We start from the raw sequence: 55975 nt of genomic DNA on the forward strand, positions 1-55975 counted from the left end.
ATGGCGGTGGCTTCAAAATACACATGCCGTGCCATGGCAGGGATTGCCTCGGGGATGGCCACCACCACCATGGAGTAAAGCCAGGCCGTGCCCGTGCCCAGGGCAATCAGGGTATCCATATTGGCATTATGGTTTTTAAAGCTTTTCCAGGCACCGGTGTAAAAATGCTTGCCGGAGACATACATCACCGCCAGAGTGAGCAAGCCAACGCCTAACCAGGCTGCACGTTGCATCGCGGTGGTTACCGTCATATCGCCGCCAAGCAAGCCAAACAGCATCAAAGGGACACCTACCGACAAGGCTATCACCGTATCCCTGACCAGCTTTTTATAATAGGTCCTATCGGCGAGTTCTTTTTCACCGAGCAAGTCTTCATCGTCTTGCTCTTCTACAGCCCTGGCGTTATAGCCCACCGATTCCACGGCGGCAATTAAGGCCTGGGTTGATGCGGTGCCGGTGACCGAGGCGGTTCTGTCGGCAAAATTCATTTGCGCGCTAACCACTCCCGGCGTTTTTTTTAGTGCCGCCTCTATTTTGCCAACACAGCTGGCACAGCCGGCTCCTTCAATAAGAAGCTGTTGATTTGCGTTCGACTCACTCACTTTGTTCTCCTTGTTCGCACACCAAATTACGCGTTAAAACCAAGTTCCAAGGCTAAATTTCGTTTAACCGCTATTATTGATGAAAGTGTAGACCTGCGAGTAGGACCAAGGTCAAACTTAAATCACTTAATTCAAATTACAGAGCTAACCTGAACGCGTATATGTGCAGTAATTAGCAAACGACCAAGAAATTAGGGCCGCTGTTATAACTTGTAAGCAAAATATCCAGGTGCCGTATAGTTTGCTCTAAGCCCTTGTCATAAGGTTATAAAAACGGTGTCATTTAGGTTTAGAAAGACGCCTTCGCTGGCATATTGACCAGCCGTTTCCTTTTTGAAAACGGTGCTAACAGGCTGTTTTACCTATCAAATAAGCCGCAAATCTAGCTGACCGACCGCCTTGCAGAGCGTTTCTTTACTAAATAGCAATAAACAACTATAGCTATAGCCACGTTGAAACATTGCTGGCTGAATGAAGTCTGCCCGACAAACTCAAACCAAGTCTGCCTGACAAACTGAAGTGAAATCCGCCGACAAAAGAATCATCCTCAAGGAGATTTTATGTTGATTTCACTGCTGCTCAGGTGTGCCTGCACCTGCTCTCGCCTTTTGCTAACCAGTGCCATAAAAAGCGTAAGTAAAAAGATTAGTAACCACTTACTTAAGCTCAACGTAATGGCGAGTGTTACCTTATTACTGGCCTGTTTGTATATTCCTAACTCCTACGCCGTGAGCAGCTGTGGCGGCGATGGCGAGCGCGCCTGCTGTGCCGGTACCTTTGAGGTCTGGCTTGGCCAGGCCTGTGATTACGGCAATGTTGAAGTCGCGGGTTGCTCCGGGGACTGCACCTGCGGCGGTCTGAATCCATTTGGCATTCAGGCATCGGGCACCTGTAAAGCCACCACCTCCTGTGGCGGCGAAGGACAAAGAGCCTGCTGCAATGGCCTGACGGAAACCACCACCTCGGGTGAGCTACGCGCCTGTAACTCTGGATTAGTTCCTGTCGCTGGCTGCGCCGGCAATTGTTATTGTGGTGGCAGCATAGCCACGGGGCAAGTTGCTCAACATACCTGTGCGCCGGTGACCGAATGCGGCGGTGAAGGACAAAGAGCCTGCTGTGTAGGCGAGCCAAATACCAGCGGGGCATGTCAATCGGATCTAGTAGAAATTCCTGGCTGTACCGGTGATTGCAGTTGCGGCACGGTTGACCCCGCCGACTGGCTTGGCGGCATTCCCTCGCAATCCAGTGGTACTTGTGCACGTATTGGCAGTGTCGCCATCGAAGAACCGCAAGCGGGCTGGAGCGCCAGCGAGGAGCCGCGAACCTGTGCCCTGCGCGGCTACGCCGACCTGCATAACCACCTGTTTGCCCATTTAGCCCATGGTGGCAGGACCTTTGCCGGTGAGTCGGCCCCGGTTGATGACTTTGGTCAATTTACCCTGAATGCAAGTAACAGCATTAATTCAGCCATGTCGCAACAGGAAGATCTCGACATCCACGGCACTCACACCATACTTGAGGGCTTGATTAACGGCGACACCGTCGGTGCCGGCACCAAGGACGGCTCGGTCGGTACGGGCGCACCTCCTTATTTCAATAACTGGCCGACCTGGACCACCACCACCCACCAGCAAATGTACTACCCCTGGGTGGAACGTGCGTTTCGTGGCGGCATGCGCTTGACCACCATGTTGGCGGTGACCAATGAAGCGCTGTGCAAGTCCACCGAAGGCAGCGACTGCGCCAACTCCATGGGTCCCATCGATGCACAGCTAGAGGCCGCCTATGATTTCCAGCGCTTTATCGATGAAAACTGTGCTGCCGACCCAGCCTCCGGCTTTTGCGCCGGCGAAGCGGGCACCAAAGAAGGCTGGTTTCGTATCGTCACCAGCCCCTTAGAGGCGCGCCAGGTTATAAGTGAAGGCAAGCTCGCCGTGGTGCTGGGCATAGAGGTGGATAACCTCTTTAACTGTAAAGAGCAAAATAGCAATCGTCCCGAAGCCAGCTGCCCCAATATGCGTGACAGCAATGACGAGCTGATGCGCAACGAGCTTGGTGAGCCCATAGACACGGTGACAAAAGCGGTGAATCATTACTTCGACAAGGGCGTGCGTCACTTCTTCCCTATTCACAATTTCGATAACGCCTTTGGCGGCGCCGCCACCTGGAACGACATTATCGCCGTCGGCAATGCCTATTCGGAGCAGCGCTGGTGGCATATAGAAGATTGTGGTGTGGGATATGGTGAGTATGGCAGCCGGCTGTCCGGCGGGCCCTTCGACGACCTGCTAAAACGATTAATCGGCGCCATCGGCTTTGACTCCGAGCTGCCCGTGCGCCCCATCTATCCCCTTTACCCCGCGTGCAACCGCTATGGCCTGAACCTCAGCGACACCAATCCAGGTCCGGATAAACGCGGATTAGGTAGTGAGTTATTTTCGGCGCTGATGGACAAGGGCATGATCATAGATATCGACCATATGTCCCGTAAGTCCCTAGACAACACCCTGGCCCTGACGCGCCTGTATGCAAGTGATGAAAATAACCCCTTAGCTTACTATCCCCTGGTGGCCAGCCATGTGCAGTTTTTTGATTTGCACCAGCGTACGTTCGGTGGCAACCAAGGCCGTCATGAGCGCATGCGCACCAAAGAGCAACTCGAAGCCATTCGTGATGGTGGCGGTATGATAGCGGCCATGACCAAGGACGATGTGCAAGACACGGCAATCAAGGGCTATAAGGTCACCTTGCCCTACTCAGAGCCACTTTTTGGCGTAGCCATCAAGGATAACTGCCGTCATTCTTCCAGAACCTTTGCCCAGGCCTATCAGTATGCGGTGGATGTGATGGGCGGCCCTGTGGCTCTGGGCAGTGACTTTAACGGCGTCGCCGGTCATGTTGGCCCTCGTTTTGGCGGTAATGCGTGCGGCAGTGATATTCCTACTTTGGTTTCCAGCGCCGATGCTGAACGCAGCGCCCAACTGCGCGAAAACAATAAACTTATCTACCCCTTTACCCTCGACGGCTATGGTACATTTGATAGGCAAACAAGCGGATTTAAAGCCTTTGACTTCAATGTCGATGGACTGGCCCATGTGGGCCTGCTGCCCGACCTAGTGAAAGACATGGAAAATATCGGCCTTGCCAAGCCCTATAACGATGCCTTGTTTGAATCGGCGGAGCAGTATATTCGCGTGTGGGAGCGTGCCCTGCGCATCGCCGCCTTGAAAAACGGCAACCCTTTACCCGAAAGTCCCGCGGCGGATCTTACCTGCCCTCGCAGCAATTTATGCCAGGGAGATAACAGCGTACCGGCGGGTATTAGTTGCCCGGCGCAGGTGGTTAAAGAGTGCACCGGGCCTGATACCGAGGCACAATTTGCCGACCCCAGCGTGAGCGATGGCAGTTGTGGCGTCGCCACCTTCCAAGGGTGTATTCCAGGCTCAGGCTCACTCTTTAGTCTGGGGGACAATCAGGTAACCTGCGCCGTGATGGACAGCGGCAGAAACTCCGAAAGCTGTTTCTTTAACGTAACCATACAGGATACTCAGGTACCGGACATTACCGCCCCCGCCGATGTGCTCGCCGTGGAGTGTACCTCGCCCCAAGGTGCCTCCCCAGAACTTGGGCTGGCAAGTGCCGCGGATATCTGTGATATCGACCCGGTTATTAGTAATGATGCCCCAGGTATTATTCCCATTGGCGCCAATACCATCACCTGGACCGCCACCGATGGCAGTGCCAATCAAGGCAGCGCACCACAGCTGGTGGAAATAGTCGATACCGTGCCCCCGCAGATTAATTGCCCGCAAAACATAGTGGCCGAGTGCAGCGGCAACCGCTCTGCAACCCTGACCCCAGGCGCGGCAACCGGATCAGATCTCTGTTCAACCACGGTGGCGCTAAGCAGGCCAGCAACCCAGTCTTTCCCCATGGGGATCACAGAGCTCATCTACACCGCCACCGATGCCCAGGAGCTGACCTCGAGCTGCACCAGTAGGGTTAAGGTCGAAGATACGCTGGCACCACAATTCAACGACATCCTGGCCTCACCGCATATCCTCTGGCCGCCAAACCATGAAATGATCGACGTGGTGATCACCCTGACGGTCAACGATGTCTGCGACAACAGCGTCCCCGTATGCCGCGTCACCCATATCAGCAGCAATGAGAGCAGCGATGGCAAGGGTGATGGCAGTACCGAACCCGATTGGTACTGGGACGCCAATCAAACCGGCACCACCTTGAACGTACAGCTGCGCGCCGAGCGAGAAGGCTCCGGCGACGGTCGCACCTACACAATCGATCTGGCCTGCAGCGATCTCACGGGTAACACCAGTACGGCGCAAACCACGGTCTATGCGCCCAAAAATAACAATTAGTGTTAGAACGTAAATTAAAGCCCGCATCTGCGGGCTTTTTTATATCAACACGCGTCCTTGGCTTAAAAGGAAAGGACCTCAGTAAGCACCACAGCTTGTAACTGCTTCATCAACTCCCCCCCTGAAAATAGCCTGATAACGGCGATAACAGCCCATCTTGAAAATTTTTTGAGACTAATTGTTAAAAACTGGTAAATACACTGTTGTATATACCGCAACCCTGATGTATAAAAAAAGAGCGGTATATACAGCAGGGATTAAATTAGTATTGCTCTACACGGCCATACATACAGGATCTGAGAACAATAAATTTAATAGAACCAACTAGATCGGAGTTACTATGAAACTATCACCTATAGCAAAAGTGTTGTGCCTGGCTTTTCTTGCATCCCACACAGTCCACGCACAAGATGAGCAAGTAGATCAACAGAACGAAGCGGATATTGAGAAGATACAAATTACCGGTAGCCGTATCAAGCGAACCGATATGGAAGCGGCCAGCCCGGTGAGCGTGATCACCTCGGATCAAATTCTTGCCACCGGCATTTCCAATGTAGAAAACCTATTACAAGAGATGTCTTTTTCTGCCGGTGTTGCGGGTAACCAAACAAATGCCTATTGGACCAGCGGCGGTTATGGCACGGCTCAAGTTAACTTGCGTGGTATGGGGATCAAAAGAACGCTTGTGCTGTTAAATGGACGACGCATTGTCTCCGGTGGTACGGGTGCTAACAGCTCGGTTGATTTAAATATGATCCCGACTTCAATCATTAAACGCATTGAAGTACTTAAGGACGGCGCCTCTGCGGTATATGGTGCAGATGCAGTGGCTGGTGTAGTCAATATCATCACTAAAAATGATTTTGATGGTGCAGAGTTAGACGTTAAAGCCGGTATGGCCGATGACGGTGACGGTGAAAGCCAAGACGTCAGCCTGAGCCTGGGTGGCGATTTCGATAAGGGCAACTTCTTTGTCAATGCAACATACAGCAACAGTGAAGCCGTGCGCCAGTCCGATCGTATTGATTGCCCTGTGTTTGGTACCGAAGACAGTGAACTGGTGTGTTTCGGCAGCGGTACCACAGAGGGCGGCCGAGCGCTTTTACCCGATGGCACGGCGGTACAATTCAACCAAAATCCAGACACGGCAACCTACGGCGACGACTTTGGTCCATACAACAGTGCAGAGCATGGGTTTGACTGGCTTCCCTACCTAAACGCGGTCAGTCCGCTAGAACGCATCAGCATCGCCAATTTTGCCAATTACCGTATTAATGATGACACCCGCTTATTCTATGAAGCCATGTATACCAAGCGCAAGGCTCGCCAAATTGTAACGCCGCGTAATGGCTTTGGTGGTATTAGCGTTGATGCCGACTTCCGCTATAACCCTACCGGTCAAGACGTTGAATTCCAGCGCCGCCGCAACACCGAACTAGGCGCCCCTTTCTTTTTCCAAGAAACAGACACGGTACGAATCGTCCTGGGCCTGGAAGGCGAATGGGACAATGGCTGGTATTGGGATGTGGCCTACAACTATGGTCGCAACACGGGTAAGGATGGCTGGACATTTGATATCGACCCAGCTAAGGCACAGCAAACCCTGGATGACAGTATTTGTACCTACGACAACAGCAATGGCATCCCCTGCGGAGATTGGTTCGGTGTGAATGAGCTCACACCCGAAGTCATCGACTATGTTAAGTATCGCCGCGAAGGCACGGGTGGTAACGAGATGCGCACCTGGACCGCGAACGTTTCCGGTGAGGCTTTTGCGCTTCCTTATGGCGCCCTTGCGGTGGCCGTGGGTGTCGAAAAGCGCTGGGAAAGCGGTTGGCGAGATCCGGACTCAACGGTACTGGCCAACGGCCTAGAGGATAAAATCGCCGGTGACTTCAGCGTTACCGAAGCCTATTTCGAGCTTTCGGCACCGCTCTTAGCGGACCTAGATTTTGCTCAAAAAGTCGATGCCGAATTCGCCATGCGCTATTCGGATTATGACACCCTTGACCCTGAGACCACCTATAAACTGGGTATTACCTGGAAAATAGATGACAGCCTAATGCTGCGCACGGTTAAGTCTACCGCCTTCCGCGCACCGGCCATTACCGAGCAGTTCGGTGGCACCAACGGTGAAAACCTGCGAACCATCGACCCCTGTGAGAATGCGACCGGCGCCATAGCGCAAAACTGTTTGGCCGATAATGTGCCTGCCGACTTCGTCCAAGACGGCACCACTGTGCTCACCAATGTGGGTGGTAACCCGGATATTGGTCCAGAAGAAGCCGACACGCTCACCGCGGGTATCGTTTGGCAACCACAGTTTCTTGACAACTTTTCGATGACGGTCGACTACTTCGATATTGAAGTCGAGGGTGCCATTACTTCGGTAAACGGCTCGGACATGTTAAAGCTATGTTATGAAGATCCTGTAGGTAATTCAGAGTTTTGTGGTACATTTACCCGTCATCCGCTGACCCGACAGGTCACTGAAATTAATCAGCGTCCGGTAAATGCGGCGACAGAAAATGTCGCGGGTGTCGACTTGAACATGGATTATAAATTTGACCTTGCAGGGTTAAGTGCCAAAACCAATTTAGATGTCACTCGTCTGCTAAAACATGAAAGCACGCCTTTCGCCGGTCAGCCTACAATCGATAAAGTAGGTTTCATCACCGAAGATCAAGGTAGCTACACCAAGTGGCGCAGTAACTTTAACTTTATGGTTATGGCGGATTTGTGGTCAGCGGGGCTTTCGGTACGATATATAGGTTCTGCGGACGATGTGAATGGCGGTGATTTCGATCCACTGGGTAAATCCGTTGGCTCGGTCACTTATACAGACATTCAGGGCTCTTATGAGATTAACGACGATTTGCAGCTGTCGGCGGGGATCGATAATATATTCGACAAGAAGGCGCCCTATTTAACGTCTTGGAATGACGCCAATACGGACGTTATGACCTACGACTTAATCGGTCGCAGAGGCTTTGTCCGTTTAAATTATAAGTTCTAAGGGCTTATAACAATAAAGTGATGTAGGCTTTAACTATGGTGAAGCCTACATCTGACTTAATAAATACACCTTATACACATGGATAACGTTGTAAGCGATGCAAGTTCCAAAATACAAAGAAATCAGCAATTTTATAATCTCAAAGATAAATAGCGGAACTTGGGCTGAGAACGAAAAGCTGCCATCTGAAAACGATCTTGCCGAATTGCTCGACAGCAGTCGCATGACGGTAAGAAAATCGTTAGAACAGCTGGTCGCCGACGGACTGCTTTATCGCCGGCCGAGTGTTGGTACCTTTGTCGCGCCAAAGAAAGTGCAGAGTTCCTTTTTGGAAATTCGAAACATTGCCGATGAAATTAAAGAGCGCGGTCATCAGCATTCAAGCCTTGTCCTTAGTAAGGTGCTGATGAAGCCCACGGACAAGTTATTAGAGCTGTTAAAGCTGGACACTTACGTCGATGTAGTAAGAGTGGTGATTTTACATCAAGAAGATGGCAAACCCTTTCAACTCGAAGAGCGTTATGTCAACGCCGAGCTGGTGCCTGACTTTTTCAACCAGGACTTTACCCAAATCACCTGTAATGAGTACCTTAGTACCCAGTTACCGGTGACCAGCGCCGAGATCGCAATTGAAGCCATTACCCCACCCAAAATTCTAAAACACCAATTAGGAATGAACGATGGCGATCCCTGCCTCAAACTCACCCGGATAACCACCTCGGGCAGTAACACCGTCAGTTTCGCTAATCTTTACCATTCGGGAAATGCATTTAAACTCACAGGAAAGCTGGTCTCTGTCTAGCCTCGACTGGCTGTTTGAGCGCCATGTTATGCGCTCAAGATAATGCTTTTCTGGGCCTGAACGCCTCCCCGCCTTTACCCACACATTTGATAAACCCGTCACTCCTGCCCTTGCTCGCATAATAAGGGTCACTACTACTCTGAGCAGCGCTATGGCTATGGCATAAGCCGTGTCGACTTGGAATCCCCAAAATAAAGTCACAAAAAAGCCGAGTAGTTACCTACTCGGCTCATTTTTATCGCTGATTGACTCACTTAATCCTAACTAAAGCTATCGAAGTGGATAACGTTTTTATCGACTCCCATATTAACCAGGGTGGCTATGGTCTCATCCATCATGGCTTTTGGCCCGCACATGTAATAGTGCGCGGCTAACAGGGCTTCTTTATTCATATTATTGAACAACACCTGCTGCGCATAGCCGGTGGCGCCTAACCAATCCGGGCCGGCTTGCGATAGCACAGGGGTAAAGCTGAAATTATCAAAGCGTTGGCTCAGGGCAAAAAACTCTTCCTGGTAGAGCAGGTCTTCTTCATGGCGCGCACCAAAGTAGAAGTGAACGTGCTGCTTAGAATTGCGAGCCAAAAGCAGCTCCTTGATAATCCCTCTCAACGGCGCCATACCAGAGCCGGCACCAATAACAATAATTGGCGCGCTCGAGTCTTGTTCAACATAGAACTCTTCGAATGGACCAAGCGCATCAACCGTGTCACCTGGCGCCATGGTACATAAATAGCTGGAACCCGAGCCCGCCGGCACGCCCTGTTGCGGGGCGCGATGATATTTAATCGCGAACACCAGCTCTTCATCTAACTGGCTCACCGAGGTGAGTGAGTAGTTACGTGAGCAAGCCGCTCTGGGGTAATGGGTATGGTCTTCATCGTCCCAATAGGCTTTGTAATCGCTGGGAATATCGTTCGGCTTGACCGGTACTTGCCCTTCGGGAATAAAGAAACGCATAAAGGCACCGGCTTTATAAGCCAGTGGCGGCCCCTGTACCTTAAATCTTAACTCCTTGATGTCCGGGCTTACAAACTCACTGCCCACCAGGGTCAGCTCAACCTTTTTGGCATCGGTGACATCGAACAGGGTCATGTCTTTAACGTCATCGGAGAAGTGCTGACAGGCTAACCTAAATCCTTGCGCCAGCTCAGCTTGCGAGAAGTGCTGATGGTCGGCGGATGTGGCCTTAGGAGCAGGGTTAATCAACACCTTACAGCGCCCACAGGTGCCCCCGCCGCCACAGGTGGATGGCAGGGAAATGTCATGGCCCGCGAGTCCATCCAGTAAGTTAGTGGCGGTGGAAAGCTCAAGCTGATCAAGCAACTGCTGTTCATGATCAAATATTTTCACCGACGAGCGCTTCGACAACAGGGCGACCTTATACTGCCCGCGCTTAATCATATCTAGGGTCCAGATCAGCCCGGAAAGCGACAGCCACAAGGTAACAAACGCAAACAGAATGATCTGAATATTGTTAAAGCTGCCCTCATTGCCGTAATCCATAAAGTGCAACATAAAGAAGATATCGGCGAAGCGCTTGTGGGCATCGCTGTGCCCGACCACGCGTCCCGACCCCGCCTCGATATACACACTGGTTTGAATATCATCGTTAAAGTTCACCCGCCACGCGGCATTTTTTTGCTTAGGAAAGTCTTCAATGGGTGGCTGTAACAAGGTTACTTCACCGACACTGCCCGGGCCGTTGTAGGATTGCTTGGCAAGGCGCGTGGCAAAGGCCGCATCTAGACTCACCTCATTGCCCCGATAGGCATCAAACAGGCTGTACTCGTTTTCAAAATTGGCGTACAGGCCGCGCTTATGAGTAAGCAAATAATAGGGCTGACCGAGCAGTGCAATCTGCTTGAGCGATACACTGGGCTCGGCTTTTTCCATCACGCTTCTTGGTTCGACCAAGGCTGCGGTATCTATCTGCACCTGGTCATGCGCGTGGGCGCGATAGGTATGACCGCCGACCTTATGGTGATCCATCAAGTTAAAATAAAAGCCGCTGCCTAACCACAGCATAAACTGAACCCCCACGACCAGGGAGGTCCATTTGTGTATTGATCTTATCCACTGCATCAGACACCACCTCGTTGTAGTTGATTTTTTTGTTGGAGGTCTTGCGTTAAGGCATGCTCTTCTTCGTTCTTTTTAAACACCCTAAAGTACACCAGCACCATGCCGGCCAAGGCGGCCAAGATGCTAAACAGGGTCACCCAAAACAGCAATTGATTGTCTATTTCACTGTCTTCGTAGTCCATCACGTGGAATCTAAACATCCAGTCGAACAAGCGCCACCATTGGTGTCGCTTGGCCAGTACCTCACCGCTTCGGGCGGAAATGTACAGCGCCGGGCTGCCCAGGTTGTCGAAATTCACACGCCATGCAGGCAATGCATTATGCACCCGTCGACTCAACTCAAAGGGTGGGTTGTCGTCTATGTATTCAACACTTTCAACGTCCCCGCTGCCGGTGTACTCGAACTTGGCTACCCTCACGGCTTCGTCTTTCGCCAAAGGCGACAGCAATACGCCGGTGTTGGCATCCACCAGATAGTGAACATCGTCCTGCACAAAGCGATAAACCGGTTTATCCAGATGCATCCCCAACGAGAGCTTCTCCAAGCCTGTGTACTGAGCCCTTAACGAGCTCATGGGATAGTTGACCTGCTGCACCGGCACCTTGGTCTGATGGTTGTGAACCAGGGTGTCTCCATGAATATAATCGATATCGAAAAACACCATGTAGGCCCCGGTAACCGACCAGATCACAAACTGAGAGCCTAAAAACAGCATCAGCCACTTGTGGTATTTTCGGCTGCTTTTTAGCAGGCTAAAGGGCGGTGTTTTGTCTGCCTCAAGGGCGCGAGCGCGCCAGATAAAGTAGACCGCCGGTAAGACCAGCAGAGTCAGTAACACCGCACTGAGCATACCGCCCACCATGGGCGCGGCAATACGGCTCATCACCTCGGAGCCGGTTCCCGAACCATATAAGATGGGCATTAGGCCGATGATAATGGTGGCAACCGTCATCATTACCGGGCGAATACGCATACCCGCCCCTTCCATAATGGCTGCTGTCAGCTGTGCTCTGTCGAAGGCAATGCGCTGTTCTTTACAGCGTTCCTTCGCCTCCTTATAGGACTGGTTTAAATACACCAGCATAATCACGCCAATTTCGACCGCGACCCCGGCCAGGGCGATAAAGCCTACACCCACGGCCACGGAGAAGTTGAAGCCCTCAAGGTACATCAACCATAAGCCACCGATCATCGCCATGGGCAGGGTGATGATAATGATGCCGACTTCAACAAGGGATCTGAAGTTTAAGTAAAGCAGCACCACAATAATGGCCAGGGTGAGTGGCAAGACATAGGCCAGCTTATCTTTCGCTCGCTCCATGTACTCATATTGTCCGGCCCAGTTGATCGAGTAACCCGCCGGTAAATCCAGGTTGGCTGCCAAATGCGCCTTGGCATTTTCAACATAGGTGCCCACATCCACATCGGCGATATCGATAAAGGTCCAGCCGTTAATACGGGCATTCTCACTCTTGATACCCGGCGGACCAATCTCAATACGAATATCGGCAACATCGCCAAGGGCAATGCGTTGTCCATTTGGGGTCACCACGGGTAGACGAGCAAGCTGCTCGGGCGAGTCGCGGTAATCCTGCGGATAACGCAGGTTGACCGGATAACGCTCTTGGCCTTCGATGGTTTGCGTCACATTCATGCCGCCGATGGCGGTAGAGACCACCTGCTGCACGTCTTCAATGTTTAACCCGAAGCGGCTCGCTTTTTCCCGCGAAATATCCACCTTAATATAACGGCCGCCGGCCACGCGCTCGGAGTAAACAGAGGCGGTTCCTTGCACCTGGGGCAAAAGCTGCTCGATTTGCTGACCTATGTCTTGAATGACATCCAATCTCGGTCCCGCGACCTTGATACCCACCGGGGTTTTAATGCCGGTTGCCAGCATATCGATACGGGTTTTAATTGGCATGACCCAGGCGTTTGTTAGGCCGGGGAATTTTACCAATTTATCAAATTCCGCTTTCAGGCTTTCGGTGGTCACGCCTTCGCGCCACTGATCGCGCGGTTTAAGCTGAATGAAGGTTTCTATCATGGTCAGCGGCGCCGGATCCGTCGCCGTTTCCGCCCGCCCTACTTTACCGAACACAGTCTCCACCTCCGGCACGGTGCGGATCAGCCTGTCGGTTTGCTGCAACAACTCACGGGCTTTACCAATGGAAATACCCGGATAGGTGGTTGGCATGTACATTAAATCCCCTTCATCCAACGGCGGGATGAACTCACTGCCAATTTTGTCTACCGGGTAGAATCCTACCAGGGTCAAGGCAATGGCCAGCACCAGGGTGAGTTTCGGGAACTTCATCACCTGTGCCAACACAGGCTTATAGATGGCAATCAACAAACGGTTGAGCGGGTTTTTCTTTTCCGAGACTACTTTGCCGCGGATAAAGTAACCCATCAATACCGGCACCAGGGTAATAGCCAAACCGGCAGACGCCGCCATGGCATAGGTTTTGGTGTACGCCAGCGGCGCAAACATACGCCCTTCTTGTGCTTCAAGAATAAACACCGGCAAGAAAGACACCGTGATGATCAGCAAGCTAAAGAACAGCGCCGGCCCCACTTCGGAGGCGGCCTTGGCCACGATTTCCCAGCGGTTTTCGTTGGTCAGGGGCGTTTTTTCCATGTGTTTGTGCATGTTTTCTATCATCACGATAGCACCATCGGTCATGGCACCAATGGCAATGGCGATACCGCCCAGGGACATAATATTGGCATTGATCCCCTGCATATACATGATGATAAAGGACACCAAAATCCCCAGCGGCAAGGTAACCACGGCGACAATGGAGGAGCGTAAATGGAACAGGAAGGCCATACAGACTAACGCCACAATGGCCAGTTCTTCCGCGAGCTTGCTCCAAAGGTTATCCACCGCGCTTTCGATCAGTTTGGAACGGTCATACACAGTGACAATCTCAACCCCTTCCGGCAACGACGACTTCAAGGATTCGAGCTTGTCTTTGACCCCATCTATGGTTTGCTGGGCATTTTCACCAAAGCGCATTACCACTACGCCACCAACCACTTCGCCTTCGCCGTTTAATTCCGCGATACCACGGCGCATTTGCGGCCCCAGGCTGATATTTGCCACATCACCGATGCGCAAGGGGGTGCCTTGTTCGTTTATGCCAAGAGGGATTTTTTCAATGTCACTGACGGACTTAATATAGCCGGTGGCGGTCACCATATACTCGGCTTCGGCCAGCTCGACCACGGATGCTCCCGTCTCTTTGTTGCCGCGCTGCAAGGCAACCTGAATTTGTGCCAGCGGTACGTTGTAGGCACGCAGCTTATCCGGGTCGACCTGCACCTGGTACTGCTTCACCATACCGCCCACAGCGGCTACTTCCGATACACCGGGCACGGTTTGCAGCTCATACTTCAAGAACCAGTCCTGAATACTGCGCAATTGACTCAGGTCATGCTGGCCGGTTTTATCGGCCAAGGCATAGATATAAACCCAGCCCACACCGGTGGCATCCGGGCCCAGTTGCGGCTTGGCCGTCTCCGGCAGGCTAGAGGCCACCTGGCTTAGGTACTCCAGCACCCGCGAGCGTGCCCAATACAAATCGGTGTCATCATCAAAGATGATGTAAACATAGGAGTCACCGAAAAAAGAAAAACCGCGCACCGTTTGCGCACCGGGCACCGACAACATGGCCGTGGTCAGCGGAAAGGTCACCTGATCCTGTACCACCTGAGGCGCCTGCCCCGGATAGCTGGTTTTAATGATCACCTGCACATCGGAGAGATCCGGAATGGCATCAACCGGGGTGTTCTTCAGCGAGTACAAGCCGCCAAAGGCAATGATCAAGGTGATCAGTAGGACAAAAAAGCGATTGCCTACCGACCAGCGAATTATTGATTCAATCATAGCTACTTCCCTCTACTTAATGCGCTGAGTGATCAACAGCATCTTGCTGTTGCGTATTATCAGCTAGAGAGATTTCGGTGATGACAAAGTCGTCTCTGATTTCAAAGGTAAACATCACTTCATCGCCTTCATTAAAAGCAGAGATATCAACATCGTCGGCGACCATAAAGTCCATGGTAGCGGCCGGGCGGCCCCACTTTTCAATCGGTCCGCGGCTGATGTTCAAGATGCGGTTTTGCGCATCAACAAGGTTTATCACCCCCATCACGGTGGCACTGGACACCTCAGGCTCGGTCATAATGTGAATACCCGTTACCTCATAACCGCCGTCTTCGGTTTTGGTTACTTCAAAGTGCAGCGTCTGGCCTGCTTTCAAAGCGTCAATATCCACCGAGTCTGCCACGGTAAAGTCCATGGTCATCTCCGGCCAATCCCATTCTTTTGCCGGTCCGTGGGTGATATTAACCATGCGATGACCCGCCATTACGCTGTTGATCTCACCTTCCATCCATACCGACGCAGGCTCTTCCTCATGGGACATGCGTTTGAAGTCGGAGCTTTTACTTGATTCCGAGTCAATTAAGAATTGGGCCGAGGTCACCACCACATCGCCTTCTTCAAGACCCGTTAGTATCTCTACTTCATTCTCGCCCACTCGACCCAGGGTTACCGCTATCGATTTAAACTGGCCGTCACCAAAGTCCAGCACGACGCGATCTTGCTGTCCGGTTCTGATCACCGATTCTTTTGGCACCACCATGGTGTTGTCGGTTTACTCTGCTTGAATCGACACTTGCGCGAACATATTCGGCTTAAGCAAATAGCCCGGATTATCAAATTTCAATCTCACCCGCAGGGTACGAGTTTGGCTATTAAGGGTCGGATAAACATAATCAACCACACCGCCCCATTCTTTACTGGGAAGATAATCCAGTGTCATCGACACCGGCAGGCCTTTTTTAATGACATCGGCATCGCGCTCGAACACTTCCGCCTCAACCCAGACCTGATCCAGCTTGGCAATACTCATCAGCGTGGTACCGGGCTGCACATAAAATCCTTCACGCACTTGCAAGCCATCCACAACCCCTTGCTGCGGCGAATAAAAAGTAACGGTTTGTTGCACCTTGCCGGTACGCTCCAACTCATTAATAAACTCAGAAGACATGTGCAGTGCCTTTAAGCGCTCTCTTGCTGCCGCCGCCAAAGAACCGGTGCTGTGCTTTAAGGCGATCAGAAACTCTTCCTGGGCATTGACCAGCTGTGGCGAGTAAAGGGTGTATAACGCCTGCCCTTTATCCACCGGGTTACCGGCCGCTTTGACGTAGAGCTTTTCTATCCAGCCATCAACACGGGGGTGAATATGGATCAGTTCGTCTTCATCATATTGCACGTAGCCCACGGTGGAGATATTGGTTTGCATTGTTTTTACTTGCACCGGTGCCGTGCGCACACCCAGGTTATGGATCACATTTGGAGAAATTTTTACGGCTCCTGGGCCAAGATCACCGCCCGACTCTTCTTCCTCGTACACCGGAACAAGATCCATGCCCATGGGTGACTTACCCGGCTGATCACGACGATAATTGGAGTCCATGGGCGCCACCCAATAAAGCGGCTTTTTTTCGCCTGAATCGGCTGCTTTTTGGCCGGTGTCAGACTCTTGGCTGTGAAACAAACTCATGCCCCCGACTCCGATCAAGGCACCAATAATTACGGCGATAATCGTTTTGTTGTTAGACGACATTATTCTTCTCCAATTCGGTATGTAGGTATGGACTGGCTATTGGTTTGCTGTTGTGGTTGGTAGCGAGCCATAAAGTAATTGATTCGGGCAACGGTTTTAAGCAGGTTGACGTCAATGTTAAGTGCCGAAATACGCGCATTTAAAACGGCGATCCGGGCCCGAACGACTTCGGCAAAATCACCATCATCATTGGTGTACGCATTGAGCGATGCTTCTGCCTGTTCTTGTGTTTGTTTAAGTAACAGCTCGCCGTAGAGCGCCTTTCTGTCAGACAAGCGCTTTAACTGCTTGAGCTCTTTTTCCACTGCGCTGATCATTTGCTTGAGCAGCAGTAACTTCTCTGTTTTTACCGACTCAGACTCGGCAACCGAGGCGGCTACTTGTTTATCTTGGTTATTCTCGGTGAAAATCGGCAGGTCAAAGGTAACACCCACAGAGAAAAAATCGGCACGGCTGTCACCGGAAGGCATATCACCCCGGTAGCCGTAGCTGGCGTTGACGCCCCATTGGGGCTTATAGCTCTGCTCGGCCAGCTGCACGCCTTTTTCTGACACCTGCTGTTTCACATCAGTGGCCATGAGGGCGGGATGATAAGCCAACTCGCCGGCCAGGCGCTGGCGAGAATAATCGGATGCCTTTAACAGTTCGGCATTTAACAGCTGCAGTGTAGGCAACTGGTTTGATACCTCAAAAGCGAACGTACTTTGGTCATCATTGAATGTTATTGCAAACTCATCTTTATCATAGATATGCAGCCATTCGTTGAGCTGCGCCAACAGGGTATCGAGTTTTTGCTTTTCTACCGTCAACCTGTCTTCGAGTTGCACTATTTCCAGTTCGGCGCGAATAACATCCTGCTGGCGCGTCTTACCAATCACATTGGAGTAGCTAATCATTGCCACCTCGGCAATTTGCTCAAACAGCGCTCTGTCGCCCTTTATAAGCTCTATTGTGCGCTGCGCCAGGTAAGCGTCTAACCACAGCTCTGATACCTTGCTTTGAAGCTGCGCTTTACGGTTTGCGCGCAACAGCGGGTATTGACTCGACTCGAGCGCAAGTTGGCTTTGTTTTAATTGCAAGCTATCACCGCGAGGGAACATTTGCGTCACGCCGACTTTCACTTGCGTCATCCCCTCTTGCTCAAACTCCCAGGTATCTACCGGCAGGTTCATAAGACCGAGGGAAACCTGAGGGTCGGGTAAGGCGCCTGAAGCAACACTTTTGTTTTCAATGGCTTGCTGTTTAAGGCGATTGCCATGCAACCAAGGATCATTTTGTTGCGCCATCATGACCGCTTGTTCAAGGGTGATCGCTTGCTGTGCTGTCGCCACCTGCGAACCGGTGGCGACGGCGATAGCTAACAGCCAGGAGGAAGCGCTAAAAGGGTGGCTAGTCATTAGAACTGCTCCTCATAGGTTTTAACCTCGGCATAGACTTTGCTGCTGCCATCTTTGTAGAGGATAAGCACCTGATAGGGCGTAAACCTGTCTCCCACTTCCATCCCCGGCGACCCCAGGGGCATAGCAGGAACCGACAGGCCAATGGCATCGGCGTGATCTTCTTTTAGAAATTGCCGGATAAACTTCGCGGGAACATGGCCCTCAAAGGCAAAACCATCCCGTGAAATGGCACTGTGGCAGGAGCGATAATTGGCAGCGATGCCAAGTTTGGCTTTGACCGGACTGATATCCAGATAGTCTTTTGCATAGGTAATGAATCCCTCACTCTCGATATGGGAGATCCATTTTTTACAGCAACCACAGGTCGGTGTTTTGTACACCAACAGCTCTACAACATCATGCTTGTTGCTGTGCTCATTGGCATGAACAACACTCGGTAAAAGCAGTACGAACACTGCTACTTTTAAAAACTTTTTAATCATTTTAGCCCCCAGCAAACGCTGGCTTTTCACCACGCCTAAGCGTGTATTATCACAAAAGTGCTCATCATCTTAGAGCAGATTTTTGACGCATTAACCCTGTGTTAGGCAAAAATGGGGGGGCGAAAAAGAGACGTTTGAATCGCGCGTGGCTGCGTGGGGGTGGCGCTAATAACAGCTTCACTGACGGCAATCACGTCGGCCATGGCGGTAGAGGAATTGACAAGGGTCACCGATGCACAGGCGCTTGCCGGGCAAACACACTGCACCTCACAACAGTCATCCATCATAGCTGAGCTCATGGCTGTATCGCCGTGATCCATGCCTTGATGATGCTGCATCTGAGTGTGCTCGGTGGCCATATTCATGGCTACATGAGATTGATGAGCGTCCATAGTCGTTTCACACGTCATCGCAGAATACGCGAATGCCTGCCCAAGCAAAGCAATCAGCACGGCTGCAATAACCAATACCTGTGAAACCAGTCTAAACATAACACTCTCAATTAAAATAGCCTAAAAAGACTAAGCTACTTTTTGTGTAAAGTAAATGCTTTATAGATGAAGCAACTGCCGAAAGCGTTAGCAAACTCACCGCCAATAAAAAGCCGGCGTGAAGTTTTAATCACACCGGCTTATATTGCATCGCTTGCTTGTGCGCCCGCGGCCTAACACATATTGTCGGTCGCCGAGCAGAACAAACTTAGTGTCTTCTTTGCGGTGCGTTTTGGATCATTTCTTTGCCATTTTCATACACATAGGCGCTCACCCAACGGCCATACAGAAGCTGGTGATTGTCATCCAGCACGGCCACAAAGGGGCGGCCATCGGCATTATTGGTGGCCAAAGCAATCCCTGTGGCCTTATCTAGCCCCAAACCGCCGTTTTCAACTAAACGCAAAAACGCTTCAAGCTCTTCGAGGGTTTCAATAATGTCGTTGTCATTGATCATGGTCATTACTCACTTAAACTCTTATAGGTGTAGAGTAGCAGTTCTGGGCGAGCCGATAAATAAAGCCGCTAAGACTTAGGCGAATAATCGCGAAGAAAGCGCAGTTCAAAGTCCGCATTATCGAGTTCGTCGCACATATACCCAAAGCCATAATGCATCAGGGTGTTGATGTCTGAGGCAATGGGCTCCTCTTTCACCAACCTTTGCATGCCCGCCAAAAGTTGCTTGGCCCGTTTTTCTTCGCTGGTGCAGCCATAGGCAACCACGGAGTAAAATTTGGCATATTGGTCGCCTTGTGAGATGGCCGTTTGCAGCATATTGGCCCGCCGCGCCCCCTCATCTACCCGCGCTAAAATAAAGGCGGCCCTGGGCTCCTGGCGATACTTAACCAGGTAGTTCAGTATGGTTTTTGCCTTAAAGGTTGAAAGTGGGTACTCACCTTTATACTGGCCTCGGGCATTAACATGGCGGCCAGTATAGTAGCTATAGGCGTAGAACAAGGCTTCTTGGGTGGTGAGCTGATCCAGACTGTTAGGTGTCACATCGATGGCCTTAGCGCGATGACGTTCCAGCTCTTGCTGATAGCCCTCGGCGGCTGCCACCTGCTGATTAATGCCGTGGAAGATGTGAATTCCAACTGCCGTCGCCACATTGGTCAGCGAAGCCACCAGCAGCAACAGTGGCACAGCCACATACCAGCGGTTTTTCAGCAAGGTGTCGCTGGAATGGGCCTGTTGCTCGGTTAAGACATAAAAGGCCTTGTTTTGGGTTAAGGGAATACCTTTACGCGCAAAAAACGCCGCCGCCCAGGCGCCCGAGAGATACAAGCCAAGCAGAATGACGCCCCAGATGGTGCCGGTGATCACAATGCCGATATTGATAGCCACCACCACCAGGATCAGGTGGGTAAGAAAGCCAATTACAGCAAAACGGCGTCCATAGCCTTGGCCATGATAGCGCACCATAACACCAATGAGGGCGCCGCTAATAAACAGCATCATGGGTGAAAAAGCGGGCGCGAAGTAATACACGGCATACCAAATCACCAGTAAAGGCATACTCCAAAGCGCCCCCGCGAGCCCTGCCTTCACGGCATTTTGGTTATTGAGCTTCTTCTCGACTCGCTCTAATAATGTTGGATCGACATTCATACTGTAATTTCTTATTTTTGTTAGTTTATTACCGTGTCTTGCCTGCGCTGAGCTAACTGGCCGACTCGTGCCGTGCTTTTACTTGCTGAATATGCGCCTTGTAATCTTCGGCTGTAGTGCTTTCTTCTCTCATGGATAAAAGCACATTAAATTCAGCTAATTGCGCCTTGCTAAATTTTGGCTCGGTAAAACCGTTAATGTAGTCATTCATATTGCTTAACATTACTACATTTTTTGGCATGTCCGTTTTAAAAGTCGCTTTATCGTTAAACACCACCAGCGATTCAATGCCTTCTTTAACCCCCAGAAAAGACTGGACCGCCAGGCAATGCTTATAATTTTGCCGCAACGGGTTCATAAACTGAGATTTGTAGCGCAGGGTACGCTGTGTCCATTTAGCTTGCCTTTCATTGCCAAAAATCCAGCCACTGTAGTTCTTGCTTTCAATCACAAAAATACCAAATGGGCTCACCAACAGATGATCCACCTCGGTAAATTCACCGTTTTCGGTGCGCAGCAGAAGGTTTTCGTACAGGGTAAGATTGGTGCCCTTGGTTAGCTCTTTTAGTTTAAGGTTTACCCACCACTCTCCGATTGAGCCGGCTTTAAAGACCAATACCGCTTTAAATGCCGCCAGCAGCAAAAGGGCAAACCCAAACCACAAGCCCATGGGGAGCAAGAAAGAAAGCATCAGCTCGAAGGCATTGACCGATTCATGGGTCACCTGTTGAGGTGGACTAGAAGAGTTGCGAGCCTTGACAGGGTTAGCAATTTTCGGACGTATGGTGATCTCGGTAGGCGTTGAGATTTCTGTATTCGTCGCCCGCGGGCTAACACAATGTCTATCGTACGCTTTTTTGGCAACAAGATAAGGTGAGGACTGCTGCGCATGACTGAAGTCATTAATTTGATGTTGCAGCAAGATACACTCGGACTCGGTGTACTGCGCATTAGCAAGTAAGCCAGGGCTCAGTAGCAAGCTACTGAATAATAATGTCCATTTCATTATGTTTAACGCCACGTCCAATGTGAGCTAATAGAGTAAAACGCGGGTACTCACAGAGCAATCGCGAATTAGGCAGGCTAAAAACAGCCTGCCTCGGAGGCTTAACGATAGAAAACTTCTACCGTGCCTTTGCTTTTAAGCAGTAGTGGTTGGCCACGACGGTCTAGCGCTTTCGGTGAGGCAACCTTAATCCAACCTTCGCTGATGCAGTATTCTTCTACGTCGAAACGCTCTTTGCCGTTAAAACGCACGCCAATCTCATGCTTTAGAATTTCTTCGTTGTAGAACTTGCTACGCGGGTTGATAGAAAGCATATCTGGGATAGCGGGCTTTGCACTTGTATCTGTCATGGTGGTTTTTCTTAAATTATGAATGTGGCCGCTATTGTAGGTAATACCGCAGCAATGCTCAATCACCACCACGCCAAAACATCCGACCGATTTATTTGCGCAGGGCAATGAGACATAGGATAGTAACGCAAGCATCCAACTAGGCATTGACACTGTATAGGACCACTATGATCAAAGCACTACTAGCCTCTGGCGTTATTTTATCCACCTTTCCAGCGTTTGCGGCCAACCTTACCGTTGAAGAACTGCGCATTGAAAAAGCCACCAGCGCCATGCCCCAGGTATTAAGCGCCTTTAGCACTGATATCAGTCAATTTGAGCAGCAATGGCAAACGGCCAAAAGCTATGCCGAAGCCAAAGATCGGGTTCACGCCCATGCCAGCGAACTATGGCAAAGCGCCAAACAACGCCTGACCAGCACAAATAGTTATGATGATCGCGAACTCTATTGGGCACGCCTGCAATCTAGCAAGGTGATGCGCTCGGTTAAACCCGCATTTGCGCTCAGTGAGACCGAGCAAGCCGCCTTGCTAAGTCTGTTAGAGCACGGCAGCCGCGGCCGTGATGACCTGGAATACACTAAAGGCACGGCCAAAAAAATCCTTCTCACCGGCTTTGATCCCTTCTTGCTCGACAGGAACATTAACCAAAGCAACCCCTCCGGCGTAGCCGCGCTGTTACTCGATGGCCAGGTGATCAGTTTTAAGGGCGTACAGGCGGAAATCAACACCGTGATGATCCCGGTGCGCTATGAGGATTTTGACCAGGGATTAATTGAAGAAATTCTCGCCCCCTACTACGCCCTGAATAATGTGGATATGGTGGTCACCGTGAGCATGGGCCGCAAAGACTTCGACCTTGAGCGCTTTCCCGGTAAGCGCCGCAGTGTTACCGCTCCGGATAACGCCAATATCGTTTATGGCGGCACGCAAACCGCGCCGAAAATTTCCAGCCTCAATGGTCGCCCCTTACCCGGCGACGAGTTTGTGCAGTTCAGCCTGCCGGTAACGCAAATGCAACAGGCCAAGGGCTCATATAAAATCATCGACAACCACAAGGTCACCACGCTGGAAAAAACCTTTGAGCCGAAGACCTTGGAAGAGCTTAAAAACGCCGTTGCTGTAAACGGCGGCGGTGGCGGCTATTTATCGAACGAGATCTCCTATCGCAGTATTCGCCTGCGTAACGAGCTCGATTCCGACATTCCCACTGGGCATATTCACACCCCGCGTATCGCCCAGTTTGAACCTGAAGTGGAAGCAAAAATTGTGGCCCAGATTAAGGCCATGCTGGAGCACAGTCTCACGGCGCTGTAGTCATCACCCAGCAGCATTTGAAGACCACACAGATCTAGGATTCACCCGGCAACGCCTGGTTGTCGGGTGAATAACAAGCCGCACACCTAGGTAAGCGTCGTTGTTATTTCTTCTGGCTAGCTTGATAAGCTTCCAGCATCAGGCCATCTATTGAAATGAGTGTAATCAAGGCATAAAAAAGCCCCGATGCGGTTGCTCGGGGCTTCTCTTATTGGCTATTTACTCGTTGGAGTCGGATTACCATCCTTATCTAGACCGAACAGCGTCTCCGGCGGCGGATTAGAGTCCAGATTACAGCTATCACCGTAACAGGCTAGGTGACATTCAACACCGGGCACCTGATTTTCAGGCGTGACTATGCTGAAGTCAACGCCCCAGCCATTGTCATTATCTTCGCTGGTACGAGTATGAGCATCGGCACTGGCAACCTCCTGACACTCGGGGCGTGTTTTTGAATCCAGATACCACTGTAGAAAGGCTGCCTCCTCACTGACACAGCGGCGATATTGCGTCACCTGTAAACCATTACTAACCGCTAGTTCAGGTATCCAGTAGCCGGTATTGGTTACGCCATCGTAATCCACTCGCACATCGTTCATGCAGTAAGGATGAGTATCTGGACAGCGGATGGTCATCCCCAAGATTAGATCCAAGTCCGAACAGGGATCTTGATGATCTCTGTCACCGCATAGCACACACTCGGAGCCCGGCCTCGCAGCGTATTTTGGTACGTATTGCTCCGTTGTGCCACGAAGGTAATTTTCTAGGTAGGAGCGGTTATTGATCTGAATGGTACGGCGTACCTCAAAACTCTTACCTGTTGTTATGTCCGTAGCCGTCATAAGCACATTAACCGAATAGTCGGGGTCATTGTCATCGGGTGCCTCCCAAAGGAAGAATGAGGCCGTATTACCGCTTGCCGAACGAGGTAAGGGCGGCACTACAAGTGGAGCATCTTTACAAGGGGTACCATCTTCATTAACGCATTGATACATGTCCATCGGCAGGCTATCCGGATCGTCCAAGCCTATCGGGGTAATAGTCCACTGAAAGGTATAATTACCACTGCCACCACCTGCAATCGCCAGCATTTCTAATCTGTCGGAAGCGAGTACCCCTGGCGGTGCTGAGATATCGGCAATAAACTCGGTCAATTGGCTCACCACCTTAACCTGTTGGGTTACATGCACCTCACCACCATTACGATCATGGATAACAAAAGTAAAATTCAGCTGTTTTGGCCCGGCTGTGACATCGGGCAAATCGGTTAGCTGCCAGGTGCCTGCCTGCACAGGGGTAATGGTCACCTGGTCACTGTCACCGGCTTCCTGCACTACATTCATACGATAAGGACCGACACCACCAACGGGGCTAGGCGCATGCAAATAAGCGGCATGACCACTTAACACAGTGACCGGCGCCATGCTTGCGACACTCAGCGGATCTGCCGGTGGCACAACTGGGCGGTGCGTCTCACCCGCCGATACCATCAAGGACAACAAGGCCTCATCACGCTGCCCCCCCGGACACTCAACAACACCTCGGAAATGATAGCTCGAAGCCTTATCAGCAGGGACCGCCGACAAATCGATTCTAGGCGAGGGTGTATGCTCAGAGCCGCCGACAAAGGGTACTACTAATTCACTCTCCACTCCCGTCAATTCCTGAGTCCAGTCGATAATACAATTACCCGCATCGCCATGAAGTGAGACACTCAGGGGAACATCGGTCAGTGAGCTGCTTGCTGTTTCTCGCTGGGCAACCGAAGGCACTTTCCAACGCACCGGCTCGGTAATATTTTTTACGACCAGATCCAACGGCAGTGTCCGGCTTTGGCCGTCGGCACTGTTCACTGCTACTTGGAAGTGCAACACCACATCTACCGGGACATCAACATCAGTCAAACTAAACGACGGCGTACGCGTGGTCTCATCAAGCAAGGTTATATCTGGATCATTTACATCACCTTTATACGTCCATGCATAAAGATAAGGCCCTTCTCCCCCCATGACTGATACAGCCAACTGCACATGTTCCTGCCCTTCAGTCGCACTCAAAAGCCCTGGCTCAGACAGTACCAATTCTTTGTACTTATTCGGCGTCGTAGTTACCACGGTGGGTTCCGTTTCAGCCTTGCCGGTATCCGTCGGATGAAAGATTTTCACCGGCTGCACCTGGCTTATTTCACGCCCGCCTTTAACACCTGTTATTAATAACTGAGCCGTAGCGCTATCTACTTTAAGTAACGGCGCAGAAATACGAATTCGCGTTTGGCCACTTTCTAAGGCGCTGATCCCCTCTACGGTAAGCTCGGTGCCAGCCGTTTGAAATACTTGTACCTTTTCGAGTGAGGTATACAGATCACCACTGTCACCGGCGGTGATATGAAAGGGCTTATTGATAACCGGTTGCGGTACTTCTGGGGTAACTACCGCTTTTGAGGGCTGGACGGTGACCACAAGCTGTGCGGTTGCCTTTTTGCCCTTGCTGTCGATCACTTCCACTTTAAAGTGGAGATCTTCAGCGGTAGTAATTTTAGGCAGCTCCACACTCGGCTTCGCTTGATCGGACGGCAAACCGCCGAGCACCTCGGTGCCACCAACCTGAGTCCAGCTGTAAGTATAAGGTTCTTTGCCGCCGGTTACAGCTACCGCCAGGTTTTCCTGCTCACCCGCTAGATTGCTAGTAGCAGGCATGGCCTCAACGGCCAGAGGGGGAAGCACAGCATGAACAACAGGCAAAGCAACAGACAATGGCTTACCACTTGGTTTCGACTTCGCCGCACCATCTCCCGAGGTCGTCGTAGAGTCGTGGTCTTTGGTCGTTGCCTCTACGGGCTGATGAACCTGAAGCGCTACCTCAGAGGTACTGGTTTCGCCAGTGGAATCGGTTACTTGAACCTTAAAGACAATATTGCCTTTGGCCAGCGTAGATGTAACACCATCGGAGCTGGTGAACACATCGGGCACTATAAATTTAGGATTACTTGAATTTGGATCATCCAATGTGATGGGTAACACAGTCGGGTCAGGGCTAATCTGCGTCCACATGTAGCTCAATGGGCCATTAATAGAAGATGCCTGCACCGACAGGGCGGTTTCTGCACCCGCTTGAACAACACGGTTTGAGGTGGTCTGGGTTAATACCGGAGCCTCATGGTTGCGGATATAAATAGCCGCCTTGGCGGTATCCGTTACTCCTCGGTTGTCACTCACCCGCACTTCAATATCCACGCGTCCCGGTGTTGAAGGAGCGATAAAGGAAACGGAACGGTAGTCTGGATTCTCCAGATCGGATGTTTTTAGCGTCAAGCCACCGCCTGAACCGCCAATAACACGCCACTGGTAGGTTGCCTTGCCGACCAACACATTCTTGTTTTTCAAAAAAGAGTGTAAAGTGGTTTTCTGGCCCGTGTAGGTGTGGCGGCCATCATCGCCGATGTATGCCTCAAGAAAGCGTTCGGGTCGCTCCTCGGCACTGAGCCTATGCACCCCAGCTTTGGCCTTGCTATGAGCACCACATTCCTGACCATCCCCATCAAAACAGGGACGAATGCTGTAGCAAAATGCCGCAGGTGCCGTCGGCGGCACATCGAAATAGGTCAGTTGTGGGGTTTTTACCAAGGCCGTGCCGCACTGGCTAACGTCAATATCTTCACACAGCCCGTTAACCCGGCCCTCCGGCACAGGACAGCGAAACACCTCGTAGTTAGTGGCTCCCTTTACGGCTACCCAGTCTAACTGCACCCCGGCCTCGGAGCTGTCCACCCCAAAACTGCTAACAGTGGGTTGCTCCACCTTGATACTGACATGTCCATCATCATTACAACCTGTCAACAAGGCTGCTATGAATCCTATGCCGACCACCCAACCGCGTTTGCAGTTGCTGGTCGCCCTAGATAATTCACTATACATCTCTTCCTGTCTCCCTATCTGTATAACCCGGTTATTACCCTCACGCATGGTCTTTCTGATTCTATAGGAACAGAGGAGAAATAGAAAATAAATAGGGCCTTGTTACACATGGTTTTTTTAGGGTTACTGATGGTTTTTTAGGCCAACAAGACCGCTAAGAACCAAGGGCCTAATCGCCCACGGGCACATGCCCTACCTTCACCAAGATCACCGTTTCTTCGTTTACGTACGGCGTAGCCGCGCTGTTACTCGATGGCCAGGTGATCAGTTTTAAGGGCGTACAGGCGGAAATCAACACCGTGATGATCCCGGTGCGTTATGAAGACTTTGACCAGGGTCTGATTGAAGAGATCCTCGCTCCCTACTACGCCCTGAACAGCGTGGATATGGTGGTCACCGTGAGCATGGGTCGTAAAGACTTTGACCTTGAGCGCTTTCCCGGCAAACGTCGCAGCGTCACCGCTCCGGATAACGCCAATATCGTTTATGGCGGCACGCAAACGGCACCGAAAATCTCCAGCCTCAATGGCCGTCCCTTACCTGGCGATGAGTTTGTGCAGTTCAGCCTGCCGGTAACGCAAATGCAACAGGCCAAGGGCCCATATAAAATCATCGACAACCACAAGGTCACCACGTTGGAGAAAACCTTTGAGCCCAAGACCTTGGAAGAGCTTAAAAACGCCGTTGCGGTCAACGGTGGCGGTGGCGGCTATTTATCGAACGAGATCTCCTATCGCAGTATTCGCCTGCGCAACGAGCTCAATTCCGACATTCCCACTGGGCATATTCACACCCCGCGTATCGCCCAGTTTGAACCTGAAGTGGAAGCAAAAATTGTGGCCCAGATTAAGGCCATGCTGGAGCACAGCCTCACGGCCATTTAGCGCTTGCCTGCGCCAATGGCGAGCAAGATCAATAAAAAAGCGCCTTAGGGCGCTTTTTTTATTAGCGTTATGCATCAAGATAATCACTTGAACGCAATCACTTGCGAGTGCGTCTGGCCTGGCAGCCAGAACCAGGGCTCTAGTGGCGCCAGGGCTTAGTTAGACCAGTGAATATGCTTTATTTTCCACTGCCCGTCTTGTTGCTCCAGCACTATGGTTTCCATACCCTCATAATCGTATTGCTTATCCTTATAGGTGCCTTTGGTATGGCTGCGTGAAACAGAAACCGCCGTGTTACCGAAAACCTCTACCTGATGTTCCAGTGTTTTTGATTCCATCATTTTCAGGTATTTCATATCGGATAACATATGATGATGCGCATATTCGTCGGCACTGCGCTCTACGCGCCCGCCCTCGAAAATAATAATATCATCGGCAAGCTGTGCCTTGGCGAGCGCCTTATCACCGCTTTTAAGGGCCTGTTTAAAGGTTAGCACCGCCTTGGCCGCGGCCGTGTCCAACCCTTTGAACAGTTTCGCGTCTTTTTCATCGCCACTCTGGGCTTGCACGGCAACGCTGGTCGTTGCCAGCAGGAATAAAAATGCGGATAGTAATTTCATTATGCTTCTCTTTTTATTGTTTTAGTTAGTAGGGCCTACCACACTGGTTAAGCAAGCGGTTACGGCCAAAATGGCCCCTGCGATGACCATCTCTAGAGTGATGGAGTTAGCTAACACCGCCCGCCCATCCGGGTTGTTAAGCCGAGGAACGAGTATAAACTTGTGCCTGGCGGCCAGCGCCAATATACACAGCACTAACACTAGCTTAATCAGTAAGGTTTGTCCGTAACTCGACGCAAACAGTGCCTGAGGGCTGCTGAGCAATTGAAACGCCAAATAGGTGCCAGCCAAGAGTAAAACACCAACCAATACACTAGCCTGCCGTGAAAAGCGGTTCATCAGGGCTATTAGCCCATCATCATTGAGCACCTCAACGGCATGTTTAAGCGGATACAGGGCCCCAAACCACCAGGCCATCACCACGACATGCACCATTAAAAGCGCTTTTTCTAGCGCCGTTAACTCAGAAACATGCCCGACCAAGGTAAAGGAGTAGGCAAGCATTAATAAGCTGGCAGCAAACAGGCCATGGCGCGCCCATTTAACTAATGTGGCTTTGGCAGAGCACGCCAATAGCATCACCGCCCCTAAGGCAGCCAGGCAGCCCAGGACTCTCACCTGGGTCGCTTCGCCTATGGATGAATCCCACATAATTTCCAGGATAAAGCCATCGAACGCGCCGCCAATGCCGTCTTCTGCCATGGCACCGGTATTGGCAAAAAACCAAACAGCATTGCCGGCAAAGGCAAGCATAACCAGGGATAATGGCAGGCAAATGCCGCTCAATACGCCTGGCCGTGCGGGGTCCTTTTCATGGGCAAACACCTGACCCAAGAAGGCATAACCGGCAACACCGGCAAAGCCTGCATAAAAGGCCATTTTCGCTAGCACAATGATGGTATTCCAGATAAACACGTCCATCACTGGGTATTAGCCCTGCTTAGTTCACAACAAAGCTAACGCTGCTTTTCATTTTATGGCCGTCTTGGCCAAGAAAAATCATATCAACCTGATAGTTTGAGGGCGCAAGTTCAGGAAGTGCCCAGGAATGCTCAAGACTCGCTTCCTTAGTGGGCTTAAAGCCAAATTTAATGGCCTCACCCTGCGCATTTTTTAGTGATACCTTCACCAGGCGCACTTCTTTGGTAAAAGTGAGTGATAACAGCTCGGGTGTTTGAGCTAGCGTGGCCTTATCAGCGGGCACGCTGGTTTTCAAATCGACATGGGCAAAGACCGCAGCGCTAAACGCAAGCGTGATTGCCGCAAGAAAGTGAATTAATGATTTCATTGTTACCTCGATTATTTTTTATTTATAAGATCACGCCGATAGGCAGACAACTGATACACCAGGCCTGCAGCACCTGCACATCTGCCGACGTTTCATTCGAAATTTATCACATTGCGTTGTTACTTATTGTCTTTATTGCAATGCGTTTGCAGCCCTATCTAACCAGATATACCCCGGTGTTAAAAGGAATGTGATAAAAAACGGTGCAAAACCAGCGCCGGTTCCTTAATTGAACCACCTAGCCGGGCCGCAGGTATTGCGCCAAGGCTAATAGCGAAAAGGCACATGCCCTACCTTCACCAAGATCACCGTTTCTTCGTTTACGTACGGCGTGTGCTCACTCATATGCGGGCTGCGCAGCCAGGTGCCCTGCGGATAACGACCAAACTCATCGCAAAACTCGCCGCTAAGCACTAAAACCTCTTCGCCGCCAAAGTGCTTATGAGGCACAAAGCGCTCGCCCTTGGGCCATTTCACCAGGGCCGTATGTTCATGCTCAAAGGTGTGCAGTGGCATCACTTCAAGACCACCCTGCCCCGGTTGCCACTGTGTTGCCCGGGTGTTGATGCGCACTGTTTGCGTATCCTTTTCATCAAACTGATTGAGCTTCACAAAGAGCACACAGCCTTCTTTACTAAAGGGCGCATGCACACTCTTAGGCGGATTACGAATGTAGGTGCCCGCCGGGTAATCGCCGTGCTCGTCTGAAACCCCCCCCTCAAGTACAAAGATCTCCTCGCCCAGAGGATGAGGATGCGGATTAAAACGCGAGCCCGCCTCGTATTTAACTATGCTTGTGGTGTGCCCAGACTCTTTGCCTTCGCGCTCCAATGGCTTGCGCCACACCCCTTTAGCTGGGCTTGCCAGCCAGGGTTGCTCTGCCGTTTTAATCGCTAACTTCTCGGCAAAATCCATATTTAACATGCGTGCTCCTGTTTGATGCGCTACTGCAAGCGCTCAGCTGGTTATGATCATAAGCAAAGATACTACACCACCGGCGTTTTGGTTCATCCAAAGGCGGTAAAAGAAGTATCGGGGCAAAGACTATAGTGGCAGTGGCGATGCGACCAAGAACTCCCGTTATCTTCCCTTGCCAGCGCGTCATAATTCGGCGGTTATGTTTGAAGACACCTTATGGAAATTTATTAATTTATCTTTGAGGCGTTGCGAGTAAGTAACAAAGTTGGTGAGTGCCCCTGCATCTTTTCTATTGGTATCGGCAAGTAACAATAACAGCTTGCGGTGGGCCTGATTTAAATGCAGTTGCAACAACTTGGCCGACTTCTCAATTTCATCATTTTTTGGCTCTTCTAAATGCTCACTGGTTTGGGTAAAAAGATTTAAGGTATCGCTCGATAGCTCTCTCACCAGAATCAAAATATCACTTTTTAACTCGATAAATTGTTTGCTCATGATGCGCTTACTCTCAAACAGATCGGTAATTGAGTCATGGATCTGGAACAGATAATCATAGCGATTAATTTGTATTATCAGCTCTCTCGACTGCTCTTCATCCTTCATCTTGCTTAACAACGAGGTGAAGTAAGTCATGTACTCTTTTTCAATAAAGTTGACGTATTCAATGCGTTTTTGCGCCGTGTCCTGAATACTCATGTAGTTTGTTTCTAAGCTTAGGGTGACGAGGTTGTAGTTCTCCTTTAAAAAGTTGAGCAGCTGTTGGTTACCCGCTTCAAGCCTGTCCACGATAAGCTGAAACTCTTCATCTTCTTGATAGGTTGGCAGCTCAAGGCGCTCAAAATCCATTTTCCCTTCACCCAGCAAAAAGTCGACAAAGCGGGTAAAAGGCGTCAGAAAAATAATAAATATGAGGCTGGCAACCACGTTGAATATAAAGTGAATGTTAGCCAAGGCAATGGCTGGGTCCATGGTCACGTCACTTAACCTGTGGCCAAACAATAAAATGGCGGGCAAAAACAACAACACCCCACCCACATTAAACAAGAAGTGACTCAAGGCTGCTTTTTTAGCGGCGATATCCATCCCAAAAACAGCGATCATGGCCGTTGCCGTGGTGCCAATATTTGCCCCCATGATGATGGGCACCGCATTCTCAAGGCCCAAAACCCCCTGTTGCGTGAAGATAATAGCCAGACCCGTTGTAACCGAGCTGGATTGCACCAAGGCCGTAAAAATACAGCCGACCAAAATAGCAATCAGTGGGTTTTGCGGATGCGTTAAAATTTCGATTAATGCCGGATTATTTTGCAATGGCGCCAAAGAAGAAGAGATAAGATTGAGGCTGAAAAACACAAAACCAAAATAGAAAATGGTCTTGCCAAAGATAGAAAAACGATTGCGGGTAAGGGATAAAAAGAATCCGATCATGATAAACACGGGTGCAAATACGGTAAGCTTAAAGGCCACCAACTGCGCCGTTATTGTGGTGCCCACGTTGGAGCCGAAAATAATGCCCACACTGTTCTTAAAGGTTAAAACGCCGGCGTTAACTAAACTAATGGTGATCACCGAGGTGGCAGAGCTGGACTGAATTAAAGCGGTAACAATGGCGCCAATAAAGACGCCGAGTATGGGTATGCGCGTCGCTCGGCTAAGCGACTTACGAAAGCGCTCGCCAGAGATGCTTTCAATTTCCCGAGAAAAATTCTGAAGCCCAAAAATAAAAAGAATAATGGCGGTTAAACCGGCCATTGCAATCGTCAGATTTTCCATTTGCTTATCAAATTTCGAGCCAGGCAGATATAAAAAGCATAGGTTTTAGATACACATAGCGCAATATTGTCGCAGCAATCTACTTTGCTGTTTCAGATAAGAAGAGCCCAGCCCCTCGCTTGGCACAACCGGGCGGGCCCCCCTGCCGAACCAGTCACCTTCTCCCTCTTTTGAATACACAGGTTCTGCTCTACTACAGCAAAAGAAAAGCCTGGCCACGGCGCCTAAAAACCTGTTCAGTTTGTCTGCTTCTCCTTGTAACTGAGAGCGCTGCAGGATAAGGCACGCTAGGGACCCAGTTGCTGCTGCGCCCGCTGCTACCTATACTAAAAACAACATCAACCGGCTTTTACCCAAGGTGTTCTTTCAATGGCTGCCTATACGCTTTCGCCCCAGACCATCCTTGATCGTGCCATTGTATTAGCATTGCAATCGAGCTGGGATAGCTTCTCGCTGCATGAGTTAGCCGCCTCCCTCAACTGTGGCTTAGGCGATATACACAGGCACTTTCGTTCCAAGGACGATCTCGCCGAAGCCTTATTCGACCGCGCCGACCAAGCCATGCTCGAATACGCCGATACCGAGGCCGGTAGACGGGGCTCAGAGCAAGAGCGCACCCTCAATTGCATCATGAGCTGGTTTCATTATCTGGCTCCTTACAAAGCCGTGGTGCGCGATATTATGCGCTATAAACTAGAGCCTGGGCACTTTCACCTGCAGGCTCATGGTGTGACCCGCGTCAGCCGCACCGTGCAGTGGTTCAGAGAAGCCGCGGCACGCCGACAACAAGGGTTGGCCAAGGTGGCCGATGAGATTGCGCTCACCAGCGCCTACCTGAGCAGCTTTTATTTCTTTTTAAGCGATAACAGTGCCGATAATGCTAAAACCAGATCCCTGTTGGCAGGCTTGCTAAAGGGACTCCATACCGGCCATCGCTTTTTCTCCCACCCGGGCCGAGCAACCTAGCCTTGGATCCCCTCACCCATGTATTAATTGGCGCTCTTGTCGCCCAGTTGCCCGCAGCTAAGCCGTTATCGGAAGATGCCGGCGCAGACACCTGCACAAAGACTGACTGGAAACTCAGGGCCGCGATCGGCGCTGCGGTGGCCCTTTTTCCGGACATTGACTACCTGCTCTTTTGGCTCAACCCGTTAGACTTTCTGGCCTATTGGCATAGGGCTGAAACCCATTCCCTGCTGCTCTCCCCCGTATGGGCGGCGCTGATAAGTTACCTCTTGTGTAAACTGCTGCGTCTGGCAAACGCTGCACTGGTCTTTACCATCTGTTGGCTGGCTATTCTCTCGCACCTAGTTGCAGATACCTTAACCGTGTACGGCACCCGCTGGTTTGCGCCTTTGTCAGACATGCAATTTAGCTGGGATCTTTTATTTATTGTCGACCCCTACTTCACCCTGAGCGTGATGCTGGCCGGGTTACTTTTTTATATTTGCCGAAAAAAAACGTGCCACCAAAAGCGCTATCACCTGGCGGCCTTGAGCCCGCCCTTGCTCTATCTTGCGGCGGTGCTTGGCATAAAACTCACTTTAATGGCGCAAATACAGCAGCAGACACCTGCTCCCGCAGCAAGTAGTCGCTTGCTGCCACAGCCTTTTTCGCCCCTTTATTGGCAGCTGCTGAGCGAAGACGAGGAGCATATTTATCAGGCCTATATTAAGTTCAAAACCGATCCACTGGCGGACAACCTGTCCCACGCCGCTGGGGTAACAGGCTTTTCTGGAGCCTACACCCGGACTGATGCCTTGCAATGGCACAGCTATACCCACCCGGCACACGCGGAGCCGCTTGTTCAACAGGCGTGGCAACAGCCAAAATTCAAGGCCTTTAGAGACTTTGCCCAATATCCGGTGGTGTTAGCAAAAGAGACATCGGCAAAGCAAAGCTGCGTCTGGTTCAGCGACCTGCGCTATCACTGGCCTGGCATCCAGCCCTATTTTCGCTATGCCATGTGCCAGAGCCTGGACGGCCAATGGCGGCTAAAGCGCGGCCGGTATTTTAGTGGGCAAAGTCAGGAGCTTGATTAGCGTCTTTTATGTATCGCAACTGCTGCGATATCTGTGAGAGACTTTCGTAGTCTGACCCCTTCGGCTTTTGTATGCTGATTAGTGCCTGCCCTCCTTTATTAAGAGACAGAATTAAAGGTACACTCATACATCTGATTTCTATAAATCATGTATAAGGAAAAATATGTCGAGATGGATTTTGCTACTTATTGCTTTATTGTGCTCAACGCAGGGCACAGCTAAAGAATACCCACACCGAGAAAAACCAACAGATACACCATTATTTGAAACGGTTACCAAGATGCAAACGGCGATTCTCGCAATTGAATCGCGCAACGGGATTATCGGTGATCACAGAGCCGTTATCGGGGAGAGTGGTAAGGTACTGTTAGACATATGCGCCAATACTGACCCAGAACATATTGAATACGGCTGTTCCACGCTCTCTACACTCTCTGTAGATTGGGAATATGGTTTACCTAAATATGGACAGCACAATATTTACTATAAACCCGATTTAATCATTGATGACTACAAAATATTGGAAGCTGTGATTATAGATTCCAAGGTTCACAGCCTGCACTTTTTAGATACCGCGACTTTCAGAATGTTTTTGATTTCCAGCCACAAAGAACTAAAAGACTTTATCAACAACAAGACCACGCTGAGTGATCTCAAACGCGATGCTGACCCGCTTGGTAACGATGTGATCTACCCAGACAAGTCCAAAAAGAGCCAAGAACCGCCAGAGCAAAACTAACCAGTGTGGTTAATCCATTGGCACTGAGGTTGTTTGCACTTTGACCTCAATGGCTTTTTACAATCGCAGTCAGGCATCTGAGGGCGGTGGCATCATGTCGCGGTGGCGGGATGGTTTACGCCAACCACCCCTTGGAACCCCAAGGCGCCCGTAATTCGCTGATGCTTCCGAACTCAGGTTTTTGTTCAACGCTGCGCTTAGATTTCAACGCGGTTTAACGAGTCGTCCTGACTCGATAAACCTAACTTCGCAGTCCCCCTCCTCGCAGAGCTCGTCGCCTTCAAGCGGCGAGAGTGAAACTGTTCACTCTCTTATATCCGCTTTCAGCCCTACTCGTTGTTTCAAACACGCTCCGCAACAAAAGCCGATTTCTCCCGCGCGAATTTAAACGGGAAATCAACTGATACACTTGTGTGACGACATAGAGATTGGAGTGGTTGTGGGTTCGGCTAAGAGTAAGACCTTACCCAACCGAGATGATTAGGGAATCTGGGTTTGCTCACTCTTCTTCTTCATCGCCATCCAAGATCAGCTCTTGCATCTGTTGCGGGGTAAAGACAAAGAAGTACAGATCTTGGATGGATGAAAGGGTTTTACCTTCCAGGGACTGATAGTCTGCGGCATCCGTATCCAGCCAGTAGCCGGCGAGCACGCCTTCTTTAATTGGGAAATACACACTCTCACTGGTGGTCACCGCGCCGACCGAGTTAAACACATAATCGCCATAATGTTTGTTGACCGTGTCGACCAACTCACTTTGCTGCTGCTTGCGTTGGCCCAGTTGTGAAAATAAATCTGATTCTTGCATACGCCTCTTCTTAAATTCGCCGCTACATCCATTTGCTAAGCTGGCCCGGTATTGATACCAGCCTTAAGCGGATAAAATGATGACACTTAAAATGAATATAACACGGGATGGGAGCAGGAGTAGCCCTGCTGGCTAATTAAGATTTTGTGGCGGGCTGCTGACAACGGTTTTTTATATTCAGATTTTGTCGCATTGGCGACGACAAGTCAGAGGAAATGCGCGCCCATTTCCTCTGACCCGAAGTCGGCGGCCGACAAGAGAGTAATTTGAAAAGCCTGAGTTTAGATTTATCGAAAATATCAAGTTGTCAGACTGAAGTCTGACCTACAAGAACATTAAAGTCTGCTCGATTCACAGAACCATCCCTTGTCAGGCTTATCGGCAATATGCTCCTGCATTGCTCTACTACCGACATCCATGTCGGCAAAGCCTGACCCACAAAAACAGCAAAGTCTGGTCGATTCATAGAACCATCAGTTGTCAGACTTATTCGCGATGTGCTCCTGCATTGCTCTACTACCGCCATCCATGGCAGCAAAGACCGACCTACAAGTACAAAAAAGAGCCCTCGCCCTGCAGCGAGTCCAAAGCCAATGATCACAGATAACGAAGATGGAAACTTGCTAGCTTTCTAAATCAACCATCTGGAATACTCTTCAAAAATAACCAAGTTGGACACTCCAGCGCTTCATAGCCAATGAAGGCAACAGGTTTGGTTGACTAAGTTGGAAACTACCACCTGATATAACCCCTTCTTTAAAGTAATTGCTCAGTTCGTAAAACCCGAACCGCACTTTGCGAACTGTACTTCAGGAACCACCGTTGGCTTTACTATTTTCGCAATTACGCTCTTTATCTGTGCAACCTTTGTCAGTTCTTAGATTTGCCATCAAATGACGTGCCTATGAATCTCTATGTTACAGAATTTATATGTTTCTGATACTATTTGCCCAGTTAATCATTAGTATACATGGACTTAGCTTTATGAGTTTAATTCTCGATCTATCAGCACAAGACTACCAAGAAGTTTACTCTCAAAAGGACAATTTGTGGCAAACACAGGCTTATGCAGACCTTTGTTTATACCTTAACCGTATTGGTGGTCAATCAAGGTCGTATGCAACGGAGTTTCGTATGAGTACGAAACCAATGCATGCACATGATACTGTATTTGTTAGTGGTGGTAGAGGTAGTGGTAAGACCGTTTTTTTGAAGAATATTCGCGGTTATTGGGATGAACAGGAGCTAGAGGGCAAGCCTGCCATATATTTTGCTCCGATTATCGACCCGACATTGCTTGTCGACCATGATAATTTTTCCAATGTAATTGTCGCCACTCTCTACAATATGGTAGAGGAAGAGCTAGGGAAACGAGATATCTCTGAGAAAAAAAAGAATGAGTTTTTTCTGAAACTTAAAAAGCTCTCTGGTGCTCTTGGTAATAAAGCAGATTATGAAGATCGCCATGGCTTAGATCTTGTCATTAAGTATACATCAGGCATACAAGTGGAGCGTTTGTTTCATGAGTTCGTAGTTAGTTGTATTGACATATTGTCTGTCGATGCAATTGCAATAATTATTGATGATGTAGACATGGCATTGGGCAGAGCTTACGAAGTTTTAGAAGTCGTTAGAAAACTATTGCTTTGTCCGTTGATTATCCCAATTGTTAGCGGTGATGAATCACTCTACCAGCATATGGTAAAGCTAGAGTTCTTAGAAGATACGCTGATTAAGAATGCTAATTCGGAAAAAGGTAATTCTGATTTAAAAAGGTTTCATGAAGATGGTGTTCTGTTATCGGAAAGCTTAATGAGTGCTTATTTGACAAAGGTATTTCCTCAACAATACCGTATTTCACTTGAGCCAATTGATAGAATTCAGAACAAAGTCATTATTAACGAACCTTCATGCCTTGCTTTACCTTATGTCTCAGATAAATCAAATGATAGTTACTTGAACCGTTTCACTTCCATGTTCTTTCCAATGGTTAATGGTCAGGAAAGATCCGCAGACTTTCCATCTGTGGACAATGCTAGAGAGCTAACACAATTAGTTCGGACACTTGCACCGTCAAAGCTTAGTGACCCGACACAACTGTCTCAGTTTCATTTTGAAGTACTACGAGTGTGGGCGCAATCAAAAGCAAATGGCGCGGCTTATACTTATGCTATAGCTGCAAAAGAAATATTAGATTCTACAGAAGTGTTGTCTCTGAGCTCATTGTTGCCATTTAATCCTAAGAAACAAGCTTCGCAGTATTTACCATGGGCAAGTAAAAACTTTTTAGAAGAGCAGAAAAAGTATTTGGATAAGACTTCTACTTCAGCAAAAAGCTATGGAGTTGATACCAACGAATTCTTGTTAGAGGACTCTTTAGCTGGCAATGTACTTCGAAGCATGCCTCCATTAGAAATGCACATGATGTCAATGATAGTACCGCGTAAGGCCATGCAATCAGATGGTTTAGATGGTTCGGAACTATCACTCATATATACATATAAAGATTACTACGGAGTTCAAGGTAATCAGGCTCATAAGGTGTTTTTTAGTCGTGCTTTTGAATTACTTGGTACTTCAATATTAATGGTTGCAGATGGTAAGCATATAGCAGCTACTGATTTTGAAAAACTGTTGCGTGAGCTGTTATCAAGAGCTCCTTTTTATTCTATTCATGCGATGAATCCAACCAAGTACATCCGAGATGGAGCTGAAGGAGATGAGAGTGAAGCCAGTCAAGATGCTTCAGATAAAGACGAACAGCTAATTGAAGAATTGGCTTTGAAACTAGAGAGTTGGTCAAGTACTTATGCCCCAAGATTAGAAAGTGTAGTCGCAGTTTCCTTGTTACCGTTATTGTCTGCTGTATTTAATAAAGTTTTTTCTCAATTAAATTTAGTTCGTTTGGAAAAGAAAAACTTTAAAAATGAGCATGTTACTGACTTTGTTAAGAGGTTTGAATATATCCTGGTAAATGCATTCGCTACTTTTCTGAAAGATGGGATGGTTTACAAAGCAAACATTGCCATGACAAAAAACTCTGAGCTTTTTAGGGAAACTTCAGAGTTCATTAGCCGCGAGCATGTGTTTACGCGCAATGTGAAAGAGCTGGTGAACTTAAAAGACAAAAAAGCCGCGGTGGAAGGTAATGGTCGTTCATTGGTGTTAGAGGCTGTATGGAATCATCCAATATTTTCTGTTTTAGAAGAGTTGGATTTACCAAGTGGTTTGTTACTTGGTTCAGATGGTTCAGAACAAAAGGCACATGGTAATAAACGATTTAAGAACACTACTATTGAAACTTTAGCTACGAAGTATAGTTTTGAACCAGGGATCGACAGCTTGGAGGCGTTCATCGAGAACGAAGAGACAAGTGAGAGCATTAAAAATGAGATAAAGGAGAGCCTTGATAAAGATCTTAGCAGTAGAAAGTTGACTAAGGAGAATCTAGCCGAAAGATATAAGAATATTTTTTCTCTTCTTGAAAGTGGAGAGTAAGGTTAATGTTTACAGTAGAAAAGAGATGGATTGCACCTATTGTGGCTTTGACGTCAGACCGATTGCTGAACTTCCTGATGTCTGAAAGTACAACGTCGTCGCCAAATGGTTTCAAACGTTGCTTATCGCTTGCTATGCAGGACTATTCTTCTTACTCGGGTACTCGGCTAAGAAAAGAGGATATTGATGCATTACTAAGAACTTGGAAGTTAGATAGTAATGAAGTTAAAGTTTTAGAAATCTTGAACTCTTTGAGTGACTACTTTTTGATATGGGTCGGTGATAGGTTTGAGGTCAAAGATAGTAAGCTCGAAGAGTGGCTTCATTTTGTGAGCCTTGTAGACCCAGCCTATATTATTGCTGTTTCCTACCAAAAAATGCTTACGAATGAACTTTTGGGTATAAGCCAGTTAGTTCAATGTATGCATAACCAATGTCCATCTGCATTACCTCAAAGATCACCGAACAAGATCTTTGCTGATAACCATGTGCATATTAACGGACACGGCCATAATTCTTTAGCGTTGACTGATTTTGCACTTTATTTAACAAAACATGAACCTCTAGCCAAAGAGTATTGGCCTTATCGTAGTGAATGTACATTGTTCAATAGTGAACAATTGGATATACAAAAGTTACCGTTGCTTGTAAATCGCCTATTACATAGGCTTATTTCTTCAGTGTATAAAGAAGATTGTGATTTGCAGGGGAGAGAATTGTCATGGGATAGCATCGAGCTTGAAGAATTGAATGATGACTTGCTAAAGATGGTCGAAGAAAAAGACCCCAATAGTTTGGTTGAATCTATAATCAGAAAAGTTCACATTGGCTCTGTTGCTGAAAAAAATCGCTGGCTCTTGACCGTTGTTTTTGTCATCGAGTTACTCGACAAATCTGAGTGTACAGCCAAGAGAAGGTTGATTCATATGATGCTAGTGTCATGTGGTTTACTTAGAAACCATATGATTGTTAGTGGTGTAGGGTTAGGTGATTTCGTGGATGTTTTCCACTTTAAGTATCGGAAGCCAACAGACAGAAAAAACTTTCTAAATCATTCAATTAACCAAGATGCAAGCTCTAACATATGTAGAGAGTTTAGGGTATCGCCCGATATCTTGATCAAAAAGAAAAGAAAAAAACATGTTCTTAAAGAAAAAAGGCTAGTTGAATTACTAAAAAACGTTGGTAAAGCTAATCGAAATAATTATCACCTGGTCATACATTTCACTCGCGCGACTCCTTATGGGAGTTCAAAGGAAGATAGGTATCTTCTCGAATATCGAGAAACCTTACTTCGTCAAACACGTTTACTTCAGGATTTCTCTGGTTCACCTTCTTTCCAGCATTACTCTTTGAGTAATGAAATAGAGAGCAGTAGCGAGGATATTGTCGACCTACGATCAGTGATCCGAGGTTTCGATGTGGCAGGTAATGAAAATGACTTACCTATCGAGATATTTGCTCCAGTTTTACGAGTTTTAAGGAGTGGTCAGCACGAATCAACATCTCCATTTGACAAGAGACTGAGAAATCCATTTTTAACTGTTCATGCGGGGGAAGACTTTAGTCATATTCTTAGTGGCTTAAGGTCTATTGATGAAGCTGTATACTTTTGTGACTTTAAAGCTGGAGATCGTTTGGGTCACGCTTTAGCTTTGGGTATCAATGTTAGTGCGTGGGCTTCTCGCCAAAAGAGCGCATTTGTTACATGTAGGCAACACCTTGATAATCTTGTTTGGTTAAAGTCGATTGCGTTAAAGTTGCTCAAACATTCACCTAAATTTGAATCATGCCTGAAGACTTTGGAGTTCAAGATTGATGCTTGGACAAACTATCTGTATTCAAGTTATGACACTAAACCTACGTTCTCCGAATTATTAACTGCTTGGAAATTGAGGCGTAACTGTCCTTTATACATCCAAGAAGCCAGTAGTTTTAATACCTCTGAGCGGGCGTTTTGGGCTCCTGACTTCGTCGAATTGAAATCTAAGGAATCCAGTGTTCAGTTATGGGATGCGTATTTGAATACAGGTAATACAGACAGCGGTCAGTTCATGGAACGATCTGCAGAGTATGTAGAGGTTGCTCTCGACAATCAACATAGCGAGATTAACATCAATGAACGAATTGACTTCATGTCAAAAGCAGAACTTCTTCTGATCGAAGCGGTACAAGACTTTTTGATTGAGAAGTACAGTGAAAAACAGATAGTTATAGAGGCTTGCCCAACTTCCAACATATATATAGGGAGACTTTTTAAGTACTCTGAGCATCCTATCTTTAGGTTTTGCCCACCAAATCGACAGTGGCTAGAGAATGGAAAAATGTTCAATAAGCATGGGATTCGAAAAGGGCCAATCAAAGTTTGCGTTAATACTGACGACGCAGGTCTCATGCCTACAACCATCGAAAATGAGCACCGAATTTTGAAAGAAGTTGCTCAAAAGCATTTTGAGGTAAGTGATTTTGACGCGGAAAACTGGATTCAACATGTACGGTTAGTTGGCACCGACACTTTTTCTGTTAATCATTTAGCATGGTGATTTGTTAGTGTGGTATGCAGTAAAAAGAAGGAAGAATACCGTTAGTATCCTGTCTCGAATGAGTATATGATTTTGTTATTGCAGTAAGTAATAAGGCAATAACGTTGCTCAGACTCTTTAAGGAGAAAGGAAAAACCTTGTAGGGAGCTGATATGATAGCTTTACATCCTTGGCATTGGGTATTGTCTTCTTGAACTTTGGTATGATGGTCTTGGGTGTAGAGATCTAAAACGAAATTCATTGGAACTAGTAGCCGATAGTGTCTACAACCAGTTAGAATTATTGGCCAAAGAGACGCTTTGCATGCGCTCATTTCGTACACTTTATTGGACTCTTTACATTCAGTTACTAACTGTTCTAAAAGTGCTTTAGGCTTATCCATAATATCTATATTTGAGAGAGTGCCACCGTGTATTTCATCAAAACGATAGAAGTGTTTCTCTGATGATTCGTCCAAGAAAAATATTTGAAAATTGCAGTGAGGCAAGAACTCACTTTTTAGCTTTTGGCCGTATTGTAAGCATCCTCGACATCATAAATTGCAGTAAAAGCAGAAAGATAGGGGTACATTACTGAGCCTTTTGTAACGCTCTTTCTATATTCATCAGATTTTTCGAAAGGGTGTTCAATAAGCTCTGCATGATTTGCTATTGTAGTTGGATACCTCTAATTTAAGTTGTGCGTACGATAAATTTCGATGGTTAAACCTAACAACCAATTCCTAATGTTCTCCCTATTATGAGCACTAAGCGAGAGAAACCATAAGGCCATGACGATAACTATCGCTGGTTCACCTTTATATGGGGTGAACAGTATTGGGCAAATTCAAGCTATTGAACTACTGAAAGTTAACTCAGCGAACAAAAAAGCGAACCCCGCGGTTCGCTTTCAAATTAACTGCTCATATTTAATCTAAGCCTGTTTCCAACTTGATTTGCAGTTTCTAACTACATATCCGCTGTTTCCAACTAGATATGACATAATCAGCCAATTACTCGTCGCGATACGTATCAACCGCTGGACAAGAACAGATCAGGTTACGGTCACCGAACACGTCATCGATACGTGTTACTGTTGGCCAGAACTTGTTCTTCGCTACGCTTTCAACTGGGAACGCTGCATAGAAACGGTCGTATGCGCGGTTCCAGTCGTTGCTTAGTACGTCTGCTTGCGTGTGCGGCGCGTTCACTAGCGGGTTGTCTTCAATTGACCATTCGCCGTTAGCAATCTTGTCGATTTCGCTCTTGATTGACACCATGGCTTCGATGAAGCGGTCGATCTCAACTTTAGACTCAGATTCAGTTGGCTCAATCATCAAGGTGCCCGCTACTGGGAACGACATTGTTGGTGAGTGGAAACCGTAGTCCATTAAGCGCTTCGCTACGTCCATTTCAGACACGCCAGTGGCTTCTTTAAGTGGGCGTAGGTCAACAATACACTCGTGCGCAACGCGGTTGTTACGGCCACGGTATAGAATTGGGTAATGCTCGCTTAGCTTTTCAGCTAGGTAGTTTGCATTCACAATCGCTGTTTCTGTTGCTTCACGTAGGCCTTCGCTACCCATCATGGCGATGTATGCCCATGAAATTGGTAGGATTGCCGCAGAGCCGTAAGGAGCAGCTGACACCGCGCCGTTGTCTAGGTTAGTACCCGGTACGTTGATTACGCTGTGGTTAGGCATAAATGGCGCTAGGTGTGATTTAACACCGATTGGGCCAACACCTGGGCCACCGCCACCGTGTGGGATACAGAATGTTTTGTGTAGGTTAAGGTGCGATACGTCTGAACCGATGAAGCCTGGGCTTGTTACACCTACTTGCGCGTTCATGTTCGCGCCGTCCATGTATACTTGGCCGCCGTGCTGGTGCACGATGTCACAGATTTCACGGATTGTTTCTTCGTATACACCGTGTGTAGACGGGTATGTGATCATGATGCACGATAGGTTCTCTGACATTTCTTCCGCTTTCGCTTTCAGGTCAGCCATATCCACGTTACCTTGCTTGTCGCAATCAACAACCACAATCTTCATGCTGGCCATTTGTGCTGATGCAGGGTTAGTACCGTGTGCAGAGCTTGGGATCAAACATACGTTACGGTGACCTTCGCCACGTGACTCATGGTATTTACGAATCGCGATAAGACCTGCGTATTCACCTTGTGCACCTGAGTTAGGCTGTAGTGATACTGCATCGTAACCTGTGATGTTTACCAACCAGTCGTGTAGTTCGTTGATCATGATCTGGTAACCGGCCGCCTGGTCTAGCGGGCAGAACGGGTGCAGGTTAGCAAACTCTGGCCAGGTGATTGGGATCATCTCGGCGGTCGCGTTCAGTTTCATGGTACATGAACCTAGCGAGATCATTGAGTGGTTAAGCGATAAGTCTTTGTTTTCTAGACGCTTGATATAACGAAGCATCTCAGTTTCGCTGTGGTACGAGTTGAAGTTCGGGTGCGTTAGCACTTCGTCATCACGTACCAGGCTAGCTGGGATAGACTGTGAACCATTGGCGCTGATTTGTGCATCAAGTGCTGCTACGTCTAGACCATGACCTTCACCTAGGATGATGTCGAATAGCTCTAGTACGTCTTCACGTGTTGTGGTCTCAGATACAGAGATTGAGTACTCACCTGCGTGGTTAGTCGCGAAGTTCACTTCTTTCGCCACGGCACGTGCAACCACTTCGTCTTTGTTGTCAGCAACAACGGTAATGGTGTCGAACCAGGTGTCGTGCTTAAGCGCTACGCCTTTCTCTTTAAGGCCCGCTGCTAGGATGTCAGCAAAGCGGTGGATACGCTCAGCGATGGTTTTCAGACCTTGTGGGCCGTGGTAAACCGCGTAGAAGGCAGCCATGTTCGCTAGTAACACCTGTGCAGTACAGATATTCGAGTTCGCTTTTTCACGGCGGATGTGCTGTTCACGTGTTTGCATTGCCATGCGCAGTGCGTCGTTACCTAGGCGGTCTTTTGACACACCGATGATACGACCCGGTAGTGAACGCTTGTATGCATCACGGGTAGTGAAGAATGCCGCGTGTGGACCACCGTAGCCCATAGGCACACCAAAACGCTGTGCTGAACCAAGTACCACGTCTGCACCTAGTTTGCCCGGCGCTTTAAGTAGCATAAGCGCCATGATGTCTGCAGCAACACACGCAAGTGCTTTTTTGCTTTGTACAGCAGCGATAAGGTCGGTTAGGTCAACCACTTCACCGCTTGTTGTTGGATACTGGAATAAGGCACCGAAGATCTCATGGTTTGCAGCTTCGCTTGCAGGACCAATGATGATGTCAAAACCAAACTGCTCGGCACGTGTTTTTACTACGTCGATAGTTTGTACGTGTACGTCTTCTGCAATGAAGAATGCGTTGGCTTTTTTCGCTTTAGAAACACGCTTTGCAAGTGCCATTGCTTCGGCAGCAGCGGTTGACTCATCAAGGAGTGACGCGCTTGCAAGGTCAAGACCGGTTAGGTCCATTGATAGCGTTTGGAAGTTAAGTAGTGATTCCAAACGACCTTGTGCAATCTCTGGCTGGTAAGGCGTGTATGCTGTGTACCAACCTGGGTTTTCTAAAACGTTACGCAGGATCACGTGAGGTACATGTGTCGGGTGGTAACCCTGACCTATGTATGATTTGAATACCTTGTTTTTGCTGGCTACTGATTTCAGGTAGCTCAGGGTTTCAACCTCAGTGCGGCTTTCGCCAATTTGCAGGCCGTTCTCAAGACGAATGCTAGCAGGAACAGTTTGTTCCATAAGCGCTTCAACACTCGATACTCCAAGAGCGCTAAGCATGTCGCTCATTTGCGCCGGGCTTGGGCCAATGTGACGACGAATAAAATCTTGCTTTTGCTCTAACTGTTCAAGAGATTTGGCATTTGACATGTGTCCAGATTCCTATGATCCAAGAAATTTAATGCGGTTTAGTGGGGGTTATTGCCAACAAATATGGCATTGCACCAAACCTGTAAAGGTGCCGATATGGCGGCACATAAACTTAAAAAGCCCCGAAACGGGGCTTTTTCGGGCTTACGCCCAAACGACTAATTAGTCTTCGTCGATGCTGTTAGTGTAGCCTTCTGCGTCAAGCAGATTATCAAGCTCAGAAGCATCAGATGCTTTAATACGGAATAGCCAGCCGTCACCGTAAGGGTCGCTGTTTACCGTCTCAGGTGCATCTTCCAGCTCTTCGTTAATTGCAACGATTTCACCGCCGATTGGCGCGTAGATATCAGAAGCCGCTTTAACAGACTCAGCAACAGCACAGTCTTCACCGGCGTCAACTTCGTCGCCTACTTCAGGCAGCTCTACGAATACCATGTCACCTAGAAGCTCTTGCGCGTGCTCGGTGATACCTACAGTGAAAGTGCCATCGCCTTCAGCGCGAACCCACTCGTGTGAACTAGCGTATTTTAAGTCGCTTGGAATGTTGCTCATTGTCTGTTCCTTTGGTGTAAATTTAAATTCTTATACTACGGCTTTACCTTGACGCACAAAGCAAGGTTTAACCACTTTAACATTGACTAGTTTCTTACGCATTTCAACTTGCGCCGTATCGCCGATTTCGCGCGGTACACGGGCAAGAGCAATACTGTGACCTAGTGTAGGTGAGAAGGTACCCGAGGTGATCACCCCTTCGCCCGCATCACAAATCACTTTTAGGCCACCGCGTAATACGCCCTTCTCTTCAAGCACCAAACCAACCAGTTTGTCGGTGCTCTTGTCAGCGCGTTGTTGTTCTACTACTTCACGACCGATGAAGTTACGCTCTGCCGGTTCCCAAGCAATGGTCCACGCCATGTTCGCTGCAAGCGGAGAAACGCTTTCGTCCATGTCTTGACCGTATAGGTTCATACCCGCTTCAAGGCGCAGCGTGTCACGCGCACCCAGACCCGCCGGCGCTACACCTGCGTCTAGCAGTTGTTGCCATAGATCAGCGGCTTGCTCGTTCGGTACTACGATTTCGTAACCGTCTTCGCCAGTATAGCCTGTTGTGGCGATAAATAAATCACCGGCCTGCACACCGAAGAATGGCTTCATATCGGCCACGGCTTGTTGTTGTGCATCGCTTAGTACTTTGGCAGTTTTTGCTTTGGCGTTAGGGCCTTGTACGGCGATCATGGCGAACTCAGGACGCTCGGTCACACTCACGCTGAAATCGGCAGAAACGACGGCCAAGTGCGCTAGATCTTTTTCACGGGTAGCCGAGTTAACAACCAAACGGTATTCGGTGTCGCTGAAGAAATAGATGATCAAATCGTCGATCACACCGCCTTGCTCGTTAAGCATGCCCGTGTAAAGTGCTTTTCCTGGTACAGTCAGCTTAGCAACGTCGTTCGCTACCAGCTTTTGTAGGAAGGCTTTGGCATCATCGCCTTGAACGTCAACGATGGTCATGTGTGATACGTCGAACATGCCCGCGTCGGTACGCACCGCGTTGTGTTCTTCGATTTGCGAACCGTAGTTGATTGGCATATCCCAGCCGAAGAAATCAACCATTTTTGCACCGGCTTCCAGGTGCTTGGCATGTAGAGGTGTTTTAGAAGACATAATATTCCTTCACGTTTTACAAACCCAGTATGGTGGGCGTGGCCTCATAAATTGAGGGGGAATAACATGGGCCGCGATTATACATAAGTTGTTCGCCGCTGGCACCCAAATTAACGATTACTTTTTTAACATCTGGCAAAAGATGCTTACATAACCCGAAGAGCTCATTTAAGCAGCTTGTGCTTGGGGGTTAAAATGAGCGCTGGTCAGGTTATGGGTTAAATCCGTTAGCGTTGACGCCAGGGCAAACACGCGATAGTACTGCTGCGCATCTTTAGCGCTGGCAACCACAAAACAGTCGCCGCACTGCACGCCATAATGCTGGCTGTTATCGCCTAAGGCCATGCCCATATACAGGCTGAATTGCTGGCTTAGGAACTCGCCGGCATCGGGACCGCTAAAGTGCAGACAATTCAGCTCGGGACGCGGCAAAATATCCACATCAAATGACTCGCTGGCCGAAGTTAGCACCGTCAACAGCTGCTCGGCATTGGTGGTCACAATGCGCAAGGCGGTATCACTTAAGAAGAAGACATCAAAACTGAGCGACTGCTCGGCAAGCTCATAACGCACCGCCATACCGGTTTTATTAGCCCAGTTCAAGGTGCTGGTCTTCAGGCTTTGCAATAACAAGAGCACTTCCGAACCACCGAGATCGATGATCTGTTCATTGGCCGACACAAAGGTATTGGTCTGGGCGTTTTCTGCGCCGTGATGGCGGGCAAAAAAGAGAGATTGGAACGCCATGGCTGCCTCAACTGTGGATTTTTAAACTGTTGGCAGTATAGGGCTGGGCTTGGGCAACAACAAATTGTAATTTTTTATCGATTGATAAATAATTGCAATGTATATAGGCCAATAAATTTCCTTTACTAATATGAAAAACATCCCCATGGACAGTTTACGCACCCTGGTCACCGTTGTTGACGTGGGTGGCTTTGCCAAGGCCGGAGAGCTGCTGGGGCTGTCGCAACCTGCGGTCAGTCTGCAAATAAAGCGCCTTGAAGATTTACTGGGCCGCAAGCTGTTTAAAAAACAGGGGCAACGCCAGGTGCTTAATCACCAGGGCGAGCAACTGCTGCCGCTGGCCAAGCAGATCCTCAAGGAAAACGACGCCATCTTGCAGCTCTTTAGTAATGAAACCGTCACCGGTAAGGTGCGTCTGGGCATTCCCAGTGAATTTGCCGCCAGCATTTTGCCCGCCATTATTGGCGACTTCGTGTCCTTGTATCCGGATGTGTCGCTGGAGGTGAAATCCGAGCTCAGCAAACAGCTGATGCATGTGAGTAACCGCGACGAGTTTGACCTGCTGCTGACCCTGGTCGAGCAGCTCGATAACCCCCACTACCCAAGCTTTTTGCAGGATCAGCTGGTGTGGGTGGGCAACACCTCCATCAACCCAAACAAACCGGTCACCCTGGTGGTGGCACCGCAGGGCTGTATTTATCGCCGCCGCGCCATTGACGCCCTGGAGCAGGCCGGCATTCCCTGGCGTATTGTGTATACCAATGCGGATTTGACCGGACTCACGGCGGCCATTAAGGAAGAGCTGGGGATCACGGTATTGGCACGTAAAACCGTGCCCGAAGAGTTACCCTTTACCACACACACCGACATGCTGCCGGTGCTTGGGCAAGTGGGCATTAGTTTAATCAAACGTGCTCAGGAGCCGGCTAATGCCATAGATAAACTGGCAGAGTTTATTACCTTACGCCTGAGTTAAGCCTGGATTATTTGCCGAGCGCCTGCTCGGCGAACAGCTGCTTCAGCGGCTTGATATCGTTCACCGCACTTAAGCCTAAACCGCGTACCAGCTTCTTGATGGGGTTGTTACCGGCAAACAGGGATTTTAGGCCCTGCATGGTGGCAATATGCTTTTGCGCATCGAGCTTACGCTCGCGCTCATAGGTACGCAACGCACGTTGAATATCGCCCTCACCGCTGAGCAGAGGCTCGGCCAGCAACTCGGTAAAGCGTGCCGCATCCTTAAGACCTAAGTTCATCCCCAAACCCGCTAGCGGGTGTATGGTATGAGCCGCATCGCCCATCAGCACGATACGCTCCTTCACCCATTGACGGGCGTAGCGCATGGTCAGTGGGAAGACCGGGCGTTTGGATTGCACCTCACACAGGCCACACTGACCGTCGAAGGCGGTGTAGAGCGCCTTATTAAACTCTTCGTCAGTCATGCCTTGATAGGCTTGTGCCTGCTGCGGTGAGCACGACCAGACGATGGAGTGCATATGTTCATCGGCCAGGGGTAAAAATGCCAAAGGACCGTCCGGCAAAAACACCTGACGGGCGCACTGCTCGTTGCCCTGCTCGGTTTTAATGGTGGCGACCAGGGCATGGTGATCATAATCTTTAAAGGTAATGGGCAGATTAAAGCGCTGACGCACACCTGAGTTGGCCCCGTCTGCGGCAATCAAGAGCTCACACATCACCGGTGAGCCGTTATCCAGGGTAATTAATACATTGCTGTCGCTTTGGTGAATGTCTTTATAGGCGTGATTAAACAACAAGGTGACATTGGTTTGCTGCTCTAATTTGGCTACCAGAGCGCGGTGGATAACATCATTTTCAATAATATGACCCAGATGGGTGACATCGTAGTCGTCGGCGCTGAAATGAATATGGGCGAAGCTGTCCTTATCGCGCACATCCATTTGCGTATAAGGGCTAATACGCTGCTCTTGCATCAGCGGCCACGCGCCGAGCTCTGTAAACAGGACTTCGCTGGCCTGGTTAATGGCACTGACGCGCAGGCCGTATTCGTCGCTTAAGGGCGCGCATTTATCGCCGGCATCGATGACCACCACGGAGACGCCTTGCAGGCTCAGTGCCAGCGCCGCACTTAAACCGACACACCCGCCGCCTACCACGGCTACCTTTGCTTGAAACATGCGTTAATTAAACCCCATTAATTGTTTTGCTAATGGTTGGCGCAACGAACTGCATAGTTGCATTGCCGCCAAACCCACACTGCGCCCAAGGGCTATGGTGCGCGAGCCATTGGAAAAGGTACGTACTAAACCGTCGGTCAATGTCATCACCCGGGTAATGTCCTCGGCGCGCGCCTGAGCGTAGGCCGAAGTAAAGCCGTATGTGCCCAACTCATCACCAGCATAGGCAATTTTGGCCACCAGTTCTTTGATGTCGCGCAGACCAAGGTTAAAGCCTTGTCCGGCAATGGGATGAATGGCATGGGCGGCATTGCCTATGACCACGGCGCGATGGCTGACAAGACTATTCGCTCTGCCCCACACCAAGGGGTAAACACTGCGCTCGCCGACCTGGGTAAAGAGCCCGGCGCGATAGCCGAACTCGTGCTGCAGTCTGGCAACAAACTCGTCGCTGGAAGCATCTTGCAAGTCGCCCAGCTTATGGCCTTGGTCGCACCACACCAATGAATAGCGCTTACGCGACATGGGCAGTAAGGCCAGCGGCCCATGGCTGGTAAAGCGCTCAAAGGCCTGACATTGATGGTCGTCCTGCACTTCGACATTGGCAATGAGGGCGTGTTGCGTATATTCCTGGGTGTCAAAATCCAGATGTAATAGCTTGCGCGTGGGTGACTGGGCACCATCGGCCACCACCAGGAGTTTGGCGCCTAACTCGGTGCCATCGTCCAAAGTGATCCGGTTGTGTGCCTCATGCATGCTCACCGCCGTGACTTTTGCCGGGCAAAACTGAGTGACCTGAGTATGGCTTGCCAAGGCACGATGCAAGGCCTGACCCCAGGGGCGCACCTCAACCACATAACCCAAGGCGTCAAGATCATAATCCGCATGGCTGATCTGGGTTTTGCCAAAATGACCGCGATCGGAAACCTGCACCTGTTTGATGGCACAGGCATAATCGCTGTGCTCATTAAACAAGCCATGCTCTTTGAGGTATTGCACCGAGTCGGCGGCCAGGGCGATGGATCTATCGTCAAAACTGGGATGATAGTCGTTACTCGGCTGGTACGCCTCGATAACGGCTAAACGCAATTGCGGGCACTGCTGTGCTAAAACATTAGCCAAGGTGCCCCCGGCTAAACCGCCGCCTACAATCACTACATCAAAGTGCTGCACCTATTAGCTCTCCTGCATTAGCGCTTCAATTTCGGCCACTTCTTTGGGCACCGAGACGGTAAGATTTTCATGGCCGTTTTCGGTGACCAGCACATCGTCCTCGATACGAATGCCAATACCGTGATATTGCTCGGCAACCGGCGCGTCTTCGCTGATGTAGAGGCCCGGCTCAATAGTTAGCACCATGCCAGGCTCGAAAGGACGGTCTTTTTCATCTTGCTTGTATTCGCCCACATCGTGCACGTCTAAACCCAGCCAGTGGCCAAGACCATGCATGTAAAAGGCGCGATAGGCCTGGCTTTCTAATAGCTCGTCAAGCTCCCCCTCAAGCAGGCCGAGGTCAATCAGCCTTGAGTAAGAATACGGTTTACCACCTTGGCGGTTTGCGCCAGAGTATTACCCGGTTTAACCATGTCCAACGCCGCATATTGCGCCTTTAAGACCACTTCATAGACGGCCTTTTGCGCGTCGTTAAAGCGGCCGTTGACAGGGAAGGTTCGGGTAATATCGGCGGCATAACCAGCCAGCTCACAGCCGGAGTCGATCAACACCAGGTCGCCGTCTTTGAGGGGCGACTCGTTTTCGGTGTAGTGCAAGATGGTGGCATTATCGCCGCTGCCCACTATGGTGCCATAGGCCGGGTAGCGGGCGCCGTTCATGGCGTAATGATGATGCAACTCGGCTTCAAGTTGATACTCTGTCGCCCCGGCCTTGGCAAAACGCATGGCGCGTTTATGGGCGTCGGCGCTGATCTTGCCCGCTTGGCGCATGATCTCTTGCTCGGCAGGTGATTTAAACAAGCGCATTTCATGCACCAGGGTGCGAATATCGCGTATCACCTCGGGAGCACGGTAACCCTTCTTAGGGGCACCGCGAAGCGTATTGAGTAAGGCAAAAACCTGGTCATCCACGTCTTTGTAGACGCCCTGGCCGTAGTAAAGGGTGGTTTTCTGATTCACCGCATCGATGAGCCCCTGATCCAGTTCGGCAAGGGTATAGGCATCGTCGATAGGTAATTGTTCCTTAGCGGCATCGGCGCCCATACGGCGACCATGCCAGATCTCGGCGGTTTTATCTTTGGCGCGACAATATAGAATCGACTTTTGCTCTTCACCTTTTACCAGCACCAACATGGCATCGGGCTCGTTAAAGCCGGTGAGATAGAAAAAGTCGCTGTCCTGGCGGAACGGGAATTCGGTATCACGGCTGCGGGTAATTTCCTTGGCAGCGGGAATAAGGGCAACCGAGTTGTGTTTCATTTGCGCCAGCAACTGGTGCTGGCGCGCGCGGTATTCTGCGTTCGTGATATTCATTAGTGTAGCGTCTTTGAGGTTGTCGCCGTGCTCTCTCGTTTACCCAACTCGGCAAAGCAAAGCATGGCCGATACGCGCACGTACTCAAGCACTTCATGCAGTGCTTGCTTGTCTTCTTCGGTCTCATCGAAGTGGGTATCGAGGCGGCTGATTTCGGTGAAGTCCTGGATCACTTCTTTTACGTCATCGGACAACTTGCCATAATCTTTTTGCTTTAGGCCAAAGCCAAGTAAAAAGCCGTTAACCCAGGCTACCAGGGCATTGGCCTGATCGATCAGGCTTTCTTCTTCGTCCGGCAGCATCAGCTCAAACTGCAGTTGCTCGTTTGAGAAGCTTTCAACCGCTTGGGTATAGAGCTCACTCAGCCATTGCTTAAGGGTCTTTTCGAAACTGATGCCGTCATTAAGCACGTCACTCAGCAGACCCAGGTAATCTTTTTCTTCGATATCCAGGCCACAGGCCAACAGGCCGGTGATAATTCCCTGCACTTCGGAGGGCATCACAAAGATGTCGTTACTTTCCAGGAGTAGTTGGGCTTGCTGATAGCTAGGTTGTTCGCTCATGATTGGCTCGCGTATGACGAAAAATATTGATTTCAATGCCCAATGCTACCATCGCTGCGAGAGCGACTCCACCGTATTGTTACCACCCAAGTATGATAGCGATCAAATAACGCCCAGCTTGTTTACTTTGCCCGCACTTAGAAGGAAATTTTGTGATTAAGCTGTATCCCTGTTGCTGGGTCTTATATACTAAAGGTGTTCCCTAGCTTGTTGGCCAGCGAATGACGTCCCTGAGCCGATAATTTTTATTTAGGAATGCATTTTGTAGGCTACTGCGCAAGCTCGGCATGTACCGAGAAGCCTACGGCTTACAGGTGTCTTCCGCCTTGAACCTTAGGGTTCAAGGGCTGATATTCGTAACCGCAACGCCGGGGAACACCCTTCCTTCTTTCTAACTAATATCCCACTAAACCACAGACTAGGCTAAAGACTGATGTGGTGTAATAGCTCAGCAACTTTATAGTAAAAGCGTAAAACCGTGACCCTTTTATTAGCACGGCTGCCTGCAAAACAAGAATTACACGTATATCCGGCAATGATTTCTGATGCAAAAGTCATCAACGCTTTTGACTAATATAAACTGCAGCTAAGCTGCTGTTGCCATCAGCAATTATAAAATCACTTTTACCATCTTTATTGAGATCTACCAAAGCTACTGCCCACGGATTAGGAATACTCGTGTGCTTGAATGTATAACTTTCAAGTGTTGTTTTATTGCCAATAATAGCGGTCAACTCACCAGACCAATTAGCAACTAACGCATCCTGTATTCCATCTCCGTTTATATCTCCTGTAGCTACTTGTTTAGCTCCAGAAGTTGTCGCTATCACAGTTTTTTGGGTTTCATGAAAACTCCCTTGCCCATCTCCAGGTAAAACAGATAAAAAACGACCATTTGTAGCGACAACTAAGTCTAACTTGCCATCATCAGTGAGGTCTGCCAATTCGACAAAAAATGGAGACGCAGACAGCCCCATCTTTGTTAAAGAAAATAACGTATTATTTGAACCAGAATTAACTGCTATACCGATATCGCTTTGATTGGGAGTAACTAAGTCCAAGGCCCGATCGCCATTTATATCAGCAACTGCAAAGCCTCGGTATGGATCCCCTCCGACATCGATTATTTTACCGGGTGTTTTGAATTGACCATTCGCCAGACCTTTCAATACTAACAACCCGTCGTTGTCGCGACTGTCTACGATCAGCTCTGCAATATTATCGCCGTCAAGATCTTGTAATTGCACCTCATGGGGATGAGGCTTAATACCGATATTTAATGGTGACTGGGAAGCCTTGTTGAACCCCCCTTTACCGTCCCCAAAAAGTAAGGTCACATATGATGTTTCATGGTTAGCAATCGCGACATCAACATTTCCATCTTTGTTAATATCAGATACGGCAATATCAGTAGGGTTTTCGCCAACGGGAAAGCGAGCTAATTCGGATAAGTCTCCTTTGCCATTCCCTTGAAAGATAGCGATATTATTGTCTAAATAATTCGAAACAATAATATCCTTATTACCATCTGAATTAAAATCACACACTGATATAGAGGGTTGTCCATCCCCGACATGAAACACCCTGGGAGAGAAATTGATCTCTCCTATCTCAATCGTTTTCGCCACAACATTGCTACTTACTACGAAGAAAAGAAGTGTAGAAAACGTGAAAACAATCCTATTAGTCATTTTGCCACCTTAATCCATTACGGCAGACTTATAGCCGAACTAAAACTGTATGACCAAGAAGCATAGTGTTTAATACTTATTTCGACCACATCATATGGGCATTCACAGGAACCGTTTAGAGTAAGTATGTTTTATTAGGATGAATACAAAAACCAGCACTTGGCGGGGTTCTTTGTTGAATAGCAGCTCGGTTCGTTGTTTAAAACGTGAGAGCAGGGATACGCGAAGGATAAATGCTTTAAGGATGATTTAGTTTTACCAAACGGATAACCTTAAATCCCTGAAAGCAAAAAACCCGCTGCATTACTGCTACGGGTTTCTTTAAATATGAGCTTGGTGCGTTACGCAGTCAGATGTTCTACTTCGTAGCGACTACCTTCGTAGCGAGTACCTTCGTAGCGACTACTTTACTTCGGGCAATACCGACCTTGCCCTAGGGGTTGCCTACGCGATGTAAAGCTGTTCCCTACAGCTTTATCACATGGATGAATTCGCTTCGCTCAGCTTTTTTCCTGCCATGTTCAAGTAGAGCATCAATGCTTTTAAACGAAAAAACCCAGCTATAAGCTGGGTTC

35 protein-coding genes, 1 other RNA gene and 3 pseudogenes (1 of these 39 cut by a window edge) are annotated in these 55975 nt (G+C 49.1%); 12 read left to right on the forward strand and 27 right to left on the reverse strand.

Annotated features, from left to right (window positions below; all coding sequences use genetic code 11):
* Positions 1–602 carry the 5' portion of a heavy metal translocating P-type ATPase gene (locus C2M29_RS13160; protein WP_105190196.1) on the reverse strand. Its footprint begins 1642 nt before the window's first position, so only the first 602 of its 2244 coding nucleotides appear in the window; the start codon lies at positions 600–602; the stop codon falls past the left edge of the window.
* A gap of 560 nt (positions 603–1162) precedes the next feature.
* Here C2M29_RS13160 and C2M29_RS13165 point away from each other — a divergent pair.
* The 3 genes from C2M29_RS13165 to C2M29_RS13175 all read left to right on the forward strand — a co-directional run bounded on the left by C2M29_RS13165 (position 1163) and on the right by C2M29_RS13175 (position 8802).
* Positions 1163–4984: an HYR domain-containing protein gene (locus C2M29_RS13165; protein WP_105190197.1), complete on the forward strand. Its 3822-nt coding sequence runs from the start codon at positions 1163–1165 to the stop codon at positions 4982–4984.
* A 340-nt stretch (positions 4985–5324) separates the two neighbouring features.
* Positions 5325–8000, forward strand: a complete 2676-nt coding sequence (locus C2M29_RS13170; RefSeq protein ID WP_105190198.1) for a TonB-dependent receptor — start codon at positions 5325–5327, stop codon at positions 7998–8000.
* 97 nt (positions 8001–8097) lie between these two features.
* Positions 8098–8802: a UTRA domain-containing protein gene (locus C2M29_RS13175; RefSeq protein ID WP_105190199.1), complete on the forward strand. Its 705-nt coding sequence runs from the start codon at positions 8098–8100 to the stop codon at positions 8800–8802.
* A gap of 260 nt (positions 8803–9062) precedes the next feature.
* Here the strand turns inward: C2M29_RS13175 and C2M29_RS13180 are convergent, their stop codons facing one another.
* The 10 genes and pseudogenes from C2M29_RS13180 to C2M29_RS13225 form a co-directional block, all read right to left on the reverse strand.
* Positions 9063–10886 carry a 2Fe-2S iron-sulfur cluster-binding protein gene (locus C2M29_RS13180; RefSeq protein WP_105190200.1) on the reverse strand — a complete coding sequence of 608 codons (1824 nt, stop codon included), beginning with the start codon at positions 10884–10886 and terminating at the stop codon, positions 9063–9065.
* The gene (locus C2M29_RS13185; RefSeq protein ID WP_442792558.1) at positions 10886–14779 is read right to left on the reverse strand and encodes an efflux RND transporter permease subunit; all 3894 of its coding nucleotides are present in this window, start codon (positions 14777–14779) and stop codon (positions 10886–10888) included. Before C2M29_RS13185 ends, C2M29_RS13180 begins: the two co-directional genes overlap by 1 nt.
* A 16-nt stretch (positions 14780–14795) precedes the next feature.
* Positions 14796–16526: pseudogene (locus C2M29_RS13190) on the reverse strand (efflux RND transporter periplasmic adaptor subunit).
* Positions 16526–17923, reverse strand: coding sequence for a TolC family protein (locus C2M29_RS13195; RefSeq protein ID WP_105190201.1), 1398 nt, complete (start codon positions 17921–17923; stop codon positions 16526–16528). The pseudogene C2M29_RS13190 and the gene C2M29_RS13195 overlap by 1 nt, the downstream one beginning before the upstream one ends.
* Positions 17923–18408, reverse strand: a complete 486-nt coding sequence (locus C2M29_RS13200) for a DUF411 domain-containing protein (RefSeq protein ID WP_105190273.1) — start codon at positions 18406–18408, stop codon at positions 17923–17925. Before C2M29_RS13200 ends, C2M29_RS13195 begins: the two co-directional genes overlap by 1 nt.
* A 101-nt stretch (positions 18409–18509) precedes the next feature.
* On the reverse strand, positions 18510–18899 hold the full coding sequence (locus tag C2M29_RS13205) for a hypothetical protein (RefSeq protein WP_105190202.1): 390 nt from the start codon (positions 18897–18899) through the stop codon (positions 18510–18512).
* A 208-nt stretch (positions 18900–19107) separates the two neighbouring features.
* A complete protein-coding gene (locus C2M29_RS13210) occupies positions 19108–19356 on the reverse strand; it encodes a hypothetical protein (RefSeq protein ID WP_105190274.1) in 249 nt (82 codons plus the stop codon).
* A 68-nt stretch (positions 19357–19424) separates the two neighbouring features.
* A complete protein-coding gene (locus C2M29_RS13215; RefSeq protein WP_105190203.1) occupies positions 19425–20507 on the reverse strand; it encodes a hypothetical protein in 1083 nt (360 codons plus the stop codon).
* A 52-nt stretch (positions 20508–20559) separates the two neighbouring features.
* Positions 20560–21513 carry a nuclease-related domain-containing protein gene (locus tag C2M29_RS13220; protein ID WP_105190204.1) on the reverse strand — a complete coding sequence of 318 codons (954 nt, stop codon included), beginning with the start codon at positions 21511–21513 and terminating at the stop codon, positions 20560–20562.
* Between the two features lie 101 nt (positions 21514–21614).
* Complete coding sequence (locus C2M29_RS13225; RefSeq protein WP_105190275.1) at positions 21615–21863, reverse strand: DUF3297 family protein; 249 nt, start codon at positions 21861–21863, stop codon at positions 21615–21617.
* Positions 21864–22030: 167 nt separating this feature from the next.
* On the opposite strand from C2M29_RS13225, the gene C2M29_RS13230 reads away from it, so the two are divergent.
* Positions 22031–23179 carry a hypothetical protein gene (locus C2M29_RS13230; protein WP_105190205.1) on the forward strand — a complete coding sequence of 383 codons (1149 nt, stop codon included), beginning with the start codon at positions 22031–22033 and terminating at the stop codon, positions 23177–23179.
* 215 nt (positions 23180–23394) lie between these two features.
* Here the strand turns inward: C2M29_RS13230 and C2M29_RS13235 are convergent, their stop codons facing one another.
* The gene (locus C2M29_RS13235) at positions 23395–27015 is read right to left on the reverse strand and encodes a PKD domain-containing protein (RefSeq protein WP_158684735.1); all 3621 of its coding nucleotides are present in this window, start codon (positions 27013–27015) and stop codon (positions 23395–23397) included.
* Between the two features lie 308 nt (positions 27016–27323).
* On the opposite strand from C2M29_RS13235, the pseudogene C2M29_RS13240 reads away from it, so the two are divergent.
* A pseudogene (locus tag C2M29_RS13240) lies at positions 27324–27977 on the forward strand (hypothetical protein); the annotation flags it as partial.
* 155 nt (positions 27978–28132) lie between these two features.
* Here the strand turns inward: C2M29_RS13240 and C2M29_RS13245 are convergent.
* The 5 genes from C2M29_RS13245 to C2M29_RS13265 form a co-directional block, all read right to left on the reverse strand.
* On the reverse strand, positions 28133–28597 hold the full coding sequence (locus C2M29_RS13245) for a YybH family protein (protein ID WP_105190207.1): 465 nt from the start codon (positions 28595–28597) through the stop codon (positions 28133–28135).
* A gap of 21 nt (positions 28598–28618) precedes the next feature.
* Complete coding sequence (locus C2M29_RS13250) at positions 28619–29518, reverse strand: copper resistance D family protein (RefSeq protein WP_105190208.1); 900 nt, start codon at positions 29516–29518, stop codon at positions 28619–28621.
* Between the two features lie 19 nt (positions 29519–29537).
* Complete coding sequence (locus C2M29_RS13255; protein ID WP_105190209.1) at positions 29538–29885, reverse strand: copper resistance CopC family protein; 348 nt, start codon at positions 29883–29885, stop codon at positions 29538–29540.
* A gap of 267 nt (positions 29886–30152) precedes the next feature.
* Complete coding sequence (locus tag C2M29_RS13260; RefSeq protein ID WP_105190210.1) at positions 30153–30809, reverse strand: cupin domain-containing protein; 657 nt, start codon at positions 30807–30809, stop codon at positions 30153–30155.
* A gap of 177 nt (positions 30810–30986) precedes the next feature.
* The gene (locus C2M29_RS13265) at positions 30987–32576 is read right to left on the reverse strand and encodes a Na/Pi cotransporter family protein (protein ID WP_105190211.1); all 1590 of its coding nucleotides are present in this window, start codon (positions 32574–32576) and stop codon (positions 30987–30989) included.
* A 369-nt stretch (positions 32577–32945) separates the two neighbouring features.
* Between C2M29_RS13265 and C2M29_RS13270 the strand changes: the two genes are divergently transcribed.
* From C2M29_RS13270 to C2M29_RS13280, 3 genes are all read left to right on the forward strand, one after another.
* Positions 32946–33542 carry a TetR/AcrR family transcriptional regulator gene (locus C2M29_RS13270; protein WP_105190212.1) on the forward strand — a complete coding sequence of 199 codons (597 nt, stop codon included), beginning with the start codon at positions 32946–32948 and terminating at the stop codon, positions 33540–33542.
* A gap of 2 nt (positions 33543–33544) precedes the next feature.
* Complete coding sequence (locus C2M29_RS13275) at positions 33545–34618, forward strand: metal-dependent hydrolase (RefSeq protein WP_158684736.1); 1074 nt, start codon at positions 33545–33547, stop codon at positions 34616–34618.
* Between the two features lie 163 nt (positions 34619–34781).
* Positions 34782–35357 carry a hypothetical protein gene (locus tag C2M29_RS13280; protein ID WP_105190214.1) on the forward strand — a complete coding sequence of 192 codons (576 nt, stop codon included), beginning with the start codon at positions 34782–34784 and terminating at the stop codon, positions 35355–35357.
* Positions 35358–35856: 499 nt separating this feature from the next.
* Here the strand turns inward: C2M29_RS13280 and C2M29_RS13285 are convergent, their stop codons facing one another.
* Positions 35857–36165 (reverse strand): hypothetical protein, encoded by a 309-nt coding sequence (locus C2M29_RS13285; protein WP_105190215.1) that lies wholly within the window; start codon positions 36163–36165, stop codon positions 35857–35859.
* A gap of 984 nt (positions 36166–37149) precedes the next feature.
* On the opposite strand from C2M29_RS13285, the gene rdrA reads away from it, so the two are divergent.
* Together rdrA and rdrB are read left to right on the forward strand one after the other, a co-directional pair.
* Positions 37150–39663, forward strand: a complete 2514-nt coding sequence (gene rdrA, locus C2M29_RS13290) for an antiviral RADAR system adenosine triphosphatase RdrA (RefSeq protein ID WP_158684737.1) — start codon at positions 37150–37152, stop codon at positions 39661–39663.
* Between the two features lie 5 nt (positions 39664–39668).
* A complete protein-coding gene (gene rdrB / locus C2M29_RS13295) occupies positions 39669–42206 on the forward strand; it encodes an antiviral RADAR system adenosine deaminase RdrB (RefSeq protein ID WP_105190217.1) in 2538 nt (845 codons plus the stop codon).
* A gap of 991 nt (positions 42207–43197) precedes the next feature.
* Here rdrB and gcvP read toward each other — a convergent pair.
* The 4 genes from gcvP to C2M29_RS13315 form a co-directional block, all read right to left on the reverse strand.
* Entirely contained in the window at positions 43198–46092 is a 2895-nt protein-coding gene (gcvP, locus tag C2M29_RS13300; RefSeq protein WP_105190218.1) for an aminomethyl-transferring glycine dehydrogenase, read from the reverse strand.
* Between the two features lie 162 nt (positions 46093–46254).
* Positions 46255–46644, reverse strand: a complete 390-nt coding sequence (gene gcvH, locus C2M29_RS13305) for a glycine cleavage system protein GcvH (protein WP_105190219.1) — start codon at positions 46642–46644, stop codon at positions 46255–46257.
* 30 nt (positions 46645–46674) lie between these two features.
* Positions 46675–47757: a glycine cleavage system aminomethyltransferase GcvT gene (gene gcvT, locus C2M29_RS13310; protein WP_105190220.1), complete on the reverse strand. Its 1083-nt coding sequence runs from the start codon at positions 47755–47757 to the stop codon at positions 46675–46677.
* Between the two features lie 168 nt (positions 47758–47925).
* Positions 47926–48504, reverse strand: a complete 579-nt coding sequence (locus tag C2M29_RS13315) for a hypothetical protein (protein WP_105190221.1) — start codon at positions 48502–48504, stop codon at positions 47926–47928.
* Positions 48505–48634: 130 nt separating this feature from the next.
* On the opposite strand from C2M29_RS13315, the gene C2M29_RS13320 reads away from it, so the two are divergent.
* The gene (locus C2M29_RS13320; RefSeq protein WP_105190222.1) at positions 48635–49480 is read left to right on the forward strand and encodes a LysR substrate-binding domain-containing protein; all 846 of its coding nucleotides are present in this window, start codon (positions 48635–48637) and stop codon (positions 49478–49480) included.
* 7 nt (positions 49481–49487) lie between these two features.
* Here C2M29_RS13320 and C2M29_RS13325 read toward each other — a convergent pair whose 3' ends face one another.
* The 4 genes and pseudogenes from C2M29_RS13325 to C2M29_RS13340 all read right to left on the reverse strand — a co-directional run bounded on the left by C2M29_RS13325 (position 49488) and on the right by C2M29_RS13340 (position 53709).
* Complete coding sequence (locus tag C2M29_RS13325) at positions 49488–50660, reverse strand: FAD-dependent oxidoreductase (protein ID WP_105190223.1); 1173 nt, start codon at positions 50658–50660, stop codon at positions 49488–49490.
* 3 nt (positions 50661–50663) lie between these two features.
* Positions 50664–51833: a 2-octaprenyl-6-methoxyphenyl hydroxylase gene (ubiH, locus tag C2M29_RS13330; RefSeq protein ID WP_105190224.1), complete on the reverse strand. Its 1170-nt coding sequence runs from the start codon at positions 51831–51833 to the stop codon at positions 50664–50666.
* Positions 51834–51836: 3 nt separating this feature from the next.
* Positions 51837–53146, reverse strand: a pseudogene (gene pepP, locus C2M29_RS13335) (Xaa-Pro aminopeptidase).
* Positions 53146–53709 (reverse strand): UPF0149 family protein, encoded by a 564-nt coding sequence (locus C2M29_RS13340; protein WP_105190225.1) that lies wholly within the window; start codon positions 53707–53709, stop codon positions 53146–53148. The pseudogene pepP and the gene C2M29_RS13340 overlap by 1 nt, the downstream one beginning before the upstream one ends.
* 196 nt (positions 53710–53905) lie before the next feature.
* Between C2M29_RS13340 and ssrS the strand changes: the two genes are divergently transcribed.
* Positions 53906–54088: non-coding RNA, 6S RNA (gene ssrS / locus C2M29_RS13345), on the forward strand.
* Positions 54089–54266: 178 nt separating this feature from the next.
* Here the strand turns inward: ssrS and C2M29_RS13350 are convergent.
* Positions 54267–55400, reverse strand: a complete 1134-nt coding sequence (locus C2M29_RS13350) for an FG-GAP repeat domain-containing protein (RefSeq protein ID WP_105190226.1) — start codon at positions 55398–55400, stop codon at positions 54267–54269.
* Positions 55401–55975: the final 575 nt, after the last annotated feature.

Origin of the sequence: Pseudoalteromonas sp. T1lg48 (assembly GCF_002964785.1) — a bacterium.
Taxonomy (GTDB): Bacteria; Pseudomonadota; Gammaproteobacteria; order Enterobacterales; family Alteromonadaceae; genus Pseudoalteromonas.

Bases quoted from the DNA above. Each gene is read 5' to 3' on its own strand.
- C2M29_RS13165 (WP_105190197.1), top strand. From the start codon at position 1,163: ATGTTGATTTCACTGCTGCTCAGGTGTGCCTGCACCTGCTCTCGCCTT.
- C2M29_RS13170 (WP_105190198.1), top strand. From the start codon at position 5,325: ATGAAACTATCACCTATAGCAAAAGTGTTGTGCCTGGCTTTTCTTGCA.
- C2M29_RS13175 (WP_105190199.1), top strand. From the start codon at position 8,098: ATGCAAGTTCCAAAATACAAAGAAATCAGCAATTTTATAATCTCAAAG.
- C2M29_RS13180 (WP_105190200.1), bottom strand. From the start codon at position 10,886: ATGCAGTGGATAAGATCAATACACAAATGGACCTCCCTGGTCGTGGGG.
- C2M29_RS13185 (WP_442792558.1), bottom strand. From the start codon at position 14,779: ATGATTGAATCAATAATTCGCTGGTCGGTAGGCAATCGCTTTTTTGTC.
- C2M29_RS13195 (WP_105190201.1), bottom strand. From the start codon at position 17,923: ATGACTAGCCACCCTTTTAGCGCTTCCTCCTGGCTGTTAGCTATCGCC.
- C2M29_RS13200 (WP_105190273.1), bottom strand. From the start codon at position 18,408: ATGATTAAAAAGTTTTTAAAAGTAGCAGTGTTCGTACTGCTTTTACCG.
- C2M29_RS13205 (WP_105190202.1), bottom strand. From the start codon at position 18,899: ATGTTTAGACTGGTTTCACAGGTATTGGTTATTGCAGCCGTGCTGATT.
- C2M29_RS13210 (WP_105190274.1), bottom strand. From the start codon at position 19,356: ATGATCAATGACAACGACATTATTGAAACCCTCGAAGAGCTTGAAGCG.
- C2M29_RS13215 (WP_105190203.1), bottom strand. From the start codon at position 20,507: ATGAATGTCGATCCAACATTATTAGAGCGAGTCGAGAAGAAGCTCAAT.
- C2M29_RS13220 (WP_105190204.1), bottom strand. From the start codon at position 21,513: ATGAAATGGACATTATTATTCAGTAGCTTGCTACTGAGCCCTGGCTTA.
- C2M29_RS13225 (WP_105190275.1), bottom strand. From the start codon at position 21,863: ATGACAGATACAAGTGCAAAGCCCGCTATCCCAGATATGCTTTCTATC.
- C2M29_RS13230 (WP_105190205.1), top strand. From the start codon at position 22,031: ATGATCAAAGCACTACTAGCCTCTGGCGTTATTTTATCCACCTTTCCA.
- C2M29_RS13245 (WP_105190207.1), bottom strand. From the start codon at position 28,597: ATGAAATTACTATCCGCATTTTTATTCCTGCTGGCAACGACCAGCGTT.
- C2M29_RS13250 (WP_105190208.1), bottom strand. From the start codon at position 29,518: ATGGACGTGTTTATCTGGAATACCATCATTGTGCTAGCGAAAATGGCC.
- C2M29_RS13255 (WP_105190209.1), bottom strand. From the start codon at position 29,885: ATGAAATCATTAATTCACTTTCTTGCGGCAATCACGCTTGCGTTTAGC.
- C2M29_RS13260 (WP_105190210.1), bottom strand. From the start codon at position 30,809: ATGTTAAATATGGATTTTGCCGAGAAGTTAGCGATTAAAACGGCAGAG.
- C2M29_RS13265 (WP_105190211.1), bottom strand. From the start codon at position 32,576: ATGGAAAATCTGACGATTGCAATGGCCGGTTTAACCGCCATTATTCTT.
- C2M29_RS13270 (WP_105190212.1), top strand. From the start codon at position 32,946: ATGGCTGCCTATACGCTTTCGCCCCAGACCATCCTTGATCGTGCCATT.
- C2M29_RS13280 (WP_105190214.1), top strand. From the start codon at position 34,782: ATGTCGAGATGGATTTTGCTACTTATTGCTTTATTGTGCTCAACGCAG.
- C2M29_RS13285 (WP_105190215.1), bottom strand. From the start codon at position 36,165: ATGCAAGAATCAGATTTATTTTCACAACTGGGCCAACGCAAGCAGCAG.
- rdrA (WP_158684737.1), top strand. From the start codon at position 37,150: ATGAGTTTAATTCTCGATCTATCAGCACAAGACTACCAAGAAGTTTAC.
- rdrB (WP_105190217.1), top strand. From the start codon at position 39,669: ATGTTTACAGTAGAAAAGAGATGGATTGCACCTATTGTGGCTTTGACG.
- gcvP (WP_105190218.1), bottom strand. From the start codon at position 46,092: ATGTCAAATGCCAAATCTCTTGAACAGTTAGAGCAAAAGCAAGATTTT.
- gcvH (WP_105190219.1), bottom strand. From the start codon at position 46,644: ATGAGCAACATTCCAAGCGACTTAAAATACGCTAGTTCACACGAGTGG.
- gcvT (WP_105190220.1), bottom strand. From the start codon at position 47,757: ATGTCTTCTAAAACACCTCTACATGCCAAGCACCTGGAAGCCGGTGCA.
- C2M29_RS13315 (WP_105190221.1), bottom strand. From the start codon at position 48,504: ATGGCGTTCCAATCTCTCTTTTTTGCCCGCCATCACGGCGCAGAAAAC.
- C2M29_RS13320 (WP_105190222.1), top strand. From the start codon at position 48,635: ATGAAAAACATCCCCATGGACAGTTTACGCACCCTGGTCACCGTTGTT.
- C2M29_RS13325 (WP_105190223.1), bottom strand. From the start codon at position 50,660: ATGTTTCAAGCAAAGGTAGCCGTGGTAGGCGGCGGGTGTGTCGGTTTA.
- C2M29_RS13340 (WP_105190225.1), bottom strand. From the start codon at position 53,709: ATGAGCGAACAACCTAGCTATCAGCAAGCCCAACTACTCCTGGAAAGT.
- C2M29_RS13350 (WP_105190226.1), bottom strand. From the start codon at position 55,400: ATGACTAATAGGATTGTTTTCACGTTTTCTACACTTCTTTTCTTCGTA.